Genomic DNA, 57,671 nt, shown 5'->3' on the forward strand with positions numbered 1-57,671 from the left:
AAGAACCAGTGACGGAACTGACCCCAACGGGTTTTCACTTTGTCGGTGATCACCCCCATTAATGGATCGGTAAAGGCATCAACAAAACGCGCCACTAAGAACAACACACCCATATCAACCGGATCAAGTCCGTAGATATCGGTGTAAAAGAAAGACATAAAATAGAATAACGCTGCAACCATGACATTTACTGCCATGTCGCCGGCGCCAAAGCCGACCTTTTCTACAACGGATAACTTTTGAGATTCCATACAACAACACCCTAATTGGTCAATAATGAGCCGCCGCTCACTATTTCAAGCAATGCTAAAAAGCTTTCAACATTGCGTATCAAATAAATTTATAGCCCTAGATATTACACAGCTTGGCCATTGCGTTCGTTATTTTTGTAAATTTAATGCTAATCTAATTAATAGTATTATCATACTTATTAAATCGCAACTCTTTTCGACCGATGGTTTGGTTTATAAAAACCAATAAAAAACCCCAGCAAAGCCGGGGTTTTTAGGTCTATAAAAGAAATTTAGAAAGAATAACGTGCGCCTAGTGCGAATGTACGTGAGTAGATACCGTTACCAAAGTTAAATAGGTTGTCGTTACCTTCACCGTAGTAGCTCTGATATACGTCATCTAGGATGTTCGTTGCATCAAAGGTTACAACAAAGTCATCATTCACATTGTAGCTAAATTGGAAATCTAAGCTTTGCTCAGGACGATTCCAGAACTGAATTGGGTTAGCAAAGATTGCTGCTTCGTTCCCTGTGTAGAACTCAGAACGCCATACATAAGATAAGCGCATGTCGAATGAATCACGCTCGTAGATACCTACGATGCTGTAAGATTCATCAGAAACACCTGTCATTTGCGAATCTACATAACCAGAAATTTCACCTAGCTCATTGAATTCTGGTGTATCTTGTTCTGAATCAAGCATCGTGTAGCTTGCTTGCACACCAAAGCCGTTTAAGTACTCTGGTAGGTTTTCAGGGAAGTAAACTAAACCAACTTCTAAACCAGACAGTTCACCGTTTGAAGCATTCACTGGTGCACTCAATACGTATGGACGTGTTACGCCATCATCGCCCTCGCGCACAACTTGCTTACGACCTGCAACAACTAAGCCTTCGATTTCACGGTAAAAGTAAGCCGCGTAAAGTGAGCTTGTATCTGCGAAGTACCATTCAAGTGATACGTCATAGTTCTTTGACTCTGTTGGTTTAAGCTCTGGGTTACCACCATTACCTGTACCGTATGTAGCACCTTCTGTTAATGGATCGTACCAGTATTGCAGCGCGTTCAAGTCAGCAAAGTTAGGCATACGTAATGTTTCTGTGTACGCAACACGACCCACTACATCATCAGTGATGTTCCAGTTAAGTACTAAGCTTGGTAGTAATGCGCTGCTATCTGCACTTGCTGAGCTTTCTTCAAATACATTTGAGTTCATGCCACCAGACTCAGCAACAAAGTCCATGTCTTGCTCGTAGCTTACATAACGTAAACCAAACTCACCGCTAATATCTTCCGTTAAGAAGAAGTTAGTTGTTGCATACAGCGCGTATGAGTTTTCTTCGATATCAAATGTTTTGTATACGTCTTCAGCTTCAAGGCCGTATACGCTACGAACAGCATCACCGTTATCTAGCATGTAACCACCGTCAGCAGTTACAAAGCTGTCAAAGACGTCAGCACGGCCATCGAAATAATCATCAACTTGGAACACAATACCAGAACCATCACCAGATGCCCCAGCTGCAGCTAATTGCTCAATTAAGCTAGCTACAGATGTGTTGGCAATACCAGTATCTTGACCACGTGTGTACTCTTGCGCAGTTCGTTTTTCGTAGCGACCACCGAATTTCACTTTATCAAAATAAGTACCACCAATTAGGTATTCAGCATCAAATGTGAAAGTTAATGCATCACCCGCGTTACCGCCGCCATTGTCATAAATAGTGCCAGCATTCCAGTTTTCGATAGCAGCCATATCAGCTTCGTTTACCGCTGTGTTTGGATCATCCCAAAACGCGATGCCTGGTACGCCGTCTTTATCATTAAAATCAACGTCAAGACCCGTCGCTACACGATCAAAACGCATTGCGAAGAAATCTGTTTCGAACTCACTGTCTTGGTAAACAACTTCAGTGTTGATAGTTAGGTAATCGCTTGCTAGCCACTCTGCACCTAGCGCATATAAGTAGCTATCTGTTTTACCATATGAAAAGTCACCACTTTGGAAACCGCCAGCGCCAATCGCTTGCTTTTCTTTAATTACATTAGTGCCATCAAACACAGTTGGTGTTTCAATAAAGCCGTTACCATTTTCAAACGTATTTGAGAACCACATAGCGTTTTGCGATTCGTTTTCGTAACCTGTGTAGAAACCTTCAGCTGTGATTTCTAGGGTTTCATCTGGTGCCCACTGTAAAGATACAGACGCAGCCGGGCGCTTACGAAGACCTGTATATGAAGTACCAAAAATAGCATCACGTGCAAGTAGGTATTCTGTTGGCTCGCCATTTACGTCTAAAGTAGAACCAGCCGCAGTAGGTAGACCTAACTCAGTACCTTGAGTCCAGAATTCATTTGGAACACGTGAATACGGTGAGTAGTTGTATTGTGGCTTATCAGTAAAGAATGGGAATGCAGCACCCGCTGTGATGGTGTCATCGCGGTAATGTGTTTCAGCGTATGAAAGATTAACTAATGCACCAAACTCACCTGCGCCGTCGATTTCCCAGCGGTTAGAGAGTAATGCACTGATATTTGGATCAACTTCATCTGGTTGATCTGAGTAAATCGCACGTGCCGCTAAAACAACTTTTTCACCTTCGAAGTTGAAAGGGCGGTGAGTTTTAATATCAATCGCACCTGCGATACCGCGTTCGATTTGGTCCGCCGAACGGGTTTTATAAACTGTTACGCCTGAAAGTAAACTTGCAGGAATGTCTTGCAGCGCCACATCACGACCCGCACCTGTAAAGATAGCGCGACCATTAACTGTGGTATTAACATCAGTAAGACCACGGATTGAAACCGCGCTTACTTCACCAGCACCACGGCCAGTTGTTTGTACACCCGTTACACGTTGTAATGCTTCAACTACGTTATTATCAGGGAATTTACCAATATCTTCAGCAACAATTGCATCCACGATTTGAACGCTTGCACGTTTTTCATCTAACGCTTTGTTTAAACTGCCGCGAATACCTGATACTTGAATAACTTCCATCTCATCGACGTTATTCTCAGGAGTGTTTGGTGCTTCCTCCTGTGCAAAAGCAAATTGACAGGTAAATGCCATAACTACAGCACTGGCTATGTGTGTTCTTTTAAACATAAGCGGTGTTCTCCAAATTATAGTTATATCGGTCCGCTGAACTTTCCCCATTCAGTTACCGAAGAGTGACCACTGCATTGTGCATCGTGTGTTGTCAAAACGGTGCGCGAGTGTGTCTATATTTTTATGTTAATACATTGCTGCCTGAACTTTAATCATATTGTATGATTATTTAACAGTCAACTCAAAAAGCCAAATTAAAATAACTGCCATTATGTTTACAAAAAACGTTGCAATTATAGCATGTTACAAACTCAAAGCATGCTGCGTTTTTGTTTTGGGAATTTATTAAGACCCATTATTATCAGCCACTTAGCGATTGTTCGTTTGCTTATTTAATTTGTCTTTCACTCATCCAGAGCAACAAAAAAGGGCTAACAAGTTATTTACCCAGCGTATTTTGATGCTACTATGATTAAAATACAATAATACAATATAGAGTTATTTTTTGCTGCACTTTTACTAGTTTGTTTCGATGTAAACAATCAGTTACTCAGTATAATCAGGCGTACACAGTGTATTATCTGGTCACTTAGAGAGAGCTCTGGGTCGAAAAAGCTGCAGTTCAAACAACAATTATTAGTTACTAAGGACACTCATGAAGAAATTGAAAGCGTTAGCGCTACCATTACTTTTTTCTAGCAGCTTAGCTGTTGCACAAAACCCATTATTTACCGATGTATTTACTGCAGACCCTGCTGCACTTGTTCACAATGACACCGTATACCTTTATACAGGCCATGATGAAGCACCTAATAATGACGTGTTTTTTGAAATGCATGACTGGTTAGCCTTTTCATCAACAGATATGGTGAACTGGAAAAAACACGGCCCAATCATGAAAGCAACAGACTTTAAATGGGCTAAAGGTGAAGCATGGGCTTCACACATGATTGAGCGTGATGGCACTTTCTACTTCTTTACAACCGTTCGTCACAACGACACAAAACCAGGTTTTGCAATTGGTGTTGCAACTTCTAAGTCACCAACAGGTCCATTCAAAGATGCAATTGGTCACGCACTGGTTACCGATGACATGACCAAGCATACGCCAAATGATTGGGACGACATCGACCCTGCTATTTATACAGAAGAAAACGGCGATACTTACATGTTCTTTGGTAACTTAATGCCAAAATACGTAAAGCTAAGCGACGACTTGCTGTCTCTTGATGGTGAAATTAAAACGCTAGACTTACCTAACTTTACCGAAGCGTTATGGGTTCATAAGAAAAACGACAACTACTATGTATCGTACGCATGTGAGTTCCCTGAGAAGATCTGTTATGCCATGAGCAAAAGCATTCATGGCCCGTGGGAATATAAAGGTATCTTGAATGAGATCGCAGGTAACAGCGAAACCAACCACCAATCAATTATCGAATACAAAGGTAAAGACTACTTTATTTACCATACTGGTGCCGTACCACCAATTGATGGCAAACCAAGTGGCGGGCGTTTTCGCCGTTCAGTGGCGATTGAGCCGCTTTATTACAACGAAGATGGCACACTTAAACGTATTATCATGACCACTGAAGGTCTAAGTAAACAAGACAAGTAATATTAAAAAGGGCTCTTTAAGAGCCCTTTTTAGTGCTCAAATGTAATACAAATAAACAAATTTACCGGAAAATCCTCACTTGCAGATCAGCAAAAAACTTCCCTAATAGAGCAAAAATAGCGAAAAAAACGCTAAAACTGGCAACTTGAAAAAATTAAAATCACGCTGTACATATTGTAAACACTGACACTTCGTGTTTACATATCAATTACCTTTGCAAAAGTATTTGCACATTTTAAATCGTACTATAAAATTACAATACTACGTTCTTATTAGTTTGATATAGGCGCGCGGCAATTTTATTGACAACAATCGAATAAAAAAATGAATCCCAGTTTCAAGAGGACACATAAAATGAAATTAAATAAATTAGCCATGGTCATAGCCTGCTCTTTGGCTGTTACAGGTTGTGGCAAAGAAGATGGTACTAAGCTTGACACAGCACCAGCGGTTGCCGACCCGCAAAGTGCGAAACCGACAGTAAGCAGCAGTGTTGAATACACTGAATCAGGTAGCGTAATGGTTACCAATGTAAGCGTGCACGATCCTTCTGTCGTTAAAGTTGACGACACTTATTATATTTTTGGTTCACACCTTGCTGCCGCTAAATCAACTGATCTCTTGAACTGGGAAATGATTTCTAGCCTTTCAGCTAACGCAGCCGTTAATGAAAGCCCATTATTTGATTACAACTACACAGGTGAAATTGCCGAAGGTATTGAATGGACAGACGGTTTTACAGGAAACTGGGCTGCCGATGTAATCAAAGCGCCAAATGGTAAATTTTGGTTCTACTATAACCACTGTGCACAAGATAACCCAGATACACCAGATGTTGTTGATGAAGTATGCTGGAACCGCTCTTATCTTGGTTTAGCTGAAGCTGACAATATTGAAGGTCCTTATACAAACAAAGGTATTTTCTTACGCAGCGGTTATCGCACAGAAGCTGAGTTTGCAGCTTACCCACTTGATAATGGCCAAACAACATGGAATGGTGCCGTTGATCCTAACGCCATTGACCCTGCAGCCTTCTATGATGCTGATGGCAAACTTTGGATGGTTTACGGCTCATACTCTGGCGGTATTTTCGTGCTAGCAATGGACGAAGAAACAGGTATGCCAGAAGCAGGTCAAGGCTATGGTAAAAAGCTAGTAGGCGGTGACTTCCGTGCAATGGAAGGTGCATTTGTAATGTACAGCCCAGAAAGTGAATACTACTACCTATTCTTCTCTGTTGCTGGTTTTGATCTTAATGGTGGCTACAACATTCGTGTTGCTCGCTCAAAAACACCGGATGGCCCTTATCTAGATAACGCAGGTAATGACATTGCAGCTATCGGCGGCCTGGAGGTCGGCGAAAAACTAATGGGCGGCTTTGAGTACACGCAAGAACTTGGCGAAACAGCACCAGCATGGGGCTACCAATCACCGGGCCATAACTCTGCTTACTACGATGAAGCAACAGGTCGTCATATCTTAGTTACGCACACGCGTTTCCCGCAAACATCGACTGAGTTCCCAACCATTTCAGAAGCGCACCAAGTTCGCGTACATGAAATGTTTATAAACTCATTAGGCTGGCCTATGGCTTCACCGCAACGTTATGTGCCGCTTGAAGGCGACAACATGGTTGTGGCAGATGAACTTTATGGTTATTACAAATTTATCAACCATGGCAATGATGTAAATACAGATGCTATTCGCTCAATGCATATTGCTTTAAACGAAGATCACTCAGTAACCGGTGATGATCCAGGTATCTGGTACATGATTGATGACTCAAATATTAAACTTGAGTTAGATTCAGGTACTTACTTTGGCGTGGCTAAATGGCAATGGGATGATGCAACTAAAGCAATGGCTGTAACTGTATCAGCTACATCAAGCGAAGGCGCTACCATTTGGGCAAGTAAACGTGATGAAATCACAGACACGGCTAACGTGCTAGGCACTGTTCAAGAAGCGCTAGATATTAAAACTGAATTATCAATCGCTGACGAAGGCTACTCATTACCAACCAAAGGTAAAGATGGTGCTGCAATTAACTGGGAAAGCAGTGATGAATACTACATCACCAGTGAAGGCTCAGTATTCATTCCAACGCCAGATCGCGGTGATAAAGCGGTTACTTTAACGGCTAATATCTCTTTAAACGGCGAGAGCACAACCAAGACATTTAATGTAAATCTAGAAGCGCGCCCAGAGTTTAAAAATGCGATTGCACACTATGCATTTGAAGATTCACTCAGTGATGGTTTAGGTAACCTAGATGATGCGGGTGTAACAGATAACAACATGTTAAATGTGGGTGCTGGTACAGCTGCATACGCAGAAGGTCAAACAGGTAAAGCATTTAACTTTGACGGTGCAACGGGCGTACGTTTACCTGATGAGTTAGTAACAGGCGATGAGTACACTATTTCGTATTGGTTTAAGCCAACAGTACTAACTAACTTTACGCCTACATTCTTCGCATCAACGTCTGATGCACGTTGGATGAGCTTGATCCCAGGTAGTACACACTTTACGTCAACACCAATGCTATGGAGCCGTTATTTAGCTGATGATGGCACTGATATGTGGAACCAAATCATTTCTGACTCTCCAGCGGTAATGGATTGGAATCATATTGCAATCACTTATGCTAATGGCACTGCAACACTTTATCGTGATGGTGTACGTGCAGGTTCGATGCCTCGCCCTGACTTCTTTAGCGAACAAACAGGTAACTTTGCCCTTGGTGTGAACTACGGTTGGGACTTACCTTTCCAAGGTCAAATTGATGAATTCATCGTTTATGACTACGCGCTAAACGGCCTAGATATTAATGGTGCGGCTATCAATAACCTGACAGATCCGACTAAATTTGAGAGCTTCATTACTGATGCGCTTGATTTAGGTGATGTATCGGCAGTACGTGAAAGCTTTGAGTTACCGCGTGTAGGTCCATTTGTATCAGGTATTAGCTGGACGTCAAACAACGAAGAGTACTTAAAACCGGTTAATGGCACAGCTGTTGTTACTCAACCTAGCGCCTCTGCTGGCGACCAAGTAGTGACATTAACTGCAACTATTAAGTACAAAGACTTTACTGATACTAAGTCATTCGATGTAACCTTAAAATCACTTGCACCTGCTGAATACAGCTTCGAAGGTGACCTAAGTGCATTAAACGGTGCGTATGCAGCGGGTAAACCAACGGGTGGTTTCATCAACAATACTGGTGGTAACGTAACTTTTGTTGACGGTATCATGGGTCAAGCAGTATTCCTTGAAGGTTCAGGTGTTCGTCTACCGGATAACTTAATCACGACCAATGATTACTCAGTATCTATGTGGTTAAAACCTGAAACCTTCACTGATTACACTACAGCGTTCTTCGCAGGTGCAAGTGCAGGCTCTTGGTTAAGTTATGTGCCATCTATGGCAGGTACAGGCCTAACTCGTTTATGGGCAAATAACGGTGCCTTCTTCGATAATGCAGAACTAGATAGCCGTATTCCAGCAAAAGAATGGACACATGTTGCATTCACTGTTGATGGTACGAATGGTGATGTGTTGAAGATGTATGTTAACGGCGAATTACAGCTAGAAACCGATGGCTTCCCGCGTGTATTCACGGTTCCTGGTGAAACAAATGAGTTTGCACTCGGTGTTAACTACTGGGATACACCTTATAACGGTGCTATCGATGAACTGAAAATTTTCAACGGTGCGATTAGCGCTGAAGAAATAAAAGCACTCTTTGATGCAGCTGCTGCACAAGAGTAACAAAGTGAGGTGAGCTGCCTCACCTCAACTATTTGTTGTCTGGAAAGGCCGGGTGAAAACCCGGCTTTTTTCTAAAGCTTTAGTACCCCTTGCCGATACATACATATCATTCACTTTCATCGCTCTCATTATGGCTATTAACTCATTAGCAAGTGCGTTAACTATCTCAAACGCAGATACAGCAGTCAGTAATACCAACTCAAAAGTAGGCTACAAACTCAGCAGCCAAGAGATGAACAAACTCTCTGGTCGTGAAGTAGAGCCCGCCCAAAAAGAAGAAGTATCTAGCGAACTCCCCGCACATATTCGCAAAATGGTTGAGCAACTCGAAAAGCTCAAAGAACAACTCGAACTTGCCAAAGAGCAATTAGCCAAACTGCAAGCACTCAAAAACCAAGAAGATGAAGCTGTAAAAGTGCAAGTTGAAACACAGACCAAGATGGTTATGGAAATCCAAACGCAAGTAATGACTCTTAGCCAATCAATTAGCGATGCGTTAAAAGAAGCAGGTATTAGCGACCCTGGAGTGCTAATGAGTGTATTGGTGTGATGGAAGCTGTAAGTTTTGAGCTGTAAGCTTTAAGTCTCAGGCTTTACTCTTGTCTCTTTCATCTCGCTAACTCCCTTTCATGCTCACTTTACTCTTGCAACTTTACCCTCGCTAACTTCTCTCAAAAACCCAAAAAAGGGTCAAAAACCTAGTAACTATGCGGGCTCTGAAATATCGAGCACGCAAATACGAAACTTCCTTAGCAGTAAAAATAAGTGCTATTTAGGGTCATTGTCGTTACATTTAGCAGCTGTTAAAACGAATTAATTTGCTCAATAAATCAACAGTATAAACTTAACAATTTAATCTACATCGCCACTTTACGAACTCAGTTGCAAAGATCGCTCAAATAAAAGACAGCACTTAAATCCCGCTAAAAAGCCTTCCCTAGCACTTTTTCAGTATAGAAATTAACCAGCTCATTCGTATTATGAATTCACCCTATGAACGAAGTGAGGGCGTCTTATGCGTCAAATTTTATTACTTTCTGTAAATGGATTTACGCTACAAAAACTGTTTTTACTGGCATCATTATTGGTGTGCTTTTTCACCTCAGCTGAAGAAACAAGCCCTATTTCAACAGCGAGAGCATGGTTAACCTTGGTCGATTCAGGAGAGTACCACGAGAGCTGGCAGCAAGCTGATCAGGTCTTTCAAAACACCACGCCAAAAGCTCGCTGGCAAACAGCCTTAGATCAAATACGCGTTCCTTTAGGCCGAGTTATGTCTCGCACCTATTTTGGCACAGCAGAATATAACTCATTACCCGGCCTGCCAAATGGTGAGTATTTAGTGGTCAAGTTTCAAACCGAGTTTATGAATAAAGAGGCTGTAGTTGAAACGCTCAGCCTTAGCAAAGCCGCCGATGGCTGGCACCCATTAGGTTATCTTATCGATTAATTTAGAGCAGCACAAAGCGCCTTGAGCTATGTGCTGTAAAACTTATCGGCAGTCAAAATGCTTATCTGCGGGAAAATAAACCGCACAATTGATGAATAGTATTTATTGTTCGTCGCCGTAACATAAAAACACTTCAAGACGAATTCAATAAACAACTAGTAAATGGAATTGCTATGAGAAAAACGCTTTTACTAATCATTTTTTTAAGCTGCTTTTGTGCACATGCTGAAGAGCTCGAAGTTATTCATCGCGCTAAAAGCTGGCTTACGTTAATCGACAACGGTCAGTATCAGCAAAGTTGGCAGCAAGCAGACTCATTATTTAAACAAAAAATGCCTCAAAGCCACTGGAGCAAATCGTTAAAACAAGTTCGAGTACCACTTGGCAAGGTGATTTTACGTAAGAATTTAAGCCTGATGAATTATGACTCTTTACCCGGAACACCTGATGGTGAATACGTGATCATTCAGTTTCAAAGCCAATTTATGAATAAAGAGCAGGCCATTGAAACAATTAGCCTCAGTAAAAGTAGTGGCCAGTGGCAACCTATCGGTTATTTTATTAATTAGGGGATTTGCAGAGGCTTAGATGGATTATGTTGGGTTTCGCTTCGCTCAAACCAACCTACCCGAAGAATGAACAGGTAAGTAATGCGGTAGGTGTCACGCTTGCTTGGCGCGTCATGAAATCAACACCCAAAGAGCAGACATACACATCACCAACATACCCCACCGCTCAGCTAAAAACTGACAGCTGAAGGCTGACAGCTCCTAAACAACGCGCAAAATAAATTTCACGCCTACAACAACACGTGGGTTTTATATGCAATGTAGGGCATGAAAAGGTGTAGATGGATTATGTTGGGTTTCGCTTCGCTCAAACCAACCTACCCGAAGACTGAGTAGGGCAAGTAATGTCGTAGGCGTCACGCTTGCTTGGCGCGTCATGAAATCAACACCCTACGATCAGACAGACATATCACCAACATCCCCCACCGCTCAGCTAAAAACTGACAGCTGAAGGCTGACAGCTCCTAAACAACGCGCGAAATAAATTTCACGCCTACAACAACACGTGGGGTTTTATATGCAATGCAGAGGCATGAGAAGGTTTTGATGGATTATGTTGGGTTTCGCTTCGCTCAAACCAACCTACCCGAAGAATGAACAGGTAAGTAATGCGGTAGGTGTCACGCTTGCTTGGCGCGTCATGAAATCAACACCCAAAGAGCAGACATACACATCACCAACATACCCCACCGCTCAGCTAAAAACTGACAGCTGAAGGCTGAAGGCTATAAAAAAAGCCACTCATAAATGAAGTGGCTTTGGTTGAGTCGATTTTTTACTTATAACTTAATTTGGTTCACGCAGATGGAATACTTGGCACTTGTTACCTAAATCAGGTTGTTGTGCGAAGTTAGTGTTTTCAGCTAAACCACAGTTACTTAAGCCAAGCGCTTGTTTTGTGTAGCGGTTGATAAGCATCACACCACCACCTTCTACTGGAGCAATGCGCCACTGTGCTGTTTTCGCCGCACAAGAAGCCATCTCTACGTTTGCACCTGGTACTAAGGCGTTATCAGCTACCGCAGCACAGAACTCGCTGTCAGCGCTTTGTTTAAGACTTACATAGCCTGTATCTGTTGGTGTGAAGAACCATTGCTGTGCATCTTTATGCGTGTAAGCTTGTTGCTCAACATTGGTGCCTGCTTTAACTGTATCTGCCACGCTAAGTGCTTTACCACTTTGTTGGCTTAATACGACAACACTGCCCATAGGGCGTAATTGCCAGTCGCCACACGCTGTTGCGTCGCTTTGCTGTAAAACCGCTTGGTTTTGTGCCGCAGAACAACCAGCAACCGCTAACGGCTTGCCTGTGTAACGGTTAGTAATAGATACATTACCATCTGTGCTTGGTGCTACTTTCCATTGCTGACAGAAGTTATTACGCCATGCTGCAGATTGTACTTTAGCGTTATCTGCGTCATTACAGCTTTCGAGCTCTAAGAACTTGCTGTCTTCACGGTTAGCTAAACGAACAAAACCATCTGTTGTTGCATCAATAACCCATTGACCATTGGTGCTTGCACACTGACGTTGAACTGCACGTGCATCTTGTGGATCAGCTGCGATGTCTAAACATAAGCCACTTGTTGCATTCACTAATTGATAGCGCTGACCTTGTACTCGCGTTACCAGTGGACCGTATTCACCTGATGGTGGAGCTACTTCAACGCCTGGTGTTAATGGTTTACCAAAGCTTGGTGTGCCATCGTCGTTCCAAGTGAATTTTTGCGCACGTAATGAACGAGTCGCACTACAACCGTGCTCTACCGAATCATTACCGTGATAAACTAACCAATCTTCTGTGCCGTCTGGCGATGTGAAAAAGCCGTTGTGACCTGGGCCAAACACTTCTTCTGTACGCTCAAATACTGGCTTGTCGTATTTTTTCCAGCTGCTCGCTTTAAGCGGATCGTCACCAACAAGTTCAAGCATACCTAGTTTGTAATCTGGGGTATTACAGAAGCTTGCTGAGTACGTCATAAACGTACGACCATTGTGCTGTAAAATTTCAGCACCTTCAGTTACTTTACGACCACTGATTTCCCAATCTAGCTCAGGACGCGTGATCACCGTATGCGGTGAGTTCTCTTTCAGTGTCCACGGATCTTCCATTTCTGCAATAATGTTTAATTGCTGATCGCCTTGCCATTGTGAGTAGATCACATATAGCTTGTCTTTGTATGTTAGGTAGTTACCGTCGATGTTCCATACGTTAGGCATTAATGCGCCCTTGTATTCGTATGGACCCATAGGATCGTCACCAGCACTTTCTAGTACGTTTAAGTGTTGGTTATCTAAAGTGCCATCAGTACCAGCTGTATACATCATGTACCAACGGTAGCCGTTTGGTCCTTTTAGGCGGTGGAACTCAAACGCCCAGAAGTTACAACAGCGCTCAGGATTTGAATCAGACCAAACATTGACTGGTGTTGCATCAGCAAGGCCAGCTAGTGTTGGTGATTTACGCATCACTAACTCAGATGTCCATGTTGTTGTGGTTAGGTAATAGTTACCATCCCAGTACTTAAGCCATGGATCGGCGCCATTAGGAAAAAGTGGGTTGGTAAAAATACCATTATCTTGGATTGGCGCTTTTTCTGTGGCTGCCACGTCAGCTTTCTTAGCTGTGTTGTCTTCAGCTGTAGTCTGACAACCAGTCAGTGCACCAAACGACAAGGCAAATACGCTGGCTAAGCCAGCCTTTTGCATTGCGCTTTTAAGCTTTGTTGTTTTCACGATTGTGTTCCTTTATTTTGTACCAAATTCGTACACGATGCGTGTTGAATACACGTCACCCGGTAATAATGTTGTGCTTGGGAACGTTGGCTGATTTGGTGCATCAGGGAAATGCTGTGGCTCTAAACAAAAACCACTTCTGAAATTATGCACTAAGCCAGACGCTTGCTGAGTACTACCGTCTAAGAAGTTACCTGAATAAAACTGTACAGCAGGCTCTTCTGTGTAAACTGTCAACGTACGGCCAGAATTTGCTTCGTAAACCGTCGCCGCTTCCATAAGTTCATTGCTTGGCGTGTCTTTAAGCACAAAGTTATGGTCATAACCTTTACCAAGTTTCAGTTGTTCGTTGCTAGCTTTGATGTCTTGACCAATTGCTTTCGCTGTGCGGAAGTCAAACGGTGTGCCTGCAACATCCATCAACTCACCCGTTGGGATCAAGCCGCCATCCACAGGGGTAATTGCTTTTGAGTTAATTTGCATTTGGTGATCAAGAATGTCGCCTTTACCCGCTAGGTTAAAGTAGCTGTGTTGCGTCATATTGATGATGGTAGGCTTGCTTGTTGTAGCAATAAACTGCATATCTAACGTGTTGTTGTTCGTTAGCGTGTAAGTTACTTCAGTCGTCACTTCACCCGGGTAGCCTTGGTCGCCATCAGGGCTCACTAAGCTTAAGGTAACACCGGCACTGTTTTGCGTCGTGAACGGTGTCATGTTCCATACTTTCTTATCGAAACCTTGCACACCACCATGTAAGTGGTTGTCACCATCGTTAGTTGCTAATTGGTATTCAGTGCCATTTAACGTGAATTTACCGTTTGCGATACGGTTACCAAAACGACCGATGATTGCACCGTAGTAAGTTGTCGCTTTTGTGTATGCTTCTAGGTTATCTAAACCCAGTACAATATTACCCATTTCGCCTTTTGCATCAGGTGTTTCAATACGCGTGATTATGCCGCCGTAGTTGATTACATCAACGCTAATACCATTGCTGTTAGTCAGCGTTACTTGATTAACTGGCGTTTGATCAGCAAGTACGCCATAGGCCGTCATTGATGCTGAAGGGGAAGTAGTCATATTGTCTCCTTGATGAGCACAAGCTGGTGTAAGGGCAATCCCACATGTCACCAACAATGCATAAAGCCCGCGCGACTTTTTCGTGTTCGAACTGGCTGTTTGATGAGTTGTTTTTAAACCTTGGAAAACACATTGCAATGACATACGAATAACCTTTTTGTAATTGTATTTATAGTTTTATAATACAAATAAGGGTGTCATTGCAACTTTAATCGCTAAAGTTGGATTTTTCCGTCTTTCACCATGATGCAATCCATTCCCGCACTTTTGGCAGCTTGATAACCAATTTGCGTGTCTTCAAATACCACACATTGGCTTGGCTCAACACCTAATTGCTCTGCTACTTTTAAGAATGTTTCTGGGTTTGGCTTGCCTTTACTTACATCACTGGCAGTCACTAACGCACCAATTTTATTTATTAAATTGGTATCAGTTAGATGATCAATTGCATGCTCGCGGTCAGCGCCTGTGCCAACGCCCATAGGCAATACACCATGGTACTTTTCAAGTACTGCGACGGTTTCGTCAATTACTAGCGGTTGGTGCTGTAAATCAACCCAAAACTGGTGTTTATCTTTTGCCACAACTAGAGGGTCGTGTTCTAAACCAAATTTTTCGTTAAGCATTTCAATTGTTTTAACGGTCGGAATGCCACCTAAGCTGTACATGTAGTCGTAATCGAATGGGTAGCCATAGGCTTCGCAAGCTTTTTGCCATGCCTTTAAGTGACTGCCCATTGAGTCAATTAAGGTGCCATCCATATCAAAAATAATGCCTTGGTAGGCGCTTAAATCGATCATATCTACTCCTAAAATGTTTCGCTTCACAATAGCATAAGCCAGCGAAGAGCGAGGCTCATCACTGGCTTAATCGACAACAAAATTTGGGGTGAACGTGCTCACACACAGCACGTTCTAGTACATAAAGTACTAATTCTTACAGGCCACGTTTTAGCATGTAGTAAGCTGCGTTATGACGAAGCTCTGTTTTGAAACCACGGATCGTCGTATCGTTATCGATGATCATCGTTTCAACGCCAGCCATTTCAGCAAAATCGATAATCATATCGGTTGTTACTGCTTGGCTATATGCAGTGTGGTGTGCACCACCGGCGTGGATCCATGCAGCTGATGCTACAGATAGATTTGGTTTTGGTTCCCAAAGCGCTGAAGCAACCGGTAAGTGAGGTAAATCAGCTGGCGGAGCCACTGTATCTACTTCGTTAATAAGAATACGGAAACGGTTACCCATATCAATTGGTGATACGTTGATTGCAGCACCCGGTTTTGCAGTAAACAATAAACGACCTACATCACATTTCACACCGATAGTGTGCTGGTGAACTTCAAGACGTGGTTTTTGTGCTGCAATTGAAGGACACACTTCTAACATGTGCGCGCCAAGTACTTGGTCAGTTTCACCCATGTTGTAAGTGTAATCTTCCATGAATGAACAACCGCCCTCACGGCCTTCACCCATTACTTTCATGATGCGAACCATAGCAGCTGTTTTCCAGTCACCCTCACCACCGTAACCATAGCCTTTCGACATTAGTCGCTGTGTAGCAAGACCAGGAAGACCAGAAAGACCTGATAAGTCTTCAAAACAGTTAGTGAATGCTTTAAAGCCGCCTTTCTCTAAGAAACGCTCCATACCAAGCTCTAAACGTGCTTCGTTGCGTAGCATTTTCACTGCGTAATCGTCTTGTAGAGTTTCGTCAGCAATTACGTAGTCTTGCTTATAAAGCTCTAACTGTGCATCAACTTCTTCTTCAGTGATAGTATCAACCACTTTTACAAGCTCAGCGACACCAAAGGCGTGTACTTCATAACCAAAAGTAATTTGCGCTGAAACTTTGTTACCTTCAGTAACTGCAACTTGACGCATGTTGTCGCCAAAACGCGCAACTTTAAGTGTTTGGCTTTCTGCCCAACCTTTTGCCGCACGACACCAGTCATCTAACTGCTGTTGTACGTCAGCACGTTGCCAGTGACCTGCAACAACTTTACGCTCTTTACGCATTACAGTACCGATGAAACCGAACTCACGGTCACCGTGTGCACTTTGGTGCGTATTCATGTAGTTCATGTTGATGTCAGACCAAGGAAGGGCTGCATTGAACTGAGTATGAAGGTGTAACCAAGGCTTACGTAATTCGCTTAGGCCAGCAATCCACATTTTCGCAGGTGAGAAAGTGTGCATCCATAAAACTAAACCAACACAGTTAGGATCCGTATTTGCCGCTTGGCAAACAGCGTGAATTTCTTCAGGTGACTTAACGGTAGGCTTACATACCAAGTTTACTGGTAGATTAGCTTCGCTGTTTAAGCCCGCTACAATTGCTTCGCTGTCTTTGGCAACCGTTTCTAACACCTTAGGACCATAAAGATGTTGTGAGCCGGTAACAAACCAGACTTCTTTCGTCATCGTCGTCATGTTAATAATCCTCTAAATTCTTGCTATTTGCTCTGACCGTAATACGCGTTTTTACCGTGCTTACGTAGATAATGTTTATCCATCACTGCTTTTTTAAGTTCAGCTGCGTGTGGATCTAAAGTGCGTGTTAAATACGCCATGCGTGCAATCTCTTCGAGTAGCGCGGCATGGTATACAGACTGAGCGGCATCTTTACCCCACGTGAAAGGCGCATGACCCGCAACAATCACCATAGGTGCAGCTTTCGGATCGCGGTCTTGATACGCATCAGTAATTTGAATACCGGTTTCTAATTCATAATCGCCATTCACTTGCTCATCGGTTAGCTCACGAGTACAGGTGATGTCACCGTGTACATAGTCAGCGTGAGTTGTGCCAAGACAAGGAATGCTTTGTTTTGCTTGCGCCCATGCAGTTGCATAGGTCGAATGCGTGTGTGTTACACCGCCAATTGAATCAAAGTGGCGATATAAATGAACATGTGTTTTGGTGTCAGAAGACGGACGCATAGAACCTTCAACAATGTTGTTTTCAAGGTCAACGATCACCATGTCGTCGGCTTTCATTTGGTCGTACGAAACACCACTTGGTTTAATCGCAATCACGCCTTTGTCGCGGTCGATTTGCGATACGTTACCAAAGGTATAAATTACTAAGCCACGACGTTGCAGCTCCATGTTCGCTTCATAGACTTCACGTTTTAGTTCATTAAAACTCATGCTTTGTCTCCGTTTACATAGCTTGCAAGTGCTTGGTAGTTGGCATAAAGCTCGTCATACACAGCAACGCGCTCAGGGTTTGGTAAATACTGATGACATACAGACGACGCCATCACTTTTTGAGCATCTGCCACTGTTGCGTGCTCACCCGCAGCAACCGCAGCCATAATTGCTGCACCCAATGCACAGCTTTGCTCACTTTCTAAAACGTCGATTGGGCAGTTCCAAACATCAGCACAAGTTTGCATTACGTAATCTGATTTTTTAGAGATACCGCCGATAACAACCACTGACTCGATTGGTACGCCTTCGCTACGGAAACGCTCAGTGATAGCACGTGCGCCAAAGGCAGTTGCTTCAACAAGTGCTTTGAAGAACTTAGGTGCATCAGTGCCCATTTTTAAGCCTGTTAATGCCATGGCAACGCTTTGGTCAGCATCTGGCGTACGACGACCATTTACCCAATCAAGCGCAGTTACATCGTTGCTTGTTACAGGCAGTGCTGCCGCTGCTTTTGATAGATCAACTAAGATTGAATCTTCTAGCTTGTTAACTAACGCTTGTTCAGCGTCAGATAGATTTGTAAGTTGGCGAGTTGGCCAAAGTACTAGGTTTTTGAACCATGCGTATAAGTCACCGAATGCAGATTGACCGGCTTCTAAGCCAATTAACCCTGGGATCACTGAGCCATCAACTTGACCACAAATACCTTTAACGCAAGTATCACCTAGTTGTTCTTTAGACGTTACTGTGATGTCACAAGTTGAAGTACCCATTACTTTAGTTAGAACGCCAGGACGAACATTGGCTGCTACTGCGCCCATGTGACAGTCAAATGCACCGTAACCAATCACGATACCTTGTGGTAAACCTAGCTTCTCGGCCCACTCAGCAGTTAAGTTGCCAGCAACTTGATCGCTTGGCTCTGTAGTTGCATTTAACGTATCAACAACACCATCTAATAGTGGATCGATATTGCTGAAGAAACTGTTTGGTGGGAAACCGCCCCACTGCTCGTTCCACATTTGTTTGTGGCCCGTTGCACAACGACCTAGCTTTAATGCTTCAGGGTGTGTTGTGCCGCACATTAGCGCGGTCATCCAATCGCAGTGCTCAACCCATGAATATGTGGCTGCTTTAACACTGCTATCAACGCGGAAAATATGTAATGCTTTGGCCCAGTACCACTCAGAAGAGTAGATACCGCCCATGTGTGAAAGGTAGTTCACATCATTGTTAGTTGCAGCTTCAGTGATTTCATTTGCTTCTTTAATAGACGTATGGTCTTTCCACAAAATGAACATTGCATTTGGGTTTTCTGCAAATTCTTCAGTTAATGCCAGTGGTGTACCTTGGCTATTAATTGCTACAGGTGTTGAGCCTGTCGTATCAAAGCTCATACCCACTACTTTGTCTGCAGTACCTGCTGGAACTTGTGACCAAAGACCATTAACTACTTCTACAAGGCTATCAATATAGTCTTGTGGATGCTGACGAAACTGATCTTTACTTGGGTCACAATATAAACCTTGTGCCCAGCGCGGGTAGTTTACTAAATGGCTGGCAAGTTCTTCACCAGTCGCAACATCAACGAGTAATGCTCTTACCGAGTCCGACCCGTAGTCTAATCCCAACGTATAACGAGACATAATTACCTTTCACTAATTGCTTACTAACATTGTTAGTCATTATCTTTATTTGTATGATAATATCAACAATACCAGATTGTAAAGGTATTATAAAAATATTATTAACAGGATTATTTGCTGCTGGCGGGCGATTTATTGCGCAGTTTCTCTGGTAGATTAGATTGTTTTTTCAGCACAAATAATAGGTTAAAGCCACTACATTAACTTTTATATGATAAGAATGGGATAACTATGTCTAGTCAATTAGAACAACTTAAAGCAGTGACAACCGTTGTTGCTGACACGGGTGATTTTGAAGCAATCAACGAATATAAACCGCAAGATGCAACAACAAACCCATCACTAATCTTAAACGCGATTCAAATTGAGAAATATCGCCCACTTGCTGCAGAAGCCGTATCATGGGCAAAAGCACAAAGCAGTGACGCAGCTGAAGTTGTAACAAAAGCAGCTGATAAGCTAGCGGTATTAATTGGCTCTAAATTAATGGAGCAAGTGCCAGGTTTAGTTTCAACAGAAGTGGATGCGCGTTTATCATTTGATACTCAAGCAACTGTTGATAAAGCACTTGAGCTTGTTGCTTTATATAAAGAGCAAGGTATCGACACATCACGCGTGTTAATCAAAATTGCTTCAACATGGGAAGGTATTCAAGCAGCTAAGGTACTTGAAGCACAAGGTATCCGTTGTAACCTAACGCTGGTATTTGCATTTGCTCAAGCACGTGCTTGTGCCGAAGTGGGTGCTTACCTAATTTCACCATTCGTTGGTCGTATTCTTGACTGGTACAAAGCACAAGATGCAAGCGCTGATTTCGACGGTGCTAACGATCCGGGCGTTAAGTCAGTAACGCATATCTACAACTACTTCAAAAAGCACGGCTACGAAACGATTGTAATGGGCGCAAGCTTCCGTAACATCGGTGAAATCCAAGAATTAGCAGGTTGTGACCGTTTAACTATCAGCCCTAAGTTACTTGCTGAACTAGCTGCAACTGACGCACCATTAACTCAAAAACTATTACCAGCAACAGAAAAAGCAGAAGCGCCAGCGGCAATGACTGAGCAAGCTTTCCGCTGGGAAATGAATGAAGATGCCATGGCTACTGAAAAACTAAGCCAAGGTATTCGTCAGTTCGCAATTGACCAAGAAAAACTAGAGTCAATCTTAAGCGAATTAGTTTAAACCGATTGTTTAAGCAGCAAAAAGCCCGCAAACCAAAGTTTGCGGGCTTTTTTATTACCTACACATCATCACAAATGTAGGTTTATCGTGTTGCGATTACGATAATTTTTCGCCAGTCACATTATTCAGCAAGTAATGCGTTTGCTTTTGCAACTAGGTTTGCCACTGTGAAACCAAAGTGCTCAAGCAATACGGCACCAGGCGCTGACTCACCAAATGTGTCCATGCCTAGTACATCACCATCTTGGCCAACATACTTGAACCAGAAGTCACGGTGTGCAGCTTCAACAGCAATCTTAGGTGTACCCGCAGGTAACACGCTTTGACGGTATGCTTTATCTTGGCTGTCAAACTGATTAGTTGATGGCATAGATACCACGCGAACTTGCTTGCCTTGTGCTTTTAGCTCAGCAGCAGCATTCACAGCTAACTCTACCTCAGAACCCGTTGCAATAAGGATAAGCTCTGCAGCTTGTTCGCTATCAACAAGTACATAACCCCCTTTTGCAATGTCAGCAACTTGCTGTGCATCACGTGCCATTGCTTTGGTACCCTGACGGCTGAAGATAAGTGAACTTGGGCCTGTTTCTTTTAATAACGATTGACGCCAAGCTACTGCTGTTTCAGTTTCATCACACGGACGCCATGCAGTCATATTTGGTGTCATACGAAGGTTAGCGATTTGCTCGATTGGTTGGTGAGTAGGACCATCTTCACCTTGACCGATTGAGTCATGGGTATACACAAAAATGCTTTGCGCTTTCATTAATGCTGCCATACGTACTGCATTACGTGCGTATTCCATAAACATTAAGAAAGTTGCGCCAAATGGAATGAAGCCACCATGTAATGCAATACCATTCATGATTGCGCTCATACCAAACTCACGTACGCCATAGAATACGTAGTTACCATCAGCTGCATCTTGTAAACCTTTTGCTTCTGGCCATAACGTTAAGTTAGAACCGGCAAGGTCAGCAGAGCCACCCATTAATTCTGGAAGTTGGTTAGCAAAGAAGGTGATCGCGTTTTGTGATGCTTTACGTGTCGCAATGTTTTGCATGTCGGCTTGGCATTTAGCAATGTACTCATCAGCTAATTCAGCGAAGTTAGCTGGTAATGCTTTTTCAAGAACACGACGTGTATATTCTTTTGCAAGTTCAGGATGTGCTTTGCTATAAGCTGCAAACTTTTGCTGCCATGCACCTTCAAGCTCTTGGCCTTTCGCTTGATTATTCCACTCGTTATAAACTTCTTGTGGAACTTCAAATGCAGGGTGCGGCCAGTTTAGCTGCTCACGTACAGCGGCGATTTCGTCGTGACCCAGTGGTGCACCGTGACAGTCGTGGCTACCTGATTTATTTGGCGAGCCAAAACCAATCACTGTTTTACAACAGATTAGTGTTGGTTGCGTAGTGTTGCTTTGTGCCGCTTCGATTGCACCCGCAATTGCATTCATATCGTGACCATCAACATCACGGATAACTTGCCAACCGTAAGATTCAAAACGTGCAGGTGTATCGTCGGTGAACCAACCTTCTACTTCACCATCGATAGAGATGCCATTGTCATCCCAAAATGCGATTAGCTTGCCTAGGCCTAATGTACCTGCCAGCGAACATGCTTCGTGCGAGATACCTTCCATTAAACAGCCGTCACCCATAAAGCAGTAAGTGAAGTGATCAACAATATCAAACTTTGGCTTATTGAATTGTGCTGCTAAAGTTTTTTCAGCGATTGCCATACCAACTGCGTTAGCAATACCAGAACCTAATGGGCCCGTAGTTGTTTCAACACCCGGAGTATAACCATATTCTGGGTGACCCGGTGTTTTTGAGTGAAGCTGACGGAATTGCTTAATATCTTCGATGCTTACGTCGTAACCGCTTAGGTGTAACAATGCATATTGAAGCATTGAACCATGGCCATTTGATAACACAAAGCGGTCACGGTTAGACCAGTCTGGATTTAATGGGTTATGGCGGTGAAAGTTTTGCCACAATACCGCTGCAATATCAGCCATACCCATAGGCGCACCTGGGTGGCCAGAGTTAGCTTGTTGAACGGCATCGACAGCAAGTATGCGAATAGCATTTGCAGATTGAGAACTAGGCAGAGTCATCTTATTAGCTTCCTGTTAATATTATAATATAAATAATATCGCAAAAACTCACTCAAATAGCAACTTAATAAACCGCCATGCCAGTAATGACGTGTATTTAGGGCCATTTTGTACCGCTAAGCGCAGGTTTTAACACCATTTTATTGTTAATAATTTTTTCTAACTAAAGAAATGACGACACCGCTCAAAATAACCAAACCAAATTAGTGAAATATACTTATTTATCAAGCAATTTCCTTAACTAATTTAGGTTACAAAAACCAGACCTTGCTACAATTTGGTACATTATTTCATTGTTCAAGCCATTAATAACAACTTAATGTTAACAGGATTTTTCATTAAGGTTGTTTATTTGTGACTGTTCTAGGTAGTTGCTCACTTGGGCTACGAGTTTTATTTCTAATTAGTGCATTTTGCCTTTCACCAATGGCAAGCAGCACTGACTCTGCGTATTTAGCAGATGAAGGAGTAAGCCTTGGTTTAAGCTTAGGTTATGGTCAACTCGACAACCCGGTTTATAAAAAAGACGACATTCCTCTTTATGCCCTACCGCGCATTGAGGTATTTGCCGGTGACTTTTCATTTGCAAATACTCAGTTTGCTTGGACACCCGTGTGGGGCGATAACTATCAAGTGTCGTTATTCACCCAACTTAATGAAGATGGGCTGTATTTTGCTAAACACTCAGCAGCACTGACCGCGATTAGAACAACCGGCGGCCGCCCCTCAATGACACCGCCACCACCCGGTTCAGGTATCGAAACACCAGCGGTGACAAAGCGCCGCGGTGATATTACTAAAATATCAAAACGTAAACTGTCTGCCATGAGCGGTATTGAAGCTATCGTTGACTGGCAAAGCTGGCGTTTTAGCGCGCATTGGTCAATGGAGCTCACCAACTATCACAAAGGGTTACAAGGCGCATTATCAGCACAGCGCTTGTTTTTGTTTGATCAGCATCTAGTTTTGCTCGGCGCAGAAATACAACATTTAAGTGCTGGTTTAGTGGATTACTACTATGGCAGCGCACAACAAGAGATACGAGCCGGATTTAGCCCTTTTTTAGGTCACTCTAGTCAAAAGTACAGTCTAAAAGCCAGTTACCAATATCAGTTTAATCAACAATGGCAATTTATCAGCGATATAAAATACCAACGCTTATCATCGGGTATTGCCGATAGCCCCCTTATCGATGACAGCAACTTACTGTCTTTTTATGCTGGCTTTGCATGGAATTACTGATGATGTTGCGTACGAAGCTTTTTTCACTCTTATTCATTTGTAGCCTCGCGTTTGTTGGCAGTACATTCGCACAAGCCGGTTATATCGAGGCAACACCAGAAAACTGTGTAACGATAGAGCAAGACTGCGTGATGGATGTATCGATTAATTGGTATACCGAAGTCAGCAAAACGGTGTGCATTCGTGTTACTGATCAACAAATTAGGCTGTTCTGCCAAAAGCCAAATCAAGGGCAGAACTTTGCAATCACAGTGCAAAACAATCGCAACATTGTATTAGAGCTACTTAGCGAACAGCTAGAGCCATTAGAAAGCACTGAAATTAGTTTATTCCACCAGCATGTTAAGAAACGCCGACGTGATATCGCATGGAGTATTTTTTGATGAGCCAGCATACTATTTTATATATTGAAGATGATTTAAAACTTGCCCAACTAGTCTCTAATTATTTAACTGATCATGGCTATACCATTGAACACTTTGAAAGTGGTTGCCATGCCTGTTACCAAGCAAGCTGCAAAAAGTACGACCTAATTTTGCTTGATATCGGATTAGGATCAGAAGATGGTTTTGAGGTATTTAAAGAACTAAAACAATATCAAGATACGCCAATTATTTTTATGACCGCAAGGCAGAGCCAAGTTGATCATATCACTGGCCTTGAGCTAGGCGCCGATGATTACCTAACCAAACCTGTTTCCCCGTCCATTTTATTAGCGCGAATTAACAATACCATTCGCCGCAGCCATGCTGTTAAGCCAACAAGTACCACCCATAACGCCCATAATATTCGCTTTGGTTCTTTAAGTATTAATACTATTCAGCGCGAGGCTTATTTGCATAGCCAGCCACTAGAATTGACCAGTGCAGAGTTCGAAATACTGATCCAACTAGCTCAATCAGCGGGTCAGTTGGTCAGTCGAGATCAGTTATTTGATGGCACTATTGGCCGTAAATATGATGGTCAAAGCCGCACAATCGATGGCCGCATTAGTCGCTTACGCAAAAAACTCGGTGACGAAGCGGTGCCGGCACAAAAAATCGTCACGGTTTGGGGTAAAGGATATATTTTTTCTCCACAAGCGTGGGGTTAATGCAGTTTGCTACGCCTTTTTTGCTATTTGTATTTAACCCTAGCAGTTTGTCTGGGGAGCGCCGCTTGGTTACTAGAAACCTATTTTCCAAGCCCACCGAGTTACAGTACAGAGCAGCAATTAGCAGAGAGTATATTGAGTCTTGCGCCCAATAACCCTGATATTAAACAAACACCTCTGGCGAACTTTTACCTTGGTGAACAATTACAGGCATCACTTTTAGCAGGTCAGGTAATTAGCGTTAACGATGCTAATAACAACCTTTACTTTCATAAACTTGCCGATGATAGACAGACCTTATTAAGCATTGGCCCCTACAGCCAGCCTGCTGATCAGGGCTATCAGTCTTTAGTAAGCCTTCTGTTTTACTCTAGCCTTGCCTTAGCTGTGGTGATTTTTACAGGCCCACTGCTGTTTGACTTAAATAAGCTACGCAAAGCCAGTAGTAAAATGTCTAATGCCGACTTTACAGCACAAGTCCACTTCACACGTTTTAGCTTGCTAAAGAGCATTGGCGATACCTTCGATAACATGGCATTAGCGCTTCATAACCGTAATCAAAGCCAACGCGAATTGATCAATGCTGTTTCTCATGACTTTTTAACGCCTATTTCACGGGCTAAATTCGCCCTCGAAGCAGTCGTTGATAACAACGCTTATCGGCACAGTGTGTTGCAAGACATTATTGAACTTGAGCTTTTAGTCGAAGAGTTTTTAACCTATGCCGAGCTTGAACAATGCGAACCCACCTTGTTAGTGAAAGACTACTGCCCAGACGAGCTATTACAGCCCTGCATTACTAAGTTTCAAAGCTATAGCCCTTTGGCTATTCGTCTTGACTGCGAATTAACAGCCATTTGCGTTGATAAACAAAGCTTTCAACGCTTATTGCAAAACTTACTCGGCAACGCGGTTCGCTTTGCTAAAACGCAAATTCATATCAGGCTTTCACAATGCGAAAACGGCACTTTGTTAGTGATTGAAGATGATGGCCCAGGGATCCCAGAACATATGCGCGCCAGCCTCATGCAACCATTTTCTAAAACCGCTTCGGTGCACCAAACAGGCTACCAAGGTGTTGGCCTTGGCTTATCAATCGTTAAGCAACTATGCCTATGGAATAACGCAAAGTTTAGCCTAGATAACGCACAAACCTTAAGCGGAGCAAGAGCAAGCATCTTGTTTCGATAAACAGTTTTTCGGTAAAAATGTACCAAGCTGTAACAGTGTGTGCCAATTGTTTACATTTCATTGATGTTATAGTCACAACTCAACACTATCCCTACTGATTACAACCGTTCGCCGTTAGCGCGAGCTCATAATTATAATCCTTCGAGGGAAGTTAGATCACATGTTCAATATGAAAAAAGTATCAGTGATGGTCGCATCTGCACTTTACTTAGGTGTAGGTACGTCTGCTGCTGCGCTAAATGACCAGGCATGGCCAGAACAGCCAGCAGGCTATGCGCCAAAGCAAACCGTTACCAATGAATTTGTGTGGGAAGACAAGGTTAATAACACAGTTAAAAAACAAAGCCGCGTTTTCACACCAGAGAAAGATATTAGTGGTATTCAAACTTATATCGTGCAACTGGACGATGCACCAATTTCGACTTACCAAGGTGGTGTTAAAGGGCTTGCGAGCACTAAAGATGTGGTAATGCAGACGCAACAAGCAACAACACGCTCAACGCTTAATATGGCGCAGCCTGCTATCGCAACTTACGCTAACCACCTAGCAAGTAAGCGCCAATCAGTACTGAGTACTGCGATGAGTCAACAAGGCTTACAGCTAAATGTTGAGCGCACATTCAATGTGACATTAAACGGTTTCACCACCCAAATGACACAAGATGAAGCGAAGCGCCTTGCTAAAGTGGCTGGTGTTAAGAAGATCACTCGCTCAAAAATCTACAGCCTAAATACTTTTAATACCATTGAGCAAACCGGTGCTTCTGCACTGTGGAGCACAAGTGCTAGCAACCCGAGCAGCAACAAAGGTGAAGGCACGGTTGTCGGTATCATCGATACGGGTATCAATACCGATCACCCATCATTTGCAGCTGTAGGTGGCGATGGCTACACTCACACCAACCCTCTAGGCGACAAGTACCTAGGTGACTGTGCAACCGCTGAATTTGCTGATCTGTGTAACGACAAGCTAATTGGTGTGTACTCATACCCTGAGATCACCGCAGCCTACGTTGATACTGTATTTGAAGAGACTCGCCCAGAAAATGGTGAAGACTATCATAGCCATGGTTCACACGTTGCAGGTACAGCGGCAGGTAATATCCTTTACGATATTCCTTACAAACTGACTGAGTATGAAAGCCAATCATCTGGTTTAGAAACCAATGTAACTTTCCCGCAAGTATCAGGTATGGCGCCACACGCTAATATCATTTCATACCAAGTATGTTGGCCGGGTGGTTCTGGTGACCCTTATGCAGGCTGTCCAACAAGCGCAATCTTAGCTGCTGTAGAACAAGCAGCGATTGATAATGTTGACGTACTGAATGCTTCATTAGGTGGCCTTGAAGAAGACCCATGGAGCGACCCAATTGAGCAAGCGTTCATGAATGCAGCTGAAACCGGTGTATTTGTGGCGGTAGCGGCAGGTAACAGCGGCCCAGAATATTCAACGGCTGACCACTCTTCACCTTGGGTAACCACAGTTGCAGCTCATACGCCTTCAACTAAAGTCAATTTTGGTAACAAACAACTTAAAAACCTAACTGGTGGCGATACTGCAGCGCCAGGACCATTTGCTGGTGCAGGTGTAAACTTTAACGAGCTAACAGGTTTAATCGTTGCCGCAACTGACTTTGAAAATCCAAATGAAAGCTCAAGCTATGCGCTTGCCAACTGTGACAAGCCATTCCCTGAAGGGACATTTGATTTAGTTGATGACCCAGCAACCGCTATCGACGAAAGTGCGCAAGATGTAATTGTCGTATGTAAGCGTAGCTCTTACCCGCTGTACTCTAAATCGCTAAACGTAGAAGCAGGTGGTGCTGAAGGTTTAATTATTTATAACCATGTATCATTCTACGATCGCTACACGATTCCTTCAGTGACTTACCCTATTCCTACCATTCACATTAAAAACGTCGATGGTACGAGCTTACTTGACTGGCTAAGCACAGGCGACAGCCACATGGGTACCATTGAAGCAACCGAAGGTACTGTAGATGCTGTAGATAAAGACCGCATTGCTTACTTCTCTGGCCGTGGCCCATCATACTTTGGTTTTGACACCTTACTTGTAGACGTTGCGGCTCCGGGTGTTGATATCTATGCGCCATCATCAGACGATCAACCATTTACTAGCAACCCTGCAACTTCAGACTGGCAATCTATGTCTGGTACATCAATGGCAAGCCCACACGTTGCGGGTGCGGCAGCATTGTTAAAACAATCTCATCCTGATTGGACACCAATGCAAATTCAATCAGCATTGATGTTAACTGCAAACAATCAAGTTGCTTTAGCACAGTACCTAAACAACTACACCGATGATGGCTTTGATGCTGCCCTTGCTGAAATGGGTTCGGGTAAAATGCAAGTTGAGCGTGCTGATAAAGCAGGCCTATTGCTTGATGAAACCATTGCTAACATGAATGCTGCTAACCCAAGCCTTGGTGGCCGTGAAAAAGCACTAAACACAGCTTACATGGTTGATAATGACTGTGGCTTTAAGTGTACGTTTATCAGAACCTTTACAGCGACAGAAGACGCAAGCTGGACACTTCATACAGAAAACTGGATTGGTAATAGCAAAATTAGTGTTGAGCCAAGCAACTTTGATATTAAAGCAGGTGAGACACAAAGCATTGTTGTTACGGTTGAAGCAAGCCAACAAGCAACACCACAAGAAATTGTTGATTACACAGGTAACCAAGGTCAAATCGTAATGACCTCAAGCAATCCTGAATCACCAGTTTTAGAAATGCCTGTATGGACTTTCGCTGGTGATACCGGTTTACCAGAGTATATTCAAATTGATGCTCACCGCCGCTCTGCGACGATGAAAGTGGGTCCATTCAATACTGATGAAATTAGCAACCTAACCACACAATCGTACGGCTTAGTAAAAGGCCAAGTTGAAACAGTACACCTATTCAACGACACCACACCAGGCGACCCATTCGATAGCGTAGAGGTTGAAGGTGAAGGCGAAGCTGTGAACAACAACCACATACAGTGGACGACAGTGCCAGAAGGCGCAAAAATGCTAAGCGCAAGCGTGATGAACGACACGTCACGTGTACTTGTGTTCATGGGTAAAGATAGTAACGGTGATGGCATTGCGTCTTATGAAGAAACGCTATGTATGTCAACGAGCTACACCCTAACTAACTTCTGTAATATTGTTGACCCTGAAGCGGGTGAATACTTTACGCTATACATGAGCCTACAGACTCTATCGTATGGTGAAGTTGATGAAGGTATCGAAGTATCATTTGCGACAGCGGTGACCACTGAAGACAATGGTTCATTAACCGTAACAGGCCCAAGCAGCGTACCGGGTTATGACCAGCTTGAGCTTGACCTTGCTTATAACCTACCTGATATGGAAGTGGGCGATATCTACTTTGGTGGCTTTGATATTGGTAGCAACCCAGAAGATGCGGGTAATCTTGGTTTTGTGCCTGTGATCATCGAGCAAGTTGATAAAGACGTGACCTTTACAGCTAACAAAGACAAAGCATTTGTGGGTGATTTAGTTGACTTCGAAATCAGCGTTATTGCTAATAACGAAGATGAAGCGCGTCAATTTGCACTAAACACTGAGTTCCCTGCGGGCGTAGACATTGTTCCTGACAGCATTGTCGCATCTAACTCAACGCCAGTAACACCAATGTTAGATAGCAACGCTCTAGCACTAGTTGGTGTTCAAGAGACGACTAAAAATGTTGAGCGTAATTATAACATTACCACCAACATCACAGACGAAATGTGTTCATTAACATCGGCGCATTCACCAGATCCTCACTACCTAGAACTACGTGAGCTTGGCTGGCGTACACTAGAAGGTGTTGAAGGTCGTTACTACAACGAGTTTGAGTACACATTTAAAGAAATCATGAACACTAACCTTGATGTGTCATTCCCATTCTTTAATAAGTACCACTTTGACTCAATTAAACTTAACCCAGCTGGCTTAGTCACATTTGGTTCGCAAGGCCGTACAACGCCATTCCACGTTGAACTGCCTGAGGGTTACACTCAGCCGCCACCGCCGCCTTACCTAATCGCACCTTTCTGGGTTGGTGACAACATGATCCCAGAGCGTGTTGACGGTGGTTACGGTAACTATGACGCCAACGCAGGTATCACACCAACTTACACAGTATCGCGTGAGTGGTTAGTACTTGAGTGGGATAATATCCAGCGTTCAAGAACTGAAGGCCAATCTGTTGACGTTGAAATGTTCATGCGCATGGGCATTGACTATGAGCCAGGTGAATACGAGCTACTTTTTGCTTACGACAACCTAAGCTTAGTTGATGCACAAGGTTCTATCGGCTTGAAAGCTGCTGATGGTCGTGGCTTTATCAGTGGTGATATTCCAATCGATTTAAACATCGGTAACAAGTACGGCTTCGACAATATGGACGAAGTACTACACGACAAACTGGTTGTGTGTCTTGACTACACAGGTCCTGAGATTTCTAAGTTTGACGTGAAATTCCAAGCGTACATTGGTGAGCAAGCGGCGAATCAAACGCATCAACTATCACTTACAAATGGTTTAGTTGGCGCAGATGATGAAACCATCACCCTTGACCTAGAAGTTATCGGTAACCTAGAAATGGCAGCCTTAACTGATATGTCGGTGGCAGAGAACGAAACGATTAGTTTTGACGTGCTTTATGCTGACGAAAACCAAGTGAGCAACCAAATCGAAGTGTTAGGCGAAAACTTCACTTATGAAGTATCTGGTCACACATCAGGTAGCACTGTGACTATCACGCCAGCGGCGCACTTCCATGGTGATATTGATGTAACAGTAAAAGTTAGCGACAGCGTTAACCCAACTGATGCAGCAATGAGTTCATTTGTATTATCGGTGATGTCTGATGGTGAAGAGCTTGGCTGTACTGATAGCTCAGCAACTAACTATGATGAAAGCGCCAATACTGACGATGGTAGCTGTACTTTCCCTGAGGCGGTGATTCCAGAAGCAGAGATTGAAAAAGACAAGAAATCATCAAGCGGTTCATTCGGCTGGTTACTACTAGCAGTTGCACCACTGATGGCACTTCGTCGTAAAAAACCTCGAATTAACTAAGGATTAGTTAATTAGGATAGTAAGTAGGTAATGCCGATATGCTTAGCATATCGGCATTTTTCGTTATAAATACTTTAACCAAGGCTTGTTAGCCTTACGCTTGTATTCACTAAACTTCTTGGTTGGCCAATAAAGCCCTACAGCCAACAACAAAGTAATAAACCATATACCTGATATATCACTGACTCCTAAATATTGCCCTTGATTTGCCCCCCAGATCAGCATGCCTATTTGATACATAAATAGCAGTACATAGAGGTGGAAAATATAAAAGAACATAGGCACAGAGCCATATACACGTAGCCCATTAGTAAAGCGGTTGAGTGGTCTTTCAAATAACCACAAGCCTACAAACATGCCTGCTAACGTGATCAGCAAAAAGCTCAGTGATGGTGGGTACTTAGTCACGTTAAACACCGACATCATGGTTTCGGTTGTAGTGCTAAACGTTTGCCACGGCAAGGTTTCACCATAGATATTAAAACCACGCAGCAGCGAAAATAATCCCACACATAACAGGGCTAACAGTAGTAATGCTCGTTTACGCGAATCTGCCGATTGGGTGTGCGCATATAAAGGACCTGCACAGTAACCCAATAAGATAACGCCAACCCAAGGCAGCACTGGGTAGCTAATTTTGACGTCGATTAAACCGCCTTGTGATAGATAGCCTCGGTCATGCAAAATCGTCCACAGCGAGTAACCAAACTCATCGGGCGTAAAGCTGATTGGAGTCAGTAAGTTGTGACCAAATACAATAACTAAACCAAGCACCAGCAATAGGTTGCGTGGCAGCTTAATCAATGCTGCTAACACCAGCATACAAAGGCCAATCGCCCACATCACTTGTAGCCAAATGGTGTGATAGTAACCCATCCACGAAAAACAAATCAGTGTCACTTCGAGGGCGATTAAAAAAAGCCCTCGCTTGATTAAAAAGCTTCGTGCTGAGCGCGCCACGCCACTTGCTGGGTGACTATAAAGCCACGCCGACAAACCGGTTAAAAAGATAAAGGTTGGTGCACAAAAGTGCGCGGCAAAGCGGCTCCAAAACAGCCCCGGCGAAGTTGTATCAACCACCATGGGATCGGCCACCTGCATGTGCAAGAAAAATCGCTCTCGCACATGATCAAGTAGCATCAGCAGAATAACGACACCACGCATGATGTCGATACTGTGAATACGGCTTTTAACTTGCTCAGAAGTCATAACTTACGCCAAGTTTAAATTGCGTCGGCGCCCCTGGGTAGGCCCACAATGCATTGTAAGAACTAGCAATATACTGCTCATCAAACACGTTATCGACATTTAATGATACCGTAGTACGTTCAGCCGCTCGCCATTTAGCAAATAAACCAACAGTTTGGTAACTCGGTAAACGGAAGGTAAGATCAGCTGGGTCGCCCAAACGGTCAGACACATATTGATAATGACCACCAATCTTTATGTCTTGTGCGAATACACTTAGGTCATGGTTTAAGCCAATCGAAAGGTTATTCTTTGGTACGTTCACAAGTGGGCTACCTTTAGGAATTGGCACTAACCAATCAACATTTAGACTGTCTGTTGCAGTCTCTGCATCAACATAGGCATAAGATAGGTTGTACTCGGTATTGTCACCCAATGAACCTGTTAAATCTAACTCAAAACCTGTGCTATTTGCTTTACCTACAGGTGTTGAATAACCCACATTTACTGGATCTGCCACCAGCATGTTGCTCTTGCTTGCATCAAAATAAGCAAGCGTACCGCTGATATTGGCGTAGCTAAATTTAACACCCACTTCAAACGAGTCACTTTCTTCAAAACCGAATGGATTACCTTCTGCATCGGTGCCACTCAGTGGTAAAAAGCCTTCTGAATAGCTTGAGTAAAGGTTAATGTCGTCATTAAGTGCGTAAACCACACCAAAACGTGGACTAATGCGGTTTTCTTTGCTGTTTGATGCCACACCAGACTTAGTTTCAAAGATATCTTGCTCAATTTCATCAAAACGCAGACCTAACATCACTTTTAAGTTATCGGTTAGATCTAGTTGGTCTTGCAGGTAAATACCGTACGCATTTTGCTGTTCGTTATTTTCGTACTGCATGCCCACTTCAGGGCCTTCAGTAGTGCTGTACTCTGGTTCATAAATATCAATGGTGTAAGTGCCATTACCACCACGGTAGCGATAAAGCCCAGTGCGCAGCTCATAGTCGTAACCGTCAACACCAATCAATACATGGTTGGTGATACCGGCAACATCAAAGTGACCGCTTAACTCAAAACGCAGCGATAAATCATCAGACTCATAGTCACGGTATCTGTGCTGGCGAGTTAAAGTTCTACCATCATCAAATAATGACTGACGCGATGGTGAAAGCTCAGCATCTGACGAATAACCCGTTAACGTTGCAGTACGGTAACTAGCACCTAATAACAAGCTCCAATCTTGGTTTAGCTCGTTGCTGTAATTTAATTGATGGCCGCGTGAGTGCACTTTGGTTGGTGCATCATTTGGGTTACCTAAAAAGCGTGACTCAGGTACGGTATCAAAATCACCATTTAACACCACAATACCGCGGTCATACATTTGCTGTTGATCAACATACTCAAACTCATAAGTCAGTGATGAGTTATCGTTGATTTGATAATAAAGCGAAGGCGTAATCACGAATTTGTCGTGGTGTACATAGTCTCTGAAGCTGTCACTGTCTTGCCATGCGCCATTGATACGAAATGCTAAATCATCGCTTAAACCATTAGTGTAATCACCTTGAATACGCTTGTGATCATCGCTACCGAACTCAGCTTGAAGTTGCCCTTGCTGATAAAACTGTGGCTTTTTAGTAATAATGTTTACTGTACCACCTGGCTCCGAACGGCCATAGAGTGCTGAGCCAGGTCCTTTTAATACTTCGATGTATTCAATGTTTGATACATCACGTGGGCCTGCAAAGCCGCGACCACCACTAAAACCGTTAACTAAGTACCCAGACGGCATATTTTCGTTACCTGACAAACCACGAATTGAATAGCTATCCCACAGCGCGCCACCATTATTCTTACGGGTAATACTGGCAGAAAAATCCAGTGCATCACGAAACTTAGTAATACCGTTATCAGTCATCATGTCTTTACTTAATGTGGTGATCGACTGCGGTAAATCTTTTGTTGGAATATCACCACGAAACGTCTGTTTATGTTCAATGGTGATCGTTTCGATATCGCTGTTATCAGCTGCATGTGTATTCGCTGCAAACGCCGCAGCTAAGGCTAAACTAAGAGTTGAGTACTTCATAAGGTCTGATTGTGAAAGTTAAGGGAAATGATTTGTTATAAAATAACACAAATAAAAAATAGGTTATAGTATAACAATACATTTATCCCTTAAATTTTAGCCAAGCCTCTAGTTTACAAAGATAATTTTTAACGCTAAATTTGGGGTAGATTAAAAAACAAACAAGTTAAGGAAAACTATGTATAAATCACTTTTAGCATTAACGCTCGTATGCGCATCAATCAGCTCATTCGCAAACCCTGATTTATCACGTAAATTTCCATTTGTTGATATTCAAGCGCAGGTACTCGATACCACTACAGATAAGCCTAGCTGGCAACGGCTGCCACCAATGCACCATGTACAATACCCGACAGGGCTGCTAAATCGACAAGGCAGTGGCTGCGCTATTGTCAACTTTCAGGTAACGCCAGAAGGCGATGTGAAAAACTTAAATATTGAAAATTCAGCACCTAAGCGCTTTAGTAAAGACGTTAGAAAGGCAGCAAGGCAAATAGTGAGAGACTGGCAATGGCCAGAGCGCACGGATGAACAAGTAATTGAGTTAACCATGCGTTTTGATTACTGCTTAACGCACGACTTCGATAAAAAGAGTGAAGCCGTTGCCATGTGCGTTGAGCATTCAGAACAAGCCTGCGAGTAAACAATAAATTTGCCGTGTAGATACTTGAGCCAATGCCAGCTATTGCCTACAATGGCGCACAATTTATTCAATGCAGATCGCAACTATGACTGATACACAAAAACCAGAATTACCAAACCAACTTTCTATCAATCCACGTAGTAAATTTTATGTGGAAGAAGTTTTCGAGCATGAAATTGGTGTAAAACTTAACGGCAAAGAGCGTTTTGACGTTGAAGAATATAATATCAGCGAAGGCTGGATCAAAGTCGCTTCTCCAAAAGCACTTGATCGCCGCGGCCAACCTTTACTATTAAAAGTAAAAGGCACTGTAGAAGTATTCTACAAGTAATTCAGTTTTGCTGAATTAGCTTGTTGGCCAACACAATGGTTGGTCAACAAGTTTATATCTTTACGAGCTTAGACACTCAGCCCCTCGTTTTTTCCCACACAAGCGAAAGTTAAACCAATGCCCGGTGACTACAAAGAGCGAACCCAATAAAGTAAGTACTTTTTCGCCAGCCTCACCAATAACATTTTCGCCAAGCAGCACCGCTGCAGACAACAACACCAGCCCTGCACCACCTAGCATCAATAATCGATAACGTTTATGTTTTTTACACCCTAAAAATAGTGCTAATAAGCTGCTTGGCAGTACCGCAACTAACATCCAAAAATGAAATTGCTCGTTACCTAAACCCAGTGCTGCAGCACTTGGTAATAAAACCAATAACACAGGCACAGCTAAACAGTGAATAGCACACATAGCTGATAACCCGATGGCAAACTTGTCCATTATTTCTTGTAATTTCACTGAATAATTCCTACAAAATTGAACACATGAATTATAAAAAGTGCATCAAGCAAGTTTTGCTTGGCACTCATTGCATACTCCCAACATTTCAAATTGCTTTGTTTGTGAGGTAAAACCTGCATCATCAAAATGCGGGAAAAGCTTTGCAACATCACTGTGTGAAACCGCTAAAGTCTCAACTTTTTGGCAATGACGGCAAATTAAAAACAAAGAAGTCTCACGCTTAAAAACCTCACTGTCGGTACCGTAAGCGATATATTTGTTAGCACTATTAAGCCTGCGAACAAGGTTTACCGACTCCAAAAAGCTCAAGATTCGATAAACAGACATAACAGATACACTTGAACTTGTGCGCAGCTTGTAGCAACTGGCCAATTCGTAGGCCGATAGCGGCACGTCTGTGGTTAGTAATATTTGCAGTATTTGCTTGCGCTGAATGGTGAACTTTCTGCCATGCTCAAGGCAAACCTGCTTCGCTTTATTAAGTGTGCTGGTTAATCGCTGTTTATTCATAGCGGCCACTCAATATAAGGTTTTGTTGCTGTCAGCTCTGCTATCCCTTGCGCTTGCTCTGTGATCCACTGTGCTTCGATAACAGATATTGCTTCAGCCCATGCAAATAAAGTAACTGTGACTTTAGAGACGGGCTTATCACAGCTAAACGAGTATTCAACTTCTAAGTCTTGATGTGCATGATGAGTGTGATGCTCAAATGGGTTTTCAAAATTTGCTTGAGTAAGCTTACATTCGCCGTTAAATGTCACTAACTGCTGTGAATTTGCTAATTGGGCTAACGTTTGTTTAATAGTTTGCTTTTGCTCAGCTGTTTCGGGCTGATGCTCAAAGCCAAAAATATCTCCAGCCGGTAAAATGAATTTAACCTGCCACTTGTCTTGATCATGAACCACAAAAAGCACTCCCTCACCATGTGAATGATGATGGTGTTGATGCCCTTGAGCTGAAAAGATACATCCAACCATAAAGCATATCACTGCTAATTTTGCTGCTTTCATAACCCCAATCACTCCATTTACCTCACTTTAAACATGCTGTTACAAAAAAGAATAAAACTCATTCATTGATTCACACTTGATACATTATAACAATTAAAGCACAATTGATACATTATAACATATCCATAATGGTGAATAATGAATAACATCTCAAGAGTGGCTGTCGTCATAGCAGCGTTATTACCAGCCAGTGTTTTGGCACAATCGATCAAAGGCGTTGTTTTAAATAACCAAGGTAAAGCGGTGGCTAATGCCACAGTTGACCTTGAAGGGTCTGATCAAAAAGTAACAACTAACGACAAAGGTGAGTTTGAAATCAGCGGCTTAAATAACGGCTTAAAAGAGCTACATATTTCAGCGCCAGGTTATGCTCACTTACATCGAGATATCACACTTGCCAATGACCAAGACCACAGCGCAACCTTTAATCTAAAACGCTCACCGATTGAAGTGATTGATGTTGAAGCAACGCCGATTCATATGTCGGCAATGGAATCTGCCTCACCTGTTAGTGTGTTATCTGGCGAACAATTAAGACGCCAACAAGCATCAACGCTTGGCGATAGCCTCGAAAAGCTGCCGGGCGTTAACACAAACTTTCATGCCAAGGTTGCCAGTACGCCTGTGATCCGTGGTTTGAGCGGCCCACGTGTTTTAATTACGCAAAATGGCTTAGATGTAAGTGATGTGTCACGTGTTGGCCCTGATCACTCAGTGGCATCGGAAGCATCAACAGCGCAGCAAATTGAAGTATTACGTGGCCCAGCAACTCTTTTTTATGGCAGCGGTGCAATTGGTGGTGTCGTCAACGTAGTTGACAGCCGAGTACCAACAGACAGCACAACACGCGGTGAGTGGAACCTAGAACATAACTCTGTAGATGAGCAAAAAGTTGCTTCGTTTAATGCCACCACAGGGACAGAGTCATTTGCCTTTTATGCTGATGCATTCTGGCGTGAATCAGACGATTACGAAGTACCTGTTGCCGCCGATATTGACGACACAGAGCACAGCTCAAAGTACGTAGTAGAAAACAGTAATGAAGACTCAGATGGCTTTACTGTTGGTACTAGCTACTTATTTGAGCAAGGTTACCTTGGTGTTGCGGTTGAGCAATTTAACCGCCAATACGGTATTCCTGGCCATACTCATGGTGAAGAAGAAGAGCATGATCACGAAGAGGAGCACAGCGAAGAAGAAGCTGTTTTTGCTGATCTTGAACAAACCAAAGTCCAGCTACTTGGTGAATACAATATCGACAGTGAGTGGCTAAGCAAAATTAACTTACGTGCAGGCCACACTGACTACGAACACGCTGAAATCGAGCACGGTGCTGTAGGCACAACTTTCAAAAATGAAACCAATGAGCTGCGCGTTGACATTTTGCATAGCCAATTTGATGAGTGGAATGGTGGCGTTAGCTTTCATTACAAAAAAAGTGATGTAGAAGCACAAGGTTCTGAAGCATTCACCCCTCCTTCTGTTACTGAAAGTATTGCTTTTGCAATTATGGAAGAAAAGCACTTTGGCGATTTTTTAGTGCAATTAGGTGGCCGTGTAGAGCGAGTTACTATTGATGCTAATAATGTGCTGTTACCTGAGATCGACGCCCATGCACATGATGAAGACGGTGATGAGCACGATCATGATCATGACCACGAAGAACCCGGTTACACACGCGTATTTGATGTTGCCCAAGAGTTTACACCGGTCAGTTTATCAACAGGTGTGGTATGGGATTTTACACCGGGTTATAACCTAGGTTTATCGGTATCGCGTTCTGAGCGTGCTCCGTCTGCTTCTGAGCTGTTATCTTTTGGCCCACACATTGGTACTGCAACTTATGAAGTTGGTGCGCTATTCGACACTCATGATGGTCATTTTGAGCTATCAGAAGAGGCTATCGAATTAGAAACAGCAAATAATATCGACCTGACATTCCGTAAAACCGAAGGTGATATTGGCTTTATCTTCAATGCCTTTTACAACCAAGTAGATAACTATTATTACCAGATCAACACAGGCCTATACGCTGAAAGCGGTCATGATCACGACCATGGCGACGAACATAATCACGAAGAAGAGCACGATCATTCATCTGAACTACCGGTTTATTTATTTAAAACAGACGATGTGATTTTGCATGGTTTTGAAGCGCAAGTTGCTTGGCAGCTAAGCGACGAATTTAAAGTCGACTTATTCTCTGATTATGTACGCGCGCGCCTAAAAGACGGCGGAGATTTACCACGCACTCCACCACTGCGTTTTGGTACTGAGTTTAGCTATCAAACCGAAAACCTAACGGCAAATATTCACGTTACGCGCTACCAAGAACAAGACCGCATAGCACAAGAGGAAACCACAACAGACGGCTATACCCTTGTTGATGCCAGTATTTCTTATGATTTATCGGTACTGAACCAAGACCTATCGCTTTATTTAAAAGGCACAAATTTAACGGACACAGAAGCCCGCGTTCATAGCTCATTCTTAAAAAATATTGCACCACGTCCTGGGCGCAGTTTTGCGCTTGGTGTTCGCGGCTACTTCTAAAACAAAATTACAAATAAAGGAAACCTACATGACACACTTATTTAGATTAAAACTATTGGCACTAGCAATTAGTAGCACCCTGATCACCGCATGTGGTGACGCAGAAACAAATATTGTTGAGAAAGACCCTATCGAGGTTCCTGACGACAGTGGTGATGACCATGATCATGATGACGGTTATACCATTGACTCAATGGGCCGTTTAGCGGTTTTAGCAGCTGATAGCAACGAAGCGAATATCTTTGATTTAGATGACGACTCATTACTAGAAACGTTTTCGCTTATCCATGATTCAAGCTCACTAAATGTTTCACCAAGCTACCGTTATGCAGTTATTGCTAACCGCAGCCAAGATTACTTAGGCTTTATCGATGGCGGTTTATGGCGTGAAGATCATGGCGAGCATTTACATGATTATAAACAAGGCCCTGCATTTAGTGACTACGAGCTAACAACGGGCAGCCGCCCTACTCACATAGTTAAACATGATGGTCAAATGGCCGTGTTTTACGATGGTAATGCCGATGCAGGTACGGTTGCCTCTGTAGAAGTGTTAACCGATAACGACATTGCTAACGAAACAGAGACGCTTGCTGGTATTCAGTACGACATCAATATGCATGGTGTTGCAGAGCCACGTGGCGAGCACCTAGTTGCAACATTGCGTCGTGCGGATAGCGAAAGCACTTCAAACGCTAAAATCCTGCCGGATCAGGTGGGTGTTTTCCACCTTCATGACGGTGAATATGAGCTTGAACAAACATTTGAAGTTACTTGCCCAGATTTACACGGTGCAGCGCAAAACCATAATTATGTAGCATTTGGTTGTGGTGACGGTGTACTGGTAGCCCACCAACATGACGATGAATACCATGCAGAAAAAATCGCAAATATTGAAGCGGTTGGCGATTTGAGGATCGGTACTTTATATGGTCATGAAGCAAGCGACAGCTTTATTGGCGTTGCATCAGGCCACGGTGGCGGAGCCGCAGTTTTTGTAAATATCAATCCAAGCGAAGCTGAAATGGAAGTACTTGAGTGGCAACTTGATGAAGGCGCAAGTGCTGTATCTTACTCATTCTCAGCAAGCGGTGAGCACTTTTTAGTACTTGATAGCTTAGGCTTTTTAAACGTGCTTGAAGCCCATGAGCACGACGGCCACATGCACTGGGAACTTGCCGGTAAAGTAGATATCACTGAAGAAGACGTAACAATGATGCCAGAGGGCATGAACTTCAGCATGACTGTGTCACAAAATAGTGAGTTTGCTTACGTTGCTGACCCTATCGCTCAGCACGTACTTAAAGTACATATCGAAGACCTTGAAATTGAAGGTGATCTTGAAATGACTTTTGCACCAAGCGCCATCACTTGGTTAGGTATCGCAGAAGAAAGTGACGATCACGACCACTAAGAAGTTATGTTTTATGGTATGACATAGCTCGCAAAGGTTGGCATTTACTGCCAACCTTTTTTTATTCATATTTTGTAACAGACTTTCATCGCATCAGCATCGCTATTTGAAACTGAATAGTTATGATGTAACAGTTCCCAAAATAGGATGTAATCCCATGAAAAAACTAACAACGTTGGCACTGGCCATGGCTGCGACACTGGCACCTTGGGCATCAGCTTACGAAACAAAAGACACACGCTTACTGCGTTTTCCAGATATTCATAACCAAAACGTTACCTTTGTGTACGGTGGCGATATTTACATTGCTAATACGCAAACAGGCGAAAGCAAACGCTTAACTGACCATATTGGCTTTGAAACCTTCCCTAAGTTTTCACCTGACGGTAAACGCATTGCCTTTGCAGCCGAGTACAATGGCAGCCGCCAAATTTATGTAATTAACAGCGATGGTTCTGGCTTAAAGCAACTGACTTATTACAACGATGTTGGCCCAATGCCACCACGCGGCGGTTTTGATTATCGTGTTCTCGATTGGACACCAGATGGTAAAAATGTGGTATTTCGTGCTAACCGCACACCGTGGGGTAAGCGTATGGGTCGTCCATACATGGTTCCTGCTGACGGAGGCCTTGAGCAGGCTCTGGCTATTCCAGAAACCGGCGGCGGTATGCTTTCGCCAGATGGTAGTAAATATGTTTACACGCCAATTGACCGTGAATTTCGTACTTGGAAACGCACCCGTGGCGGTCGTGCACAAGATGTCTGGGTTTACGATCTAAAAAACAATACCTCAGAGCAGCTAACCACTAACCGCGCTACCGATCAGCAACCAACCTGGGTTGGCGACAACATTTACTTTGTATCTGACCGAGATTACACCCTTAACTTGTATCAATACCAAAAAGGCGCTGAGCCGAAAAAGCTAACCAACCATAAAGACTTTGACGTACTGTGGCCATCAGCTGGCCCAAATGCTGTTGTTTATGAAAATGGTGGTTACCTTTATCGCTTTGACCCAAAAACTCAAAAAAGTAGCAAGCTAAGTATTAACATTGCTGGTGTGCGTCAATACGCAATGCCGTACACAAAAAATGTGAGTGACTTTATCGACTCAATGTCGATTTCTCATGATGGTAAACGTGCACTCTTTACTGCCCGCGGTGAGCTATTTAGCGTACCGGTTAAACAAGGCCCAACACGTAACTTATCTTACACAGCAAAAGGCCGCGAAATTGACGCAAGTTGGTCGCCAAATGGCCGCTATATTGCTTATATGAGCGATGAAAGTGGCGAATACGAAATTTACTTAAAAGACCGCAGTAAAAATAATGCCACCAAGCAGCTAACCAGCAACGGAACTATTTGGCGTTTTACACCTATTTGGTCACCAGATAGCTCAAAACTGTTATTTGCAGATAAAAACCACACACTCTGGTGGATAGATGCAAAATCAGGTAAACAACACAAAATTGATACCAGCATCTACGATGAAGAAGGCATTCGCCAATATACTTGGTCGCCAAATAGCGAAGACATTGTGTATGTAAAAAACAATGAAAACCGCTATGCCTCGCTGTGGCACTACAATGTTGATAAAAAGAAAGTGACTCGCTTAACGGATGAAATGACCAATGAGCAAAACCCAACTTTCTCTCCTGATGGTCAATACCTGTATTTTAGTTCTGAGCGCGACTTTAACTTAGCCTTTAGCAGCTACGAGTTTGACTACATGTTTAATCGTGCAACGCGTATTTATGCCGCAGCCGTAAATGACAGCATCAAACCACTTATCGCACTACAAAGTGATGAAACAGCAATCGTAAGCGATAAACAAAAAGATGACGACAAGAAAGCGAAAAATACCCTGCAAAGCAGCGACTTTATGCAGCGCGTTACCGCTTTAAATGCGCCGGCTGGAGATTATCGCGGTTTAACGGCTGTAAAGGATGGCGTGCTAACACTGGCTAATGGCGGCCTACAATTGATAGGCACAGCTCACGACAGCGAGCTTGAAACCGTGGCTAAAGGGGTTCGTAGTTATACTATTTCGAGCAACGGTGAACACCTGTTAGTACATGCGGGTAACGATTACAGCTTAATTGAGCCAAAAGCAAAACAAGACCTAGCAGCGAATAAGCTAGATCTTAGTAACATGACCTTAAAAATTGAGCCACAAATTGAATGGCAGCAAATGTATGTTGAAGGCTGGCGTACATTACGTGATTGGTTCTACGATGAAAACCATCACGGCCAAGATTGGGACGCAATTTTAGCTAAGTATCAACCTATGGCTGATGCAATCTCACACCGTAGTGACCTAGATTACATTCTCAGTGAAATCGCAGGTGAAATTAACTCAGGCCACATTTATGTACAGTCGGGTGATATGCCTAAAGCAGAGCGTAAAAAGCACGGCTTATTGGGTGCAAAACTTGCCAGCGATCCATCTGGATACGTAAAAATTGAGCAAATCTTCCAAGGTGAAAACTGGCATGAAGACTTCCGCTCACCACTTGGCACAACAGGGGTAAAAGCACATAACGGCGACTACATCATTGCCGTAAATGGCCGCTCAGTAAAAGACGTCGCTAACTTCTACGAATTACTAGAGAACACTCAAGGTGAGCAAGTTGAGCTAGTCCTTAACAGTAAGCCGCGCAGCAAAGGTGCATGGCAAGTTACCGTTAAGCCTGTAGCCAGCGAGCAAGGTTTGCGTTATTTAGACTGGGTTAACTCTCGTGCAGCCTACGTTGATAAGCTATCAAATGGCCGTATTGGTTATGTTCACTTACCAAATACAGCCTACGAAGGTAACCGCGCCATGTTCAAAAACTACATGCCGCAAACCACCAAAGACGCCATGATTATTGATGACCGATACAATGGCGGCGGCTTTATTCCTGAGCACATGATCACTTGGCTTGCTCGTAAACCGCTTAACTACTGGAAGCGCCGCGGTGTTGAGCCTACGAAAACACCACAATTTGCTCATGATGGTCCAAAAGCCATGCTGATCAATGGTTACTCAAGTTCAGGCGGTGACGCTATTCCTTACTACTTCCGCCAAGCGGGGTTAGGTAAGCTTATTGGTACCCGTACTTGGGGTGGATTAATTGGTATTTCGGGTAACCCAAGCCTAGTAGATGGCGGCCAAGTTATCGCGGCAACATTCCGCATTTTAGATAACGATGGCAACTGGATCATCGAAAACGAAGGTGTCACCCCAGACATCAAGGTGGTTGATCGCCCAGAGCTAATCTACCAAGGTAAAGATCCATCGATTGAACGTGCCGTAGAAGAGCTATTAAAAGAGCTAAAAGACAACCCGAAAAAGCCACTCACCGTGCCACCAGCACCGACTGACTTTTAATTCTTAACTGGTTGTTAAAAAACAAAAAACCCCGCAGCAATGCGGGGTTTATTTTTAATTAAAAGAACTACCATTTAACTTGTATATACAAATAATTTAAGCTAAGTCAGACCATGCTAAATTGAATTTACGTAAGTATTTTTGTAATCGAGTTGAGTCATTGGCTTGTGCTTTTTTGGTACGACTCACATCAAATAATTCACGACCAGCTGAGGCCATGCTTGAATGCTGCTCACAGATACTAAGCACATAATTTAACTGAGCAATATCAAACTGATCTAAATTCGCTATTTGCTCTTCTGACAAATAGTGAGCAAGGCGATTAGACGCTTTAGGTTGCACATTAGATTGCCATGAGTCTTGTAACCGTGCGATTTCGTCATTAACATCAGTCACGGTAATACGCGAAGAGCTCGCTAAAGTACATAAACGAGTAATTGCAGAGCTTAAATCACGAAAGTTTCCCCGCCATACCGCTCGCTTCGACATAGCAAACTGCTCAAACAACTGCTTTGCTTCTTTATTGAATTGAATTCGCTGCCCGGTTTTTTGCTCAAATAAACCCATTTCATAGTCAATATTGGCAGGTATATCTTCTTTTCTGTCTTTTAATGCCGGTAACTGATAGCTCCACAAATTGATACGCGCTAATAAATCTTCACGAAACAGCCCTTTTTCGACTTCGGCTTTTAAATCTTTGTTAGTGCCAGCTATGAGTTGAAAATCACTCGCAACAGTTTGATCACTGCCCACTGGATGAAAGGTCTTATTTTCAATGGCATGTAACAGCATTGCTTGCTCTTCTAAACCAAGCTCGCCAATTTCATCTAAAAACAGCACACCATTATTTGCAGTGAGTAAGTAACCGCTTCGCTCTTTTTGAGCACCTGTAAAAGCTCCTTTTGTGTGGCCAAACAAAGCAGCCATGGCATTTTCACCACGTAATGTGGCGCAGTTAACCGACACAAGCTCACCTTTTAAAATGGCGCGCTTCTTTTTCAGTTTATAAATTCTCGTTGCCAACTGGCTTTTACCAGCTCCCGTAGGACCCGTCAGAAGCATAGGATCATCTGAACGAATAGCCACAACTTCAATCTGCGCAATCAACTTATTGAATGCACTGTTTTTAGTTTGAATACCGCCTTTTAAAAATGCATTACCTTCTAAATGCTCTTTATCAAAACGAGTGGCAAGTTGATCATATTTAGATAAGTCCAAATCAATAATTTGAATCTTACCTGTCGCTTTATTTTGATTATGCTTATTGGGTGATGTTTGAATTAAACGCCCAGGAAAATGACCACTCTCGGTTAATAAGAAAATACATATCTGCACAACATGGGTGCCAGTCGTGATATGAAAAAAGTAATCGTGCTGATCAGCATCAAAACGCTGTTGATGGCACCAATCATAAAGCTTGGCGTAAACCTCTTCAAAATCCCAAGGGTCTATAAAGTTAATATTTTCAAGGCATACCGTGGTTTCTGGGGAAACTGACTCAATATCTACTGCAACATTATTCGCTAAACGCGAGCTATGAGTATCATGCATCATATACAGCTTATTAACGATGAACTCTTCTTGACTACATAAACTGACATTGGGTCGCCATCTTGCCCAACGATCAACACGCTTACCCACATAGTCTAATTGAGTTCCGAGAATACTCACCACAATCGTACTTTTCAAAATATATCCTTATAGATAGAAACTGTATCTATTTAAATACCAAGTAACACTATCGTCAAGTACCTCATCACCCAACACAAACTACAAAAATATAATAAAAACATAAAAATCAGTGCGTTAGAAACTAAAAAACACTCTTTTTTAGTTGTGGCACAGCTCTTGGAATAGAGAAGTGTGATTAATTAGGAGTGATTCAAATATCACCCTGGTGCGTTACACACTGTGAACACGTATGCCTAATCACAAAACTATTAATGTAGCTCAGAGGTAGAGCAGCGAAATGATTTCGTCGGTCATGGGTTCGATTCCCATCTTAATACCATAAGTAGCTCAAACAGGTAGAGCACCAAAACCAATTTGGATGTTGCGGGTTCAAATCCCGCCTTAGTCAAAATCGTAACTTTAAATGTTAGTAAGTCGTTGTTTGCGCTGACTGATAAACGCTTAAGCATGAACGATAACAGCAAGCCGGATGCTCCCTGTTATTGCGACGCCCAAAGCCTTTTTCAGATAACAAATACACACTTGCTAACAATCAATAAGGAAATAGAACATGTTAAGAAAAACACAATTAGTAGCAGAGAACCAAAGAGTGCTCGTTTTTAAAGACCAGCAACTAACAGACGTGTTAACGCCAGGAAAGCATCGTTATTGGGATTTTCAGAAGCAGCTTGAGTTTGTCACCTTTGATATTAACTCACTGTATTTCTCAGAGCGAAATACTGAACGTTTGTACCGCAATAATCCAATCTTGCAACAGCATATAAGTCATTGGAAACTTGAGAACAACGAACTAGGTATGTTGTATGTTGATGATTTACTACAAGGGATCGTCGCTCCTGGTGAGCACTTATATATTTGGCAAGATGCAGGGGCTATAAAACTTGAAAGAATTACTCTCAACAGCACTCAAGCGGTGCCTGAGCAATTATTAAATTTAGTTAATCGAGCTGGTGCAAATAGCGCAACTCGCTTAATTAGAAGCGAAAAAACAGTCGCAATCAAACCGATCGCCGAGTTTAAAGTCGCGAAAGAGCATGTAGGCTTACTTTACATTAACGGCCATTTTATTGGGAAGTTGCAGCCTGGTATTCATGCCTATTGGCAATTTAACCATGATATTGAAGTGAAATGTTATGACTGTAGAACACAAAGCGTAGAAGTATCTGGGCAAGAAATTCTCAGCAAAGACCGTGTTAGCCTACGCATTAATTTGACTGCCAATATCAAGCTGATGGATGCTGAGCTTGCAGCAAAGAGCGTAGATAAATTGGATGAATTCATCTACAAAACTCTACAACTAGCACTCAGAGAAGCGGTTGGTACAAAAACGCTCGATGATATCTTATTAGATAAGTTGTATATCAATGAAACAGTGAAAGAGCTGGTGATTGAACAGCTGAAGGAGATTGGTATTGCTCTATCTGGCGTTGGTGTGAAAGACATTATTTTACCGGGCGAGATGAAAGCCATTTTAAATCAAGTAGTCGAAGCGCAAAAAGCAGCTGAGGCAAATGTAATAAAGCGACGTGAAGAAACATCAGCAACACGCAGCTTACACAACACCGCGAAAGTAATTGAGAACAACCCGACGCTAATGCGCCTTAAAGAGTTAGAGGCATTAGAGAAAGTCGCAGAAAAAATAAATAACTTAACTGTTTATGGCGGCCTTGAAGGGCTAATGAGCGGGGTCGTAAAAATAGCCTAACAGGCTAGGACGAGTAAGGAATCAAATTATGTGTAATAACTACAACACAATCGAACAACAAGGACAGGTACCTATAAAGGCATGGACAAAAGGCGTACCGTTTGAAGATGCAGCTATTGCTCAATTAAATAATATTGCGCAAATGTCGCTAGTTCATTCTCATATCGCGGTCATGCCAGATGTTCACATGGGCAAAGGCGCCACAATAGGTAGCGTCATTCCCTCTGTAGATGCAGTGATCCCCGCAGCGGTAGGTGTTGATATTGGTTGCGGCATGGTTGCAACTAAAACAACGTTAACGGCTTCGCAACTGCCCGATAATCTGGCGGCAATTCGTCATGCGTTTGAAGCTGCGGTACCACATGGTCGAACGGGCCGAGGTAGAGGGGCTCGCGACAGAGGTGCTTGGCATAATATTCCTGATGTTGTTGCAGGTGAGTGGCAAAAACTTGAGAAGCGGTTTGAAAAAATCTGCGCTAAGCACCCTGCAATTAAAAACAGTAATCATGTAAATCACCTAGGTACGATGGGCACAGGCAATCATTTTTTAGAGCTCTGCCTAGATGAAAACAATGCTGTTTGGATCATGCTGCACTCAGGTAGCCGAGGAGTTGGTAACCGCATAGGCACTTACTTTATCGAGCTGGCTAAAAAAGAGATGGAGCGTCATCAAATCAACTTACCTGATATGGATCTTGCGTATCTGAAAGAAGGAAGCGAATACTTTGATGACTATGTTGAGGCTGTGGAATGGGCGCAAGATTTTGCAGCTAAAAACAGAGAGATCATGATGTTTAACGCTATCAAAGCGCTTAAAAAGCAAATACCTATCGCTTTTGAAACCGCGGAGCTTGCTGTTAACTGTCATCATAACTATATCTCGCGTGAGCATCACTTTGGCAAAGATTGTTTTGTAACACGCAAAGGAGCTGTACGTGCACAAAAAGGTGAAATGGGGATCATTCCCGGAAGTATGGGAGCGCGCTCTTTTATTGTTCGCGGCTTAGGAAACCCAGATAGCTTTAATAGCTGTAGTCATGGAGCCGGCCGAGTCATGTCTCGTACAAAAGCTAAAAATGTCTTTAATATTCAAGATCAAATAGCGGCAACCCAAGGGGTAGAATGCCGCAAAGATGCTGCGGTGATTGATGAAATTCCGCATGCGTACAAGGATATTGAAAAGGTTATGGCAGCACAGCAAGACTTGGTTGAGGTTGTGCATACGCTAAAACAAATAGTCTGCGTAAAAGGATGATAATGAACTATTTAATAATCGATGGAGCACAAGGTGAAGGCGGAGGGCAAGTACTTCGCACCGCCCTCACCTTATCAATGTTAACCAAGCAAGCCATTGAAGTTGTTAATATTCGGGCCAAGCGAAAAAAGCCTGGCCTGTTACGCCAGCACCTAACCTGTGTGTTAGCAGCACAACAAATCTGTGATGCCGAAACAGCAGGAGTTGAACTAGGCTCAAACCATATTCGCTTTGCGCCTAAACAAATAAAAGCGGGTGATTATCACTTTGCGATTGGCACAGCAGGCAGTACAACTCTTGTATGCCAAACTGTATTACTGACATTAGCGACAGCAAAGCAGCCCTCTACCATAACCTTTGAAGGTGGCACACATAATGGCATGTCACCTTCACTGTGCTTTTTTGAGCACTGTTATTTGCCAGCTTTAGCAAAAATGGGGGTGTATTGTGAGCTTACAGTTACCAAGTATGGCTTTTACCCTGCCGGTGGTGGCAAATGGCAGTTAACCGTTTACCCGTGTGAAACATTAAAGCCCTTTGCGCATTTTGCACCGCCAACTAAGGATGCCAAAAAGTCGATTAAAGTACTTGTTAACAAGTTACCGGGGCATGTTGCGAAGCGTGAAATTAGCACTGTAAAACAAAACCTTGGTTGGACAAACGCTGAAACCACGATCACTCAAGTAGAAAGTATTGGAGCAGGAAACAGCTTGCAGCTACATATAACATCAGACACTCATAACAGTATTTTTGAAGTTATTGGTCAACATGGCGTTGCAGCACAAAAGGTGGCTCTGAAAGCCGTAGAACAAGTTACACAATTTACCCAATCAGCAGCGGCAGTAGAAGAACATCTGGCAGATCAGCTGCTTTTGCCATTAGCTTTGGCCGGTAAAGGCGAGTTCAAAACCAATGAACCAAGCTTGCACAGCTTAACCAATGCAGAGGTCATAAAAACGCTTTTGCATGTAGAGATAACGTTTACTCAGCTTGATGATAACCTTTGGCAGGTATCATTAACTGATACCTAATTAGGATGATCGGCAATGGAAAACACATTAAAACATGTTTATTTAGTCGGTGGTGCAGTTCGCGACAAATTGCTAAACAGAGCGGCAGCTGATCAAGACTTTGTTGTTGTGGGTGAAACACCAGAAACCATGTTAGCCCTAGGCTTTGAAACTGTTGGTAGAGATTTTCCAGTATTTTTACATCCAACCACCAAGCAAGAATATGCCCTCGCTCGCACTGAACGAAAGCAAGGTCGTGGCTACAAAGGGTTCACGGTGAATGCCAGTACCAGCGTAACTTTAGAAGACGACCTTGCGCGACGAGACTTAACTATCAATGCAATGGCGATGAGTGCCGATGGCGAGCTTATAGACCCATTTAACGGCCAACAAGATTTAAATAACAAAGTACTTAGACATACATCAGCCGCATTTGCTGAAGATCCATTACGTGTTTTGAGAGTAGCTCGATTTTTAGCTCGTTTTGGTGAAAGCTTTAGTATACACCCGGAAACCAAGGCATTAATGATGCAAATACACCAACAAGGTGAATTAGCTTATTTAACGCCAGAACGGGTTTGGAAAGAAACCGAAAAAGCACTTGCTGAGCCTCACCCTGAGCTTTACTTCAAGACGTTGTATGGTTTAGGTGTGTTTCCAGAAATAGATGCAATGAGTGGTGTTCCCCAACCAAAAGAACACCACCCTGAGGGCGATGTTTACACCCACACACTGTTAGTTTTGCAAAGAGCGGCTCAGCTAAATTTTGATGTAGAAACTCGCTTTGCCGCATTAACGCATGATTTTGGCAAGGCGACGAGCTTTGAGCTAAACGGTAATTTACATGGCCATGAACAACGCGGCGTGACAGTTATCAAGGCGTTTTGTCAGCGTTTAAAAGTGCCTAAACGGTTTTATGAGCTGGCAGCATTAACCAGTGACAATCATACGCGTTGTCACAAAATCGCAAAGCTAACACCAAAAACATTACATAAATTACTTGTCGACAAGCTAAATGCGCAAAATAAGCCTGCGCGGTTTTTGCAGTTTTTGGATGCGTGTCAGTGTGATGCGCAAGGACGGGGACCAAGCTTTATACATCGGCCTTATGCGCAACGAACACTTGCACTGGATTTAGTAAAACAACTAAACAAACTAAATAAAAAAGCACTTGTGCAACAAGCAATACAGCAAGGTAAAAGCGGCATAGCCATCGGAAAAGAAGTTCGCGAAGCAGAAATAAAGCAACTACGAGATTACCTCACAGAGCAAAGTAGTAAGGAAACAAAATGAATAACACAACAGCACACTCAGCAATCGATGACAGTGTAAGAGCTGAAATAATGCGACGCATAAAAACGGCAGAAGCAGAACATAACGTTAAAGTGTTATTTGCTATTGAGTCGGGTAGCCGAGCATGGGGATTTGCAAGTCCTAACAGTGATTATGATGTGCGCTTTATCTATGCGCATGCTAAAGATTGGTATGTAGCAATTGATGTTGAAGAGCAAAGAGATGTAATTGAATACCCAATCGTCGATGAAATCGATATAAATGGTTGGGATATTCGTAAAGCACTCAAACTATTCAGCAAATCAAATCCCGCGTTTATTGAGTGGTTACAATCCCCCATAGTGTATGTTGATGATGGCTTTTTTGCTGCACATGCAAAGCGGCTAATGCCACAGATAGTGTCATCTCATAAAGGCATTTATCATTACCTGCATATGGCAAAAGGTAACTTTAGAGAGTATCTGAAAAAAGAGCGCGTTCCGCTGAAAAAATACTTTTACGTATTACGACCACTACTGGCGATTATGTGGCTCGAAAAATACGATGAACCAGCTCCGATTGAGTTTGATAAACTAAGGGAGCTTGTCAAAGAGAACCTTGCATTGGATGCTGCGATTTCAGATTTGCTCGCCCGAAAAAGGGTAAGCTTAGAAAAAGAATACGCGCCAGCTGTGCCTGTAATTAATGAGTTTATCGAAGCAGAGTTAACACGGCATGAAAACTACACAGCTAACGTAAAGAAGAAAGTCGTCGATTTTGATGCTTTAAATCAGTTGTTTAAAGAAACATTAGCAAGATACAGTGAATCCTAAGCTCACTGTATCTGTTTTTCTACAAGTATTGATTTACGACATCAACTAAAGTTTCAATGAGTGCCTCATCCATATATTGGTACTCATCGGGTATATCGAGTACCTGAATCGGCTTGTATTGTAATAAACGGCTAAACCGCGCTTTAATGCGTTGTTTATGCTTATGTTCCATCACAAAAATTATATCTGCCCAATTAATATCAGCAGTTGTTACCGTGTGCCTTGCTCGTGGGCTTGTGCCTGCAGAGCGGGCTTTAATGCCATTGTATTGGTTGTATACCTTTTCAGCCGTTGGGCTACGCCACTGGTTACGGCTACATATAAACAGTAAGTTTTCCATGTCCTTTTCCTTTGTGAGTCTGGCTAAACTCAGGGCCCTTAAACGTACGAATCGGATTACCCCGTTGCAGCTCATTGTGTTGTTGCCACCGCGACTTTTGCTGCTGGCTTGCAGCCTGCTGAGCTTGCTCTGCCAGTTTTTGCATTAGCAAAGCTCGGGCTAAACGCTTATTCGCATGCTGACTTCTTTCACTCTCTACGCGAACAGTAATTCCTGTCGCAACATGGGTAGCACGAACAGCCGAATCAGTGGTGTTTACATGTTGGCCTCCCGCGCCACTTGCACGGCATTGCTGAAAGCGGATCTCGCTATCAAAAGTTTGCTCTGCTATTTCAAATAGTTGACCGCCAAAGTACCAGTTTTTACGCTTATGCCTTGCTCTGAATGGGCTTTGACAAACCCACAACATCGAGCCATGCCATTGCTGCGCAAACTGTTTTAAAATTTGCGGCTCAGCACCGGTTAATTCAAGCAATAACGATTTGTAGCAGCCTGAAAGCTCAGCTTGCTCTACTGCAAGAGTATTCACCTTAATAGCTAACGCTTTAGCATCACACTCAAGGCGCTTAACAGCCATTGCCACCGCTTTACAGCACTCTAAAGGACCCGCCCCTGACGATAATTGCACTAAGATCATCCGCACGTTCCTTGTGTTTTAAAGGTAAGCACAGGCTTTAATTTGGCAATTACAGTAACCAGCCCAGCATCAACAAGGTCATCAATAACTGTTTGGCAGTCTTTGTAAGCTTGTGGTGCTTCATCATAAAGCAGCGTTTTATCATTACAGATCACCCTGCTACCAAACGCAGTGCGATATAAATCTTCCTTTTTAAACTTGTGACTCAAACGGCCTTGGCATTCTCCACGCTTCCATTTGCGACCAGCGCCATGTGCAAGGGAGCGTAAGTTTACGTTTTGCTCAGCCGTTGGCTTAACTAAGTAACTGTAATCACCGCGAGAGCCAGGGATCATCACAGCCCCTTGATCGCTAGGTGTAGCGCCTTTTCGATGTAACCAGCCTGCTTGTCCTGCAATCTGTGATTGACTTACAAGGTTATGATTTACATCTAAAACCTCTTCGCCACCAGCGCGAATAGCTTGTAAAAAACGCCGTGCGATCAGTTCTCGGTTTAACTGAGCCCAACGCAGTGCTTCGTCATGTTTGGCCATATAATCTGTAAAGGCACCACTTTCTACCTCAAGGCCATCATGGTTATGCTCTGCAATATGCTTAACTAAAATAGCTTGTCCTAACCCTCTAGAGCCAGAATGCACCAATAGCTGCAATTGTTTAGATTGTAGGCCTAAAGCAAGCAAGGCTTGTTGATCAAACACCTCTTCAATCGCCTGAAATTCAGCGAAATGATTGCCACCACCTATGGTGCCAAGGGCGCTATCAAAACCAGTTTGTGTGATAGCTAGTTCATGTTTTCGCTCGCTAATCAATGTGTGCCAACTTTCATCTAGCGGCAGTTCAACATCGCTTAAGCGTTTTGCGAGCTTATCTACATTTAACTTGGCTAACTTAGTATTGGTTTGCCAAAGCGACATACCGCAGCCAATATCATTCCCCACTAAAGCGGGGTAAATTCTACCTTCTGTAAAAAAGGCTGCCCCAATGGGGTAACCTCGACCTGGGTGTAAATCGGGCATACCCGCTACAGCGTACATACCAGGTAATTCAGAAGTTTTAATTAATTGTTGTATTGCTAGCCCTTCAATCCACGACTCTTTAGACGCAATAAGGCTAACGTTATCAGTAAGTTTTTGGACGGACTTGCCCATAATACCAATTCCTTTCTCTGCAATAGAAAAATGCTAACGAAAAATGATTTGGCAGGTCTTTGATTAATTGATCAGGCTTAGCTTTGAAAAGCTAATAAAGAAATAGCTTCGAGCTAGGCAAGAAAACGACCTGCAAAGGAACAAGTTGTATAAGTCATATTGTTTACTCCTCTACAGTGTGTGAATGGTTAAAATCGCGGCGATTGTAAACAGCTTAAAAAGTGAAAGCAACTAAAAAATAATCAATCGTTGTTATTTACGCCCTTTTTAAATGTTCATCACAACGTGAAAAATGTGCAATTAAGCGACTATGGGTTGTCATCTAGAGAAAATTTGAGCAATCTAAAAATGCCTTAAAAATAATAACAAGAGTGACTGCAAAGTTACTCAAAAAGGATGCCGCCATGCTCAAACACCGTATAGCTCGCTCACTCATCAGCTTACCACTGTTGATTGCTGCCCATGTCACTAGCGCAGCTGAACTACCAAAAGCGATTGATGCCGCCTTTCAATCGGCGGTGAGTGCGAAAACAGTACCGGGCATTACTGTCGCGGTGGCCGATAAATCAGGAATAATCGCGGCAAAGGGTTATGGTTTTGCCGATATCGAAAACCAAGTTTTAATGAGTCCCGAGCATAAGGTTCGCATTGGCAGTGTCTCTAAGCTTATTGCCACAGCTGCTATGATGCGCCTTTACGACAAGGGATTGATTAACTTAGACAAACCTGTAACCGACTATGTAACTAACTGGCCAGAAAAACACGCAGCTTTAACACTGCGCCAGCTCGCGTCACATACCGCAGGGATCCGCCATTACAAAAAAGGCGCCAATGAATTTTTACTCAACAAATGGTATGGCGATATTGATAGCGCTTTAGCCATGTTTAAAAATGATCCCCTACTGTTTGAGCCGGGCACCAAACAGCAGTATTCAACATTTGCTTGGACATTAGTTAGCGCTGCGATGGAAGGCGCTGATCAGAAACGCAACTTTCGACAAATTATCGAACAAGAAGTCTTCGCGCCACTCAAGTTAAACGACACATATTTTGATGAGCAGTTTACCCTGATCCCACATCGAGCAAGACCTTATAGCGTTGATCAGGGCCGTTTAATTAACTCACCGCAGACCGATCACAGCTATAAATGGGCAGGCGGTGGGTTTATTGCAACACCAAGTGATATCGTCAAGTTTGCAGTAGCTCACACGCAGGGCAATTATCTAAAAGCAGCCACAGTGGATGAAATGTTTACCCCAGCCACACTCAATAATGGTGAACAGGTCGATTTTGGTATTGGTTGGATGACAGGTTTCAAAAACTATCAACAAAGAGAAAAATACCAACATGATACTGAACTACAAGCCTTGATGGCCGACATGCCACACGCAGTGATGCATTCTGGCGGTAGTATGGGTGGCATTACCATGACCATTATGTGTGTTGATCATCAACGCGCGGTGACTGTGGTTAAAAACGTTAATGGTGATAACAGCGCAGATGTATTTGCGCTTGCCCTACAAACCCTAAGCTATTATCACCAAGACCATTGATTTGTTTAAGGCAGCTTAACTATAGCTGCCCTTGTAACCTCGTTTTTGTCTCTTTTAAGTAATCAGGGTAGGGATACGAGTCATCGGCAACAGCTATTGCAGCCTCAATTTGAACTAATGCTTGGCGAGTATTACCTTGCATTTCATAGCCATATGACAAAGCTGACAGTGCATACGCTGATTTTGGGTAGTTTTTGATATTGTACTTAAACACCTCAATAGCCCGCTCAAATTGCTGGTTATCCGTTAAGCTGTAACCCAGCAACCTAACAGCGCGGTCTGGTGGCGCTATTTGCTCGCCCCATTGCTGAGATAAACGTTGATAATAAACATCAATTGATGAAACATCATCGCCTAGTGCACTCAAAGGCATATATTTAGATAAAAATAAGCCATGGTACGCATTAAATGCCCCAGCAGCTGAGGTTAGGTTATGCGAAACGCCTGCAAAGGCGTCGCTCTTAAAGCGCAGATTTTGCACCTTACTATTTTGCATCGTTTGCTGCATATCATCGTATCTTTCGCGCATAATGCCGGCTTCTTCGCCGATATTCATATATACATAGCTGTTAATACTTTTGGCTTTAGTAACAAAGGTATTTAGACTCTTAGCAGGGGCGCCATAGTTCCACCATACCGCAGGGCTATAAGCAATGTGCGCTTGAAATAACTCAGGATCAGCCTGCATTGCGTAAAGAGCAAATACACCCGCAGCAGAGGCTCCTGCGATAACTCTATAATCATGAGTACGATACTGTTTATTAACCAAAGGCATCAGTTCTTGCTCTAAGAAAGCTAAAAACTTTGCAGCACCACCGCCTTCACCAACAGGCCCTTGAGGTTCTTTGTTCACTGTAGGATAAAAATCTCTAAGTCGATTAGTGCTTTCAATTGCAACTACAATCACCTCTGGCGCTTGATCATTTTCTTGTAAGCGTTCAAGCACAGCATTAATCAATGGTAAATTACCGGCCCCATCTAAACGGTAAATAACGGGATACCTTTTGTTTGGATGTGTTTGATAGCTTTTTGGCAATTGCACAACGACAGTGCGTTGCTCACTAAGATTACTTGATTCGATAGTATGCGTATGTTGGTTGTAATGTGTAACCGCATCATCTGCAGCGGGTTGAGCCATTACATGACTAGTACAGAGTAAAAAACCACTAATACAGAGTAACTTAAATAGTCGCACGACTTATCCTTAAGAAATATTGGTAATTTTTTAAGCTAACAGAATTGCAGGTACAAACAAAGATAACTTATGTACTTTTTTCGTAAAAAAGTACATATAAGTCATTATTTTAACTAAAGCGTATGTCGCAATATTTGCCCGGCGCTTTTACCCGTCATGCCATCCGGTGATTTAATGACTTGGCCATTAATAATGACGTATTGAATTCCTTCTGCGTACTGATGTGGTGCGCTAAACGTTGATTTATCAGCAACCGTCGCAGGGTCGAGTATAACAATATCAGCAGCATAGCCTTGTGCTATCACTCCTCGGTCAGTTAGGCCCATTCTTGCTGCGGGTAAACTGGTCATTTTACGTATTGCATCAGGTAACGAAATCACCCCTTGTTCACGAACATAATGACCTAATACTCTGGGGAAGGTGCCGTATCCTCTTGGATGGGGGTTGCCCTTACCAAGTTCTGAACCACCCGCATCGGTGGCGATTGCAGTAATTGGGTAAGCCATGATGTACTTAACATCATCTTCATTAATAGCGTGGAAGATCCCCTGAGCACCGCCATTTGCTTGAATTTCCATGGTAAGTTCAGCGGCTTCGTCGATACTTTGCGCTCGCCCTTCACGTTTTAATACTTCAGCAAAGGTTAGCCCATCCCATGCAGGGTTTGCCGCATAATGCGCTATTTGCAGCCTTGCGGGGTCACCA

Annotated in this window: 42 protein-coding genes and 1 tRNA gene (2 of these 43 only partly in view); 23 read left to right on the top strand and 20 right to left on the bottom strand. The window is 43.1% G+C overall.

Annotated elements, in window-relative coordinates; translation table 11 throughout:
* Nucleotides 1-251, bottom strand: the 5' portion of a protein-coding gene (locus PASHI_RS16220) for an MFS transporter (protein ID WP_054552279.1). It extends 1,087 nt beyond the left edge of the window; 251 of the gene's 1,338 nt are visible here — the first part of the coding sequence; its start codon is at nt 249-251; its stop codon lies beyond the left edge, outside the window.
* A gap of 272 nt (nt 252-523) precedes the next feature.
* Nucleotides 524-3,340, bottom strand: coding sequence for a TonB-dependent receptor (locus PASHI_RS16230; protein ID WP_062566348.1), 2,817 nt, complete (start codon nt 3,338-3,340; stop codon nt 524-526).
* Nucleotides 3,341-3,938: 598 nt separating this feature from the next.
* On the opposite strand from PASHI_RS16230, the gene PASHI_RS16235 reads away from it, so the two are divergent.
* The 5 genes from PASHI_RS16235 to PASHI_RS16255 all read left to right on the top strand — a co-directional run bounded on the left by PASHI_RS16235 (nt 3,939) and on the right by PASHI_RS16255 (nt 10,694).
* On the top strand, nt 3,939-4,901 hold the full coding sequence (locus PASHI_RS16235) for a glycoside hydrolase family 43 protein (protein ID WP_054562986.1): 963 nt from the start codon (nt 3,939-3,941) through the stop codon (nt 4,899-4,901).
* A 354-nt stretch (nt 4,902-5,255) separates the two neighbouring features.
* Nucleotides 5,256-8,675, top strand: coding sequence for a LamG-like jellyroll fold domain-containing protein (locus PASHI_RS16240; RefSeq protein WP_062566349.1), 3,420 nt, complete (start codon nt 5,256-5,258; stop codon nt 8,673-8,675).
* A 52-nt stretch (nt 8,676-8,727) separates the two neighbouring features.
* On the top strand, nt 8,728-9,225 hold the full coding sequence (locus PASHI_RS16245; protein ID WP_244269408.1) for a hypothetical protein: 498 nt from the start codon (nt 8,728-8,730) through the stop codon (nt 9,223-9,225).
* A 465-nt stretch (nt 9,226-9,690) separates the two neighbouring features.
* Nucleotides 9,691-10,125 (top strand): DUF4019 domain-containing protein, encoded by a 435-nt coding sequence (locus PASHI_RS16250; protein ID WP_062566350.1) that lies wholly within the window; start codon nt 9,691-9,693, stop codon nt 10,123-10,125.
* Nucleotides 10,126-10,298: 173 nt separating this feature from the next.
* Nucleotides 10,299-10,694 carry a DUF4019 domain-containing protein gene (locus tag PASHI_RS16255; RefSeq protein WP_062566351.1) on the top strand — a complete coding sequence of 132 codons (396 nt, stop codon included), beginning with the start codon at nt 10,299-10,301 and terminating at the stop codon, nt 10,692-10,694.
* 786 nt (nt 10,695-11,480) lie between these two features.
* Here the strand turns inward: PASHI_RS16255 and PASHI_RS16260 are convergent.
* The 6 genes from PASHI_RS16260 to PASHI_RS16285 all read right to left on the bottom strand — a co-directional run bounded on the left by PASHI_RS16260 (nt 11,481) and on the right by PASHI_RS16285 (nt 19,314).
* On the bottom strand, nt 11,481-13,430 hold the full coding sequence (locus PASHI_RS16260; RefSeq protein WP_240701512.1) for an RICIN domain-containing protein: 1,950 nt from the start codon (nt 13,428-13,430) through the stop codon (nt 11,481-11,483).
* Between the two features lie 12 nt (nt 13,431-13,442).
* Nucleotides 13,443-14,510 (bottom strand): aldose epimerase family protein, encoded by a 1,068-nt coding sequence (locus PASHI_RS16265; protein ID WP_240701511.1) that lies wholly within the window; start codon nt 14,508-14,510, stop codon nt 13,443-13,445.
* Nucleotides 14,511-14,725: 215 nt separating this feature from the next.
* Nucleotides 14,726-15,310: an HAD family hydrolase gene (locus PASHI_RS16270; protein ID WP_062566353.1), complete on the bottom strand. Its 585-nt coding sequence runs from the start codon at nt 15,308-15,310 to the stop codon at nt 14,726-14,728.
* 136 nt (nt 15,311-15,446) lie between these two features.
* A complete protein-coding gene (gene araA, locus PASHI_RS16275; protein WP_062566354.1) occupies nt 15,447-16,946 on the bottom strand; it encodes an L-arabinose isomerase in 1,500 nt (499 codons plus the stop codon).
* Between the two features lie 23 nt (nt 16,947-16,969).
* On the bottom strand, nt 16,970-17,665 hold the full coding sequence (locus PASHI_RS16280) for an L-ribulose-5-phosphate 4-epimerase (RefSeq protein ID WP_062566355.1): 696 nt from the start codon (nt 17,663-17,665) through the stop codon (nt 16,970-16,972).
* On the bottom strand, nt 17,662-19,314 hold the full coding sequence (locus PASHI_RS16285) for a ribulokinase (RefSeq protein ID WP_054562996.1): 1,653 nt from the start codon (nt 19,312-19,314) through the stop codon (nt 17,662-17,664). The genes PASHI_RS16280 and PASHI_RS16285 overlap by 4 nt, the downstream gene beginning before the upstream one ends.
* A gap of 231 nt (nt 19,315-19,545) precedes the next feature.
* On the opposite strand from PASHI_RS16285, the gene tal reads away from it, so the two are divergent.
* Nucleotides 19,546-20,499: a transaldolase gene (tal, locus tag PASHI_RS16290; RefSeq protein ID WP_062566356.1), complete on the top strand. Its 954-nt coding sequence runs from the start codon at nt 19,546-19,548 to the stop codon at nt 20,497-20,499.
* Between the two features lie 121 nt (nt 20,500-20,620).
* Here the strand turns inward: tal and tkt are convergent, their stop codons facing one another.
* Entirely contained in the window at nt 20,621-22,621 is a 2,001-nt protein-coding gene (gene tkt, locus PASHI_RS16295; protein ID WP_062566357.1) for a transketolase, read from the bottom strand.
* Between the two features lie 354 nt (nt 22,622-22,975).
* Between tkt and PASHI_RS16300 the strand changes: the two genes are divergently transcribed.
* The 5 genes from PASHI_RS16300 to PASHI_RS22370 all read left to right on the top strand — a co-directional run bounded on the left by PASHI_RS16300 (nt 22,976) and on the right by PASHI_RS22370 (nt 31,254).
* Nucleotides 22,976-23,863 carry a MipA/OmpV family protein gene (locus tag PASHI_RS16300; protein ID WP_156426497.1) on the top strand — a complete coding sequence of 296 codons (888 nt, stop codon included), beginning with the start codon at nt 22,976-22,978 and terminating at the stop codon, nt 23,861-23,863.
* A complete protein-coding gene (locus PASHI_RS16305; protein WP_062566359.1) occupies nt 23,863-24,246 on the top strand; it encodes a DUF3019 domain-containing protein in 384 nt (127 codons plus the stop codon). The genes PASHI_RS16300 and PASHI_RS16305 overlap by 1 nt, the downstream gene beginning before the upstream one ends.
* Nucleotides 24,246-24,956 carry a response regulator transcription factor gene (locus tag PASHI_RS16310; RefSeq protein WP_062566360.1) on the top strand — a complete coding sequence of 237 codons (711 nt, stop codon included), beginning with the start codon at nt 24,246-24,248 and terminating at the stop codon, nt 24,954-24,956. Before PASHI_RS16305 ends, PASHI_RS16310 begins: the two co-directional genes overlap by 1 nt.
* Nucleotides 24,957-24,962: 6 nt before the next feature.
* Nucleotides 24,963-26,147 carry an ATP-binding protein gene (locus PASHI_RS16315; RefSeq protein ID WP_167542021.1) on the top strand — a complete coding sequence of 395 codons (1,185 nt, stop codon included), beginning with the start codon at nt 24,963-24,965 and terminating at the stop codon, nt 26,145-26,147.
* 160 nt (nt 26,148-26,307) lie between these two features.
* Entirely contained in the window at nt 26,308-31,254 is a 4,947-nt protein-coding gene (locus PASHI_RS22370) for a S8 family serine peptidase (RefSeq protein ID WP_062566362.1), read from the top strand.
* Nucleotides 31,255-31,317: 63 nt separating this feature from the next.
* Here the strand turns inward: PASHI_RS22370 and PASHI_RS16325 are convergent, their stop codons facing one another.
* Nucleotides 31,318-32,463, bottom strand: coding sequence for an acetyltransferase domain-containing protein (locus tag PASHI_RS16325; protein ID WP_062566363.1), 1,146 nt, complete (start codon nt 32,461-32,463; stop codon nt 31,318-31,320).
* Nucleotides 32,453-34,537 carry a TonB-dependent siderophore receptor gene (locus tag PASHI_RS16330; RefSeq protein WP_062566364.1) on the bottom strand — a complete coding sequence of 695 codons (2,085 nt, stop codon included), beginning with the start codon at nt 34,535-34,537 and terminating at the stop codon, nt 32,453-32,455. Before PASHI_RS16330 ends, PASHI_RS16325 begins: the two co-directional genes overlap by 11 nt.
* A gap of 178 nt (nt 34,538-34,715) precedes the next feature.
* Here PASHI_RS16330 and PASHI_RS16335 point away from each other — a divergent pair, with 178 nt between their 5' ends.
* Nucleotides 34,716-35,180: an energy transducer TonB family protein gene (locus tag PASHI_RS16335; RefSeq protein WP_054563006.1), complete on the top strand. Its 465-nt coding sequence runs from the start codon at nt 34,716-34,718 to the stop codon at nt 35,178-35,180.
* 85 nt (nt 35,181-35,265) lie between these two features.
* Complete coding sequence (locus tag PASHI_RS16340) at nt 35,266-35,511, top strand: DUF3297 family protein (RefSeq protein ID WP_171037140.1); 246 nt, start codon at nt 35,266-35,268, stop codon at nt 35,509-35,511.
* A gap of 60 nt (nt 35,512-35,571) precedes the next feature.
* Here PASHI_RS16340 and PASHI_RS16345 read toward each other — a convergent pair whose 3' ends face one another.
* From PASHI_RS16345 to PASHI_RS16355, 3 genes are read right to left on the bottom strand one after another with little or no spacing between them, the layout of a single operon-like run.
* A complete protein-coding gene (locus PASHI_RS16345) occupies nt 35,572-35,973 on the bottom strand; it encodes a MerC domain-containing protein (protein WP_054563008.1) in 402 nt (133 codons plus the stop codon).
* Nucleotides 35,974-36,018: 45 nt separating this feature from the next.
* On the bottom strand, nt 36,019-36,486 hold the full coding sequence (locus PASHI_RS16350) for a Fur family transcriptional regulator (RefSeq protein ID WP_055198507.1): 468 nt from the start codon (nt 36,484-36,486) through the stop codon (nt 36,019-36,021).
* Entirely contained in the window at nt 36,483-36,986 is a 504-nt protein-coding gene (locus tag PASHI_RS16355) for a ZrgA family zinc uptake protein (protein ID WP_062566365.1), read from the bottom strand. The genes PASHI_RS16350 and PASHI_RS16355 overlap by 4 nt, the downstream gene beginning before the upstream one ends.
* 138 nt (nt 36,987-37,124) lie before the next feature.
* Between PASHI_RS16355 and PASHI_RS16360 the strand changes: the two genes are divergently transcribed.
* From PASHI_RS16360 to PASHI_RS16370, 3 genes are all read left to right on the top strand, one after another.
* Nucleotides 37,125-39,539 carry a TonB-dependent receptor gene (locus PASHI_RS16360; RefSeq protein ID WP_062566366.1) on the top strand — a complete coding sequence of 805 codons (2,415 nt, stop codon included), beginning with the start codon at nt 37,125-37,127 and terminating at the stop codon, nt 39,537-39,539.
* A gap of 28 nt (nt 39,540-39,567) precedes the next feature.
* Nucleotides 39,568-40,953, top strand: a complete 1,386-nt coding sequence (locus PASHI_RS16365) for a hypothetical protein (protein WP_062566367.1) — start codon at nt 39,568-39,570, stop codon at nt 40,951-40,953.
* 157 nt (nt 40,954-41,110) lie between these two features.
* Complete coding sequence (locus tag PASHI_RS16370) at nt 41,111-44,326, top strand: S41 family peptidase (RefSeq protein WP_082710965.1); 3,216 nt, start codon at nt 41,111-41,113, stop codon at nt 44,324-44,326.
* Between the two features lie 96 nt (nt 44,327-44,422).
* Here PASHI_RS16370 and rtcR read toward each other — a convergent pair whose 3' ends face one another.
* Nucleotides 44,423-46,015, bottom strand: coding sequence for an RNA repair transcriptional activator RtcR (rtcR, locus tag PASHI_RS16375; RefSeq protein WP_244269409.1), 1,593 nt, complete (start codon nt 46,013-46,015; stop codon nt 44,423-44,425).
* A gap of 249 nt (nt 46,016-46,264) precedes the next feature.
* Between rtcR and PASHI_RS16380 the strand changes: the two genes are divergently transcribed.
* From PASHI_RS16380 to PASHI_RS16410, 6 genes are all read left to right on the top strand, one after another.
* Nucleotides 46,265-46,335: transfer RNA gene (locus PASHI_RS16380), tRNA-Ser, on the top strand.
* A gap of 233 nt (nt 46,336-46,568) precedes the next feature.
* The gene (locus PASHI_RS16390; protein WP_062566370.1) at nt 46,569-47,723 is read left to right on the top strand and encodes a slipin family protein; all 1,155 of its coding nucleotides are present in this window, start codon (nt 46,569-46,571) and stop codon (nt 47,721-47,723) included.
* Nucleotides 47,724-47,751: 28 nt separating this feature from the next.
* Nucleotides 47,752-48,978: an RtcB family protein gene (locus PASHI_RS16395; RefSeq protein WP_062566371.1), complete on the top strand. Its 1,227-nt coding sequence runs from the start codon at nt 47,752-47,754 to the stop codon at nt 48,976-48,978.
* Nucleotides 48,979-48,980: 2 nt separating this feature from the next.
* On the top strand, nt 48,981-50,009 hold the full coding sequence (gene rtcA / locus PASHI_RS16400; RefSeq protein ID WP_062566372.1) for an RNA 3'-terminal phosphate cyclase: 1,029 nt from the start codon (nt 48,981-48,983) through the stop codon (nt 50,007-50,009).
* Nucleotides 50,010-50,024: 15 nt separating this feature from the next.
* Nucleotides 50,025-51,281: a multifunctional CCA addition/repair protein gene (locus PASHI_RS16405; protein ID WP_062566373.1), complete on the top strand. Its 1,257-nt coding sequence runs from the start codon at nt 50,025-50,027 to the stop codon at nt 51,279-51,281.
* Nucleotides 51,278-52,093, top strand: coding sequence for a nucleotidyltransferase domain-containing protein (locus tag PASHI_RS16410; protein WP_062566374.1), 816 nt, complete (start codon nt 51,278-51,280; stop codon nt 52,091-52,093). The genes PASHI_RS16405 and PASHI_RS16410 overlap by 4 nt, the downstream gene beginning before the upstream one ends.
* 19 nt (nt 52,094-52,112) lie before the next feature.
* Here the strand turns inward: PASHI_RS16410 and PASHI_RS16415 are convergent, their stop codons facing one another.
* From PASHI_RS16415 to PASHI_RS16425, 3 genes are read right to left on the bottom strand one after another with little or no spacing between them, the layout of a single operon-like run.
* Nucleotides 52,113-52,433 (bottom strand): low molecular weight protein tyrosine phosphatase family protein, encoded by a 321-nt coding sequence (locus tag PASHI_RS16415; protein WP_062566375.1) that lies wholly within the window; start codon nt 52,431-52,433, stop codon nt 52,113-52,115.
* Nucleotides 52,408-53,070 (bottom strand): peptide chain release factor H, encoded by a 663-nt coding sequence (gene prfH / locus PASHI_RS16420; protein ID WP_062566376.1) that lies wholly within the window; start codon nt 53,068-53,070, stop codon nt 52,408-52,410. Before prfH ends, PASHI_RS16415 begins: the two co-directional genes overlap by 26 nt.
* Nucleotides 53,067-54,218, bottom strand: a complete 1,152-nt coding sequence (locus PASHI_RS16425) for an RNA ligase RtcB family protein (protein WP_062566377.1) — start codon at nt 54,216-54,218, stop codon at nt 53,067-53,069. The genes prfH and PASHI_RS16425 overlap by 4 nt, the downstream gene beginning before the upstream one ends.
* 404 nt (nt 54,219-54,622) lie before the next feature.
* Between PASHI_RS16425 and PASHI_RS16430 the strand changes: the two genes are divergently transcribed.
* On the top strand, nt 54,623-55,771 hold the full coding sequence (locus tag PASHI_RS16430) for a serine hydrolase domain-containing protein (protein ID WP_062566378.1): 1,149 nt from the start codon (nt 54,623-54,625) through the stop codon (nt 55,769-55,771).
* Nucleotides 55,772-55,790: 19 nt separating this feature from the next.
* Here PASHI_RS16430 and PASHI_RS16435 read toward each other — a convergent pair whose 3' ends face one another.
* Nucleotides 55,791-56,966 carry an alpha/beta hydrolase gene (locus PASHI_RS16435; protein ID WP_062566379.1) on the bottom strand — a complete coding sequence of 392 codons (1,176 nt, stop codon included), beginning with the start codon at nt 56,964-56,966 and terminating at the stop codon, nt 55,791-55,793.
* A gap of 113 nt (nt 56,967-57,079) precedes the next feature.
* On the bottom strand, nt 57,080-57,671 hold the 3' end of the coding sequence (locus PASHI_RS16440) for an N-acyl-D-amino-acid deacylase family protein (RefSeq protein WP_062566380.1). 995 nt of this gene lie beyond the right edge of the window; the window shows 592 of its 1,587 coding nt (coding positions 996-1,587); its start codon lies beyond the right edge, outside the window; its stop codon occupies nt 57,080-57,082.

Origin of the sequence: Pseudoalteromonas shioyasakiensis, assembly GCF_001550135.1 — a bacterium.
In the GTDB taxonomy this organism is placed as follows: domain Bacteria; phylum Pseudomonadota; class Gammaproteobacteria; order Enterobacterales; family Alteromonadaceae; genus Pseudoalteromonas; species Pseudoalteromonas shioyasakiensis.

Coding starts and splice junctions, on each gene's coding strand:
- PASHI_RS16430 (WP_062566378.1), top strand. CDS start 54,623: ATGCTCAAACACCGTATAGCTCGCTCACTCATCAGCTTACCACTGTTG.
- PASHI_RS16410 (WP_062566374.1), top strand. CDS start 51,278: ATGAATAACACAACAGCACACTCAGCAATCGATGACAGTGTAAGAGCT.
- PASHI_RS16230 (WP_062566348.1), bottom strand. CDS start 3,340: ATGTTTAAAAGAACACACATAGCCAGTGCTGTAGTTATGGCATTTACC.
- PASHI_RS16335 (WP_054563006.1), top strand. CDS start 34,716: ATGTATAAATCACTTTTAGCATTAACGCTCGTATGCGCATCAATCAGC.
- PASHI_RS16355 (WP_062566365.1), bottom strand. CDS start 36,986: ATGAAAGCAGCAAAATTAGCAGTGATATGCTTTATGGTTGGATGTATC.
- PASHI_RS16365 (WP_062566367.1), top strand. CDS start 39,568: ATGACACACTTATTTAGATTAAAACTATTGGCACTAGCAATTAGTAGC.
- PASHI_RS16305 (WP_062566359.1), top strand. CDS start 23,863: ATGATGTTGCGTACGAAGCTTTTTTCACTCTTATTCATTTGTAGCCTC.
- PASHI_RS16395 (WP_062566371.1), top strand. CDS start 47,752: ATGTGTAATAACTACAACACAATCGAACAACAAGGACAGGTACCTATA.
- PASHI_RS16240 (WP_062566349.1), top strand. CDS start 5,256: ATGAAATTAAATAAATTAGCCATGGTCATAGCCTGCTCTTTGGCTGTT.
- prfH (WP_062566376.1), bottom strand. CDS start 53,070: ATGATCTTAGTGCAATTATCGTCAGGGGCGGGTCCTTTAGAGTGCTGT.
- PASHI_RS16425 (WP_062566377.1), bottom strand. CDS start 54,218: ATGGGCAAGTCCGTCCAAAAACTTACTGATAACGTTAGCCTTATTGCG.
- PASHI_RS16235 (WP_054562986.1), top strand. CDS start 3,939: ATGAAGAAATTGAAAGCGTTAGCGCTACCATTACTTTTTTCTAGCAGC.
- PASHI_RS16360 (WP_062566366.1), top strand. CDS start 37,125: ATGAATAACATCTCAAGAGTGGCTGTCGTCATAGCAGCGTTATTACCA.
- PASHI_RS16270 (WP_062566353.1), bottom strand. CDS start 15,310: ATGATCGATTTAAGCGCCTACCAAGGCATTATTTTTGATATGGATGGC.
- PASHI_RS16325 (WP_062566363.1), bottom strand. CDS start 32,463: ATGACTTCTGAGCAAGTTAAAAGCCGTATTCACAGTATCGACATCATG.
- PASHI_RS22370 (WP_062566362.1), top strand. CDS start 26,308: ATGTTCAATATGAAAAAAGTATCAGTGATGGTCGCATCTGCACTTTAC.
- araA (WP_062566354.1), bottom strand. CDS start 16,946: ATGACGACGATGACGAAAGAAGTCTGGTTTGTTACCGGCTCACAACAT.
- PASHI_RS16405 (WP_062566373.1), top strand. CDS start 50,025: ATGGAAAACACATTAAAACATGTTTATTTAGTCGGTGGTGCAGTTCGC.
- PASHI_RS16310 (WP_062566360.1), top strand. CDS start 24,246: ATGAGCCAGCATACTATTTTATATATTGAAGATGATTTAAAACTTGCC.
- tal (WP_062566356.1), top strand. CDS start 19,546: ATGTCTAGTCAATTAGAACAACTTAAAGCAGTGACAACCGTTGTTGCT.
- PASHI_RS16255 (WP_062566351.1), top strand. CDS start 10,299: ATGAGAAAAACGCTTTTACTAATCATTTTTTTAAGCTGCTTTTGTGCA.
- PASHI_RS16330 (WP_062566364.1), bottom strand. CDS start 34,537: ATGAAGTACTCAACTCTTAGTTTAGCCTTAGCTGCGGCGTTTGCAGCG.
- PASHI_RS16350 (WP_055198507.1), bottom strand. CDS start 36,486: ATGAATAAACAGCGATTAACCAGCACACTTAATAAAGCGAAGCAGGTT.
- tkt (WP_062566357.1), bottom strand. CDS start 22,621: ATGACTCTGCCTAGTTCTCAATCTGCAAATGCTATTCGCATACTTGCT.
- rtcA (WP_062566372.1), top strand. CDS start 48,981: ATGAACTATTTAATAATCGATGGAGCACAAGGTGAAGGCGGAGGGCAA.
- PASHI_RS16340 (WP_171037140.1), top strand. CDS start 35,266: ATGACTGATACACAAAAACCAGAATTACCAAACCAACTTTCTATCAAT.
- PASHI_RS16415 (WP_062566375.1), bottom strand. CDS start 52,433: ATGGAAAACTTACTGTTTATATGTAGCCGTAACCAGTGGCGTAGCCCA.
- PASHI_RS16280 (WP_062566355.1), bottom strand. CDS start 17,665: ATGAGTTTTAATGAACTAAAACGTGAAGTCTATGAAGCGAACATGGAG.
- PASHI_RS16370 (WP_082710965.1), top strand. CDS start 41,111: ATGAAAAAACTAACAACGTTGGCACTGGCCATGGCTGCGACACTGGCA.
- PASHI_RS16285 (WP_054562996.1), bottom strand. CDS start 19,314: ATGTCTCGTTATACGTTGGGATTAGACTACGGGTCGGACTCGGTAAGA.
- PASHI_RS16265 (WP_240701511.1), bottom strand. CDS start 14,510: ATGACTACTTCCCCTTCAGCATCAATGACGGCCTATGGCGTACTTGCT.
- PASHI_RS16390 (WP_062566370.1), top strand. CDS start 46,569: ATGTTAAGAAAAACACAATTAGTAGCAGAGAACCAAAGAGTGCTCGTT.
- PASHI_RS16250 (WP_062566350.1), top strand. CDS start 9,691: ATGCGTCAAATTTTATTACTTTCTGTAAATGGATTTACGCTACAAAAA.